General features: G+C 53.7%; 61 protein-coding genes and 1 tRNA gene. 17 read left to right on the plus strand and 45 right to left on the minus strand.

Annotated elements, in window-relative coordinates; translation table 11 throughout:
• Positions 1-524: 524 nt before the first annotated feature.
• Positions 525-607, minus strand: a tRNA-Leu gene (locus OZ410_RS08935).
• Between the two features lie 152 nt (positions 608-759).
• Between OZ410_RS08935 and OZ410_RS08940 the strand changes: the two genes are divergently transcribed.
• From OZ410_RS08940 to OZ410_RS08950, 3 genes are read left to right on the plus strand one after another with little or no spacing between them, the layout of a single operon-like run.
• Positions 760-1,506 carry a sulfite exporter TauE/SafE family protein gene (locus OZ410_RS08940; protein ID WP_277707604.1) on the plus strand — a complete coding sequence of 249 codons (747 nt, stop codon included), beginning with the start codon at positions 760-762 and terminating at the stop codon, positions 1,504-1,506.
• A 34-nt stretch (positions 1,507-1,540) separates the two neighbouring features.
• Positions 1,541-2,431: a J domain-containing protein gene (locus OZ410_RS08945; protein WP_277707605.1), complete on the plus strand. Its 891-nt coding sequence runs from the start codon at positions 1,541-1,543 to the stop codon at positions 2,429-2,431.
• Positions 2,432-2,435: 4 nt separating this feature from the next.
• Positions 2,436-2,735 carry a chaperone modulator CbpM gene (locus tag OZ410_RS08950; RefSeq protein WP_277707606.1) on the plus strand — a complete coding sequence of 100 codons (300 nt, stop codon included), beginning with the start codon at positions 2,436-2,438 and terminating at the stop codon, positions 2,733-2,735.
• Here OZ410_RS08950 and OZ410_RS08955 read toward each other — a convergent pair.
• From OZ410_RS08955 to OZ410_RS08965, 3 genes are read right to left on the minus strand one after another with little or no spacing between them, the layout of a single operon-like run.
• Positions 2,732-3,412, minus strand: coding sequence for an ABC transporter ATP-binding protein (locus OZ410_RS08955; protein WP_277707607.1), 681 nt, complete (start codon positions 3,410-3,412; stop codon positions 2,732-2,734). The genes OZ410_RS08950 and OZ410_RS08955 overlap by 4 nt on opposite strands.
• 9 nt (positions 3,413-3,421) lie before the next feature.
• Complete coding sequence (locus tag OZ410_RS08960; protein WP_277707608.1) at positions 3,422-4,684, minus strand: ABC transporter permease; 1,263 nt, start codon at positions 4,682-4,684, stop codon at positions 3,422-3,424.
• Positions 4,681-5,778, minus strand: coding sequence for an efflux RND transporter periplasmic adaptor subunit (locus OZ410_RS08965; protein WP_277707609.1), 1,098 nt, complete (start codon positions 5,776-5,778; stop codon positions 4,681-4,683). Before OZ410_RS08965 ends, OZ410_RS08960 begins: the two co-directional genes overlap by 4 nt.
• Positions 5,779-6,083: 305 nt before the next feature.
• Here OZ410_RS08965 and OZ410_RS08970 point away from each other — a divergent pair, with 305 nt between their 5' ends.
• Positions 6,084-6,509 (plus strand): doxx family protein, encoded by a 426-nt coding sequence (locus OZ410_RS08970; RefSeq protein ID WP_277707610.1) that lies wholly within the window; start codon positions 6,084-6,086, stop codon positions 6,507-6,509.
• Between the two features lie 12 nt (positions 6,510-6,521).
• On the opposite strand, the gene trxA is transcribed toward OZ410_RS08970, so the two are convergent.
• Complete coding sequence (gene trxA, locus OZ410_RS08975) at positions 6,522-6,821, minus strand: thioredoxin (protein ID WP_277707611.1); 300 nt, start codon at positions 6,819-6,821, stop codon at positions 6,522-6,524.
• Between the two features lie 118 nt (positions 6,822-6,939).
• Between trxA and OZ410_RS08980 the strand changes: the two genes are divergently transcribed.
• The 6 genes from OZ410_RS08980 (at position 6,940) to OZ410_RS09005 (ending at position 11,474) form a co-directional block, all read left to right on the plus strand.
• Positions 6,940-7,782 (plus strand): universal stress protein, encoded by an 843-nt coding sequence (locus OZ410_RS08980; protein WP_277707613.1) that lies wholly within the window; start codon positions 6,940-6,942, stop codon positions 7,780-7,782.
• Positions 7,783-7,817: 35 nt separating this feature from the next.
• On the plus strand, positions 7,818-8,222 hold the full coding sequence (locus OZ410_RS08985) for a hypothetical protein (protein WP_277707614.1): 405 nt from the start codon (positions 7,818-7,820) through the stop codon (positions 8,220-8,222).
• 9 nt (positions 8,223-8,231) lie between these two features.
• Positions 8,232-9,083 (plus strand): ATP cone domain-containing protein, encoded by an 852-nt coding sequence (locus OZ410_RS08990; RefSeq protein WP_277707615.1) that lies wholly within the window; start codon positions 8,232-8,234, stop codon positions 9,081-9,083.
• Positions 9,080-10,450 carry an MBL fold metallo-hydrolase RNA specificity domain-containing protein gene (locus OZ410_RS08995; protein ID WP_277707616.1) on the plus strand — a complete coding sequence of 457 codons (1,371 nt, stop codon included), beginning with the start codon at positions 9,080-9,082 and terminating at the stop codon, positions 10,448-10,450. The genes OZ410_RS08990 and OZ410_RS08995 overlap by 4 nt, the downstream gene beginning before the upstream one ends.
• Positions 10,451-10,519: 69 nt before the next feature.
• Complete coding sequence (locus OZ410_RS09000; protein WP_277707617.1) at positions 10,520-10,813, plus strand: hypothetical protein; 294 nt, start codon at positions 10,520-10,522, stop codon at positions 10,811-10,813.
• A 10-nt stretch (positions 10,814-10,823) separates the two neighbouring features.
• Entirely contained in the window at positions 10,824-11,474 is a 651-nt protein-coding gene (locus OZ410_RS09005) for a hypothetical protein (RefSeq protein ID WP_277707618.1), read from the plus strand.
• A gap of 6 nt (positions 11,475-11,480) precedes the next feature.
• Here the strand turns inward: OZ410_RS09005 and cls are convergent, their stop codons facing one another.
• The 5 genes from cls to OZ410_RS09030 form a co-directional block, all read right to left on the minus strand.
• Positions 11,481-12,881 (minus strand): cardiolipin synthase, encoded by a 1,401-nt coding sequence (gene cls, locus OZ410_RS09010; protein ID WP_277707619.1) that lies wholly within the window; start codon positions 12,879-12,881, stop codon positions 11,481-11,483.
• A gap of 22 nt (positions 12,882-12,903) precedes the next feature.
• Entirely contained in the window at positions 12,904-13,626 is a 723-nt protein-coding gene (locus OZ410_RS09015; RefSeq protein ID WP_277707620.1) for an energy transducer TonB, read from the minus strand.
• A gap of 144 nt (positions 13,627-13,770) precedes the next feature.
• The gene (locus tag OZ410_RS09020) at positions 13,771-14,736 is read right to left on the minus strand and encodes a sodium-dependent bicarbonate transport family permease (RefSeq protein ID WP_277707621.1); all 966 of its coding nucleotides are present in this window, start codon (positions 14,734-14,736) and stop codon (positions 13,771-13,773) included.
• A 27-nt stretch (positions 14,737-14,763) separates the two neighbouring features.
• Entirely contained in the window at positions 14,764-15,063 is a 300-nt protein-coding gene (locus OZ410_RS09025) for a hypothetical protein (protein ID WP_277707622.1), read from the minus strand.
• Between the two features lie 3 nt (positions 15,064-15,066).
• Positions 15,067-15,342: a hypothetical protein gene (locus tag OZ410_RS09030; protein WP_277707623.1), complete on the minus strand. Its 276-nt coding sequence runs from the start codon at positions 15,340-15,342 to the stop codon at positions 15,067-15,069.
• A gap of 87 nt (positions 15,343-15,429) precedes the next feature.
• On the opposite strand from OZ410_RS09030, the gene OZ410_RS09035 reads away from it, so the two are divergent.
• Positions 15,430-16,356, plus strand: a complete 927-nt coding sequence (locus OZ410_RS09035) for a LysR substrate-binding domain-containing protein (protein ID WP_277707624.1) — start codon at positions 15,430-15,432, stop codon at positions 16,354-16,356.
• A gap of 126 nt (positions 16,357-16,482) precedes the next feature.
• Here the strand turns inward: OZ410_RS09035 and OZ410_RS09040 are convergent, their stop codons facing one another.
• From OZ410_RS09040 to chrA, 6 genes are all read right to left on the minus strand, one after another.
• Positions 16,483-17,355: a hypothetical protein gene (locus OZ410_RS09040; RefSeq protein WP_277707625.1), complete on the minus strand. Its 873-nt coding sequence runs from the start codon at positions 17,353-17,355 to the stop codon at positions 16,483-16,485.
• A 75-nt stretch (positions 17,356-17,430) separates the two neighbouring features.
• Positions 17,431-18,105 (minus strand): DUF6799 domain-containing protein, encoded by a 675-nt coding sequence (locus OZ410_RS09045; protein WP_277707626.1) that lies wholly within the window; start codon positions 18,103-18,105, stop codon positions 17,431-17,433.
• Between the two features lie 138 nt (positions 18,106-18,243).
• The gene (locus OZ410_RS09050; protein ID WP_277707627.1) at positions 18,244-18,864 is read right to left on the minus strand and encodes a class I SAM-dependent methyltransferase; all 621 of its coding nucleotides are present in this window, start codon (positions 18,862-18,864) and stop codon (positions 18,244-18,246) included.
• Positions 18,865-18,868: 4 nt separating this feature from the next.
• On the minus strand, positions 18,869-19,189 hold the full coding sequence (locus OZ410_RS09055) for a heavy metal-binding domain-containing protein (protein WP_277707628.1): 321 nt from the start codon (positions 19,187-19,189) through the stop codon (positions 18,869-18,871).
• On the minus strand, positions 19,186-20,631 hold the full coding sequence (locus tag OZ410_RS09060) for a M20 family peptidase (RefSeq protein ID WP_277707629.1): 1,446 nt from the start codon (positions 20,629-20,631) through the stop codon (positions 19,186-19,188). Before OZ410_RS09060 ends, OZ410_RS09055 begins: the two co-directional genes overlap by 4 nt.
• A 92-nt stretch (positions 20,632-20,723) precedes the next feature.
• On the minus strand, positions 20,724-21,854 hold the full coding sequence (gene chrA / locus OZ410_RS09065) for a chromate efflux transporter (protein WP_277707630.1): 1,131 nt from the start codon (positions 21,852-21,854) through the stop codon (positions 20,724-20,726).
• Between the two features lie 231 nt (positions 21,855-22,085).
• Here chrA and OZ410_RS09070 point away from each other — a divergent pair, with 231 nt between their 5' ends.
• The gene (locus OZ410_RS09070; RefSeq protein ID WP_277707631.1) at positions 22,086-23,759 is read left to right on the plus strand and encodes a proton-conducting transporter transmembrane domain-containing protein; all 1,674 of its coding nucleotides are present in this window, start codon (positions 22,086-22,088) and stop codon (positions 23,757-23,759) included.
• A gap of 12 nt (positions 23,760-23,771) precedes the next feature.
• Entirely contained in the window at positions 23,772-26,237 is a 2,466-nt protein-coding gene (locus OZ410_RS09075; protein WP_277707632.1) for a YbcC family protein, read from the plus strand.
• 31 nt (positions 26,238-26,268) lie between these two features.
• Here OZ410_RS09075 and OZ410_RS09080 read toward each other — a convergent pair whose 3' ends face one another.
• From OZ410_RS09080 to OZ410_RS09115, 8 genes are all read right to left on the minus strand, one after another.
• Complete coding sequence (locus tag OZ410_RS09080) at positions 26,269-26,682, minus strand: response regulator (protein ID WP_277707633.1); 414 nt, start codon at positions 26,680-26,682, stop codon at positions 26,269-26,271.
• A 6-nt stretch (positions 26,683-26,688) separates the two neighbouring features.
• Positions 26,689-28,545, minus strand: coding sequence for a sensor histidine kinase (locus tag OZ410_RS09085; protein WP_277707634.1), 1,857 nt, complete (start codon positions 28,543-28,545; stop codon positions 26,689-26,691).
• 346 nt (positions 28,546-28,891) lie between these two features.
• Entirely contained in the window at positions 28,892-29,950 is a 1,059-nt protein-coding gene (locus tag OZ410_RS09090) for a serine hydrolase domain-containing protein (RefSeq protein ID WP_277707635.1), read from the minus strand.
• Positions 29,951-30,011: 61 nt separating this feature from the next.
• On the minus strand, positions 30,012-30,593 hold the full coding sequence (locus tag OZ410_RS09095) for a hypothetical protein (RefSeq protein WP_277707636.1): 582 nt from the start codon (positions 30,591-30,593) through the stop codon (positions 30,012-30,014).
• Between the two features lie 54 nt (positions 30,594-30,647).
• Complete coding sequence (locus OZ410_RS09100; RefSeq protein ID WP_277707637.1) at positions 30,648-31,733, minus strand: ligand-binding sensor domain-containing protein; 1,086 nt, start codon at positions 31,731-31,733, stop codon at positions 30,648-30,650.
• Positions 31,734-31,745: 12 nt separating this feature from the next.
• Positions 31,746-32,330, minus strand: a complete 585-nt coding sequence (locus OZ410_RS09105; protein ID WP_277707638.1) for a hypothetical protein — start codon at positions 32,328-32,330, stop codon at positions 31,746-31,748.
• A gap of 133 nt (positions 32,331-32,463) precedes the next feature.
• Positions 32,464-32,859 (minus strand): ACT domain-containing protein, encoded by a 396-nt coding sequence (locus OZ410_RS09110; RefSeq protein ID WP_277707639.1) that lies wholly within the window; start codon positions 32,857-32,859, stop codon positions 32,464-32,466.
• Positions 32,843-33,097, minus strand: coding sequence for a CBU_0592 family membrane protein (locus OZ410_RS09115; RefSeq protein ID WP_277707640.1), 255 nt, complete (start codon positions 33,095-33,097; stop codon positions 32,843-32,845). The genes OZ410_RS09110 and OZ410_RS09115 overlap by 17 nt, the downstream gene beginning before the upstream one ends.
• A 183-nt stretch (positions 33,098-33,280) precedes the next feature.
• On the opposite strand from OZ410_RS09115, the gene OZ410_RS09120 reads away from it, so the two are divergent.
• The 4 genes from OZ410_RS09120 to OZ410_RS09135 all read left to right on the plus strand — a co-directional run bounded on the left by OZ410_RS09120 (position 33,281) and on the right by OZ410_RS09135 (position 37,024).
• Positions 33,281-33,901, plus strand: coding sequence for a TlpA family protein disulfide reductase (locus tag OZ410_RS09120; RefSeq protein ID WP_277707641.1), 621 nt, complete (start codon positions 33,281-33,283; stop codon positions 33,899-33,901).
• A 66-nt stretch (positions 33,902-33,967) separates the two neighbouring features.
• Positions 33,968-34,516: a heme NO-binding domain-containing protein gene (locus OZ410_RS09125; protein WP_277707642.1), complete on the plus strand. Its 549-nt coding sequence runs from the start codon at positions 33,968-33,970 to the stop codon at positions 34,514-34,516.
• A gap of 7 nt (positions 34,517-34,523) precedes the next feature.
• Positions 34,524-35,684, plus strand: coding sequence for a sensor histidine kinase (locus tag OZ410_RS09130; protein ID WP_277707643.1), 1,161 nt, complete (start codon positions 34,524-34,526; stop codon positions 35,682-35,684).
• A gap of 227 nt (positions 35,685-35,911) precedes the next feature.
• A complete protein-coding gene (locus OZ410_RS09135) occupies positions 35,912-37,024 on the plus strand; it encodes a sensor histidine kinase (RefSeq protein ID WP_277707644.1) in 1,113 nt (370 codons plus the stop codon).
• A 100-nt stretch (positions 37,025-37,124) separates the two neighbouring features.
• On the opposite strand, the gene OZ410_RS09140 is transcribed toward OZ410_RS09135, so the two are convergent.
• The 21 genes from OZ410_RS09140 to OZ410_RS09240 form a co-directional block, all read right to left on the minus strand.
• Positions 37,125-37,397 carry a hypothetical protein gene (locus tag OZ410_RS09140; protein WP_277707645.1) on the minus strand — a complete coding sequence of 91 codons (273 nt, stop codon included), beginning with the start codon at positions 37,395-37,397 and terminating at the stop codon, positions 37,125-37,127.
• Between the two features lie 9 nt (positions 37,398-37,406).
• Entirely contained in the window at positions 37,407-37,772 is a 366-nt protein-coding gene (locus OZ410_RS09145; RefSeq protein WP_277707646.1) for a DUF2200 domain-containing protein, read from the minus strand.
• Positions 37,773-37,843: 71 nt separating this feature from the next.
• Positions 37,844-38,419, minus strand: a complete 576-nt coding sequence (locus OZ410_RS09150; protein ID WP_277707647.1) for a hypothetical protein — start codon at positions 38,417-38,419, stop codon at positions 37,844-37,846.
• A gap of 3 nt (positions 38,420-38,422) precedes the next feature.
• Positions 38,423-38,698: a hypothetical protein gene (locus OZ410_RS09155; protein WP_277707648.1), complete on the minus strand. Its 276-nt coding sequence runs from the start codon at positions 38,696-38,698 to the stop codon at positions 38,423-38,425.
• Positions 38,699-38,773: 75 nt separating this feature from the next.
• Positions 38,774-39,343 carry a hypothetical protein gene (locus OZ410_RS09160; protein WP_277707649.1) on the minus strand — a complete coding sequence of 190 codons (570 nt, stop codon included), beginning with the start codon at positions 39,341-39,343 and terminating at the stop codon, positions 38,774-38,776.
• 72 nt (positions 39,344-39,415) lie between these two features.
• Positions 39,416-40,438, minus strand: coding sequence for a hypothetical protein (locus OZ410_RS09165; protein ID WP_277707650.1), 1,023 nt, complete (start codon positions 40,436-40,438; stop codon positions 39,416-39,418).
• 65 nt (positions 40,439-40,503) lie between these two features.
• Positions 40,504-41,928, minus strand: coding sequence for an amidohydrolase family protein (locus OZ410_RS09170; RefSeq protein WP_277707651.1), 1,425 nt, complete (start codon positions 41,926-41,928; stop codon positions 40,504-40,506).
• 174 nt (positions 41,929-42,102) lie between these two features.
• Positions 42,103-42,531 (minus strand): VOC family protein, encoded by a 429-nt coding sequence (locus OZ410_RS09175; RefSeq protein WP_277707652.1) that lies wholly within the window; start codon positions 42,529-42,531, stop codon positions 42,103-42,105.
• A 25-nt stretch (positions 42,532-42,556) separates the two neighbouring features.
• Entirely contained in the window at positions 42,557-44,530 is a 1,974-nt protein-coding gene (locus OZ410_RS09180; RefSeq protein ID WP_277707653.1) for a sulfatase-like hydrolase/transferase, read from the minus strand.
• Positions 44,531-44,840: 310 nt separating this feature from the next.
• Positions 44,841-45,338 (minus strand): GNAT family N-acetyltransferase, encoded by a 498-nt coding sequence (locus tag OZ410_RS09185; protein WP_277707654.1) that lies wholly within the window; start codon positions 45,336-45,338, stop codon positions 44,841-44,843.
• Between the two features lie 148 nt (positions 45,339-45,486).
• Complete coding sequence (ggt, locus tag OZ410_RS09190) at positions 45,487-47,199, minus strand: gamma-glutamyltransferase (protein ID WP_277707655.1); 1,713 nt, start codon at positions 47,197-47,199, stop codon at positions 45,487-45,489.
• A gap of 1,502 nt (positions 47,200-48,701) precedes the next feature.
• Positions 48,702-49,202 (minus strand): hypothetical protein, encoded by a 501-nt coding sequence (locus OZ410_RS09195; protein WP_277707656.1) that lies wholly within the window; start codon positions 49,200-49,202, stop codon positions 48,702-48,704.
• A gap of 82 nt (positions 49,203-49,284) precedes the next feature.
• Positions 49,285-49,677, minus strand: a complete 393-nt coding sequence (locus OZ410_RS09200; protein ID WP_277707657.1) for a hypothetical protein — start codon at positions 49,675-49,677, stop codon at positions 49,285-49,287.
• A gap of 168 nt (positions 49,678-49,845) precedes the next feature.
• Positions 49,846-50,613, minus strand: a complete 768-nt coding sequence (locus OZ410_RS09205; RefSeq protein ID WP_277707658.1) for a DUF6090 family protein — start codon at positions 50,611-50,613, stop codon at positions 49,846-49,848.
• 222 nt (positions 50,614-50,835) lie between these two features.
• A complete protein-coding gene (locus OZ410_RS09210) occupies positions 50,836-51,288 on the minus strand; it encodes a hypothetical protein (protein WP_277707659.1) in 453 nt (150 codons plus the stop codon).
• A 35-nt stretch (positions 51,289-51,323) separates the two neighbouring features.
• Complete coding sequence (locus OZ410_RS09215; RefSeq protein ID WP_277707660.1) at positions 51,324-51,926, minus strand: hypothetical protein; 603 nt, start codon at positions 51,924-51,926, stop codon at positions 51,324-51,326.
• A gap of 129 nt (positions 51,927-52,055) precedes the next feature.
• Positions 52,056-52,970, minus strand: a complete 915-nt coding sequence (locus OZ410_RS09220) for a carbon-nitrogen hydrolase family protein (RefSeq protein ID WP_277707661.1) — start codon at positions 52,968-52,970, stop codon at positions 52,056-52,058.
• A gap of 240 nt (positions 52,971-53,210) precedes the next feature.
• Positions 53,211-53,513 (minus strand): type II toxin-antitoxin system RelE/ParE family toxin, encoded by a 303-nt coding sequence (locus OZ410_RS09225; protein ID WP_277707663.1) that lies wholly within the window; start codon positions 53,511-53,513, stop codon positions 53,211-53,213.
• Positions 53,506-53,757 carry a type II toxin-antitoxin system ParD family antitoxin gene (locus OZ410_RS09230; RefSeq protein WP_277707664.1) on the minus strand — a complete coding sequence of 84 codons (252 nt, stop codon included), beginning with the start codon at positions 53,755-53,757 and terminating at the stop codon, positions 53,506-53,508. Before OZ410_RS09230 ends, OZ410_RS09225 begins: the two co-directional genes overlap by 8 nt.
• A 180-nt stretch (positions 53,758-53,937) precedes the next feature.
• On the minus strand, positions 53,938-54,579 hold the full coding sequence (locus OZ410_RS09235; protein ID WP_277707665.1) for a hypothetical protein: 642 nt from the start codon (positions 54,577-54,579) through the stop codon (positions 53,938-53,940).
• A 53-nt stretch (positions 54,580-54,632) separates the two neighbouring features.
• Positions 54,633-55,124, minus strand: a complete 492-nt coding sequence (locus OZ410_RS09240; protein WP_277707666.1) for a hypothetical protein — start codon at positions 55,122-55,124, stop codon at positions 54,633-54,635.
• Between the last annotated feature and the right edge of the window lie 43 nt (positions 55,125-55,167).

The following is a 55,167-nucleotide window of genomic DNA, read 5'->3' on the forward strand; positions in this document are numbered from 1 at the left end:
GGGGCCCCCTCTAACCCCCGGGGAACAAGATACGGCCCTGCCCTGTATGTTATTTTCATGCTGGAGTACCTTCGCTTTGCTCGGTGCTCACCTGCCCTTCGGGACTGGAGTACCTTCGCTTCGCTCGGTGCCTCCGCGTCCTTCCGGCCTTATGGGGCCCCCTCTAACCCCCGGGGAACAAGATACGGCCCTGCCCTGTATGTTATTTTCATGCTGGAGTACCTTCGCTTCGCTCGGTTCCTCTGCGTCCTTCCGTGCCGGAGTACCTTCGCTATGCTCGGTGCTCACCTGCCCTTCGGGACTGGAGTATCTTCGCTTCGCTCGGTGCTCACCTGCCCTTCGGGACTGGAGTACCTTCGCTTCGCTCGGTGCTCCAGAATGCGCCCGCATTTGAAAATGCAAACCCTGCACCGCGTACCGCGGTGCGGTTTTGTTTTTCCGTCTCCCTTACAAAAGCGAGCTTTTGACGGGTCCCGGTAAAACAAAACCCCGCTCTCATCTGAGAGCGGGGTTTGCGCTTTAAGTGACCACGACTGGAGTCGAACCAGCACGTCCTGAGGACACTACCCCCTCAAGGTAGCGCGTCTACCAATTCCGCCACGTGGCCGGGAATAAGCGGCACAAATATAACCCCATTTTTTACTCCCCGCCAAACCTTTATCAGGTTTTTATGCGTTGGGATGATCCGGTGGGGCGCATGATAAAAATCAGCGCTTTCTCTGGGGATTCGGACTATCTTTCTGGTATAATTGGAAGTCCATGCTCAGCCGGTCCCTTCCCTGGTTCCTGTTGCTGGCGCTGCTGGCCGAAGTCCTGGGGACGGTTGGCGGGTTCGGCTCGTCGGTCTATTTTGTGCCCATGGCCAATTTCTTTATGGATTTCCAGTCCGTATTGGGCATTACGGCCTTGTATCACCTTTCCAGCAACCTGAGTAAAATCGGGTTTTTTCGCAAGGGCATAGACCGGACCCTCCTGCTGTACCTCGGGATTCCCGCCGTGGTACTCGTGGCTGCAGGGGCCTGGCTTAGCAAGTGGGTAGACCCGGAATCCCTGAGCCTGGTGCTGGGGGTATTCCTGCTGGTTTTTGCCCTGGTTTTCCTGCTAAAGCGGGAACTTCGGGTGCACCCTTCCCGCCGCAATGCCGTAACCGGGGGTGCACTTTCCGGTTTCCTGGCAGGTATCCTGGGTACCGGAGGTGCGGTACGGGGTGCGGTAATGACCGCTTTTAACCTCCCCAAGGAACGGTTTATTGCCACTTCGGCTGTCATAGACCTGGGCATCGACCTGAGCCGTACCCTGGTTTATGCGGGCAATGGGTATATACATAAGCACGACCTGTATTTGGTGCCTTTTCTGATCGTGATCAGTATAGTGGGGACCTTTGCAGGCAAGAAAATCCTGGAGCGTATCAGCCAGGAACAATTCCGGGGTTTTGTGCTGGTACTGCTGATGGGGATAGGGGTGATTACCTTACTGGCCCACCTGCCGGCGGTACTGCGGCAGTAGCTGGGTATTACATGGAATTTAATCCTTTTGTGACGTGGATTTTATAGACTATTACAAGGTGTTAGGGCTGTCCAAAGGCGCTGGTGAAAAGGACATCAAGAAGGCGTACCGGAAACTGGCCCGGGAATACCACCCGGACCTGAACCCCGGCAATGCAGAAGCCGAACGCAAGTTTAAACAGGTGAACGAAGCCCACGAAGTGCTTTCCGACCCTGAAAAACGTAAAAAATATGACCAGTACGGAAAGGACTGGGAACAAGCCGAGGCTTTTGAAGAGGCCCGGAAGGCCAGGTCTGCCCGGTCGGAGTACGGCCAGTATACGTACAGTGGCGGGCCGGAAAGCGATTTTTCGGACTTCTTCTCGTCCATGTTTGGCGGGTTTGGGGATTCCCGCAGGGGCCGGGGCATGGGGTACCGGGGGCAGGACCTTCAGGCCAGCCTGGAACTGGACCTCAAAGATGCCTATCGCACCCACCAGCGCACCCTGGACCTGGGGGGTCGGAAGATTCGTATAACCATCCCCGCAGGGATTGAGGATGGGCAGACGATCCGCATCAAGGGCCATGGGGCGCCCGGCGTAAACGGGGGGCCGGCGGGAGACCTGTATATCCGCTTTACCGTGCGCAACACCACCCCCTTCCAAAGAGAAGGTCCGCAACTGTATAAAACCGTTCGCATCCCACTCACTACAGCGGTACTGGGTGGGAAAATCACGGTAAAAACCCTGGACGGCCAGGCCCGACTTACCGTGAAGCCCCATACCCAGAACGGTACCCGGGTGAAGCTTAAGGGCAAGGGATTTCCCTTCTACAAACAAGAAGGGATCTTCGGGGACCTGGTGCTCACTTTTGAGGTAGCGCTGCCCACTTCCCTGACGCCCGAACAACGGGCCTTGTTTGAGCAACTGAAACAGACTGAAACCTGATCCCATGAAAAGCGAAAAATACATCCACCTTTCGGATTTTTGCCGCGGGCATGCCCTGGAAGAAGCCTTTGTATTCCTGCTGGAGGAATACGAGCTGGTGCGGATTGAACACTTCAATTCCCGCCCGGCCATCCACCGCAGGGACCTGCGCCGTCTGGAGCGCCTGGTGCGTCTGCACCGGGATCTGGAAATCGGGGTGCCTGGGTTGCAGGCCATAGAGCAGTTGCTGGGCCGGATGGAAGCCCTGCAGGAGGAAATGCGGCAGTTGCGACTGCGGCTGCAACGCCATGAATCCCGGGATTAGCCACCATTGAGCATCCGCCCGTCTTCCATGTACAGGGTGCGGTCTGTGCGCCGGGCAAAATCTTCGTCGTGGGTCACAATCAGCAGGGAAAGCCCGCGGGTTTCCTTCAATTCCCGGAAAATCTGAAACACATTTTCGGAATTGTAACTATCCAGGTTTCCGGTGGGTTCGTCCCCCATCAGGATAACGGGGTCGTTTATCAGGGCCCGGGCAATGGCCACCCGTTGCTTTTCGCCCCCGGAGATGCGGGAAGCCCGCTTATGCGCCAGGGGCTCGATATGCAGCATCCGCAGCTTGGCCAGGGCATCCTCCCGGATCGCTTCAACGGGCTTTCGCCCCAGTTTCAGGGCAGGCAGCATTACGTTGTCCAAAACACTGAATTCCCCCAGCAGATAGTGGAACTGGAAAACAAAACCGATATGGGCGTTGCGCACGGCCGACAGGCGGTGGTGGGATTGCCCGGTCAGGCATTCCCCGTTCAGGAAGAGAGAACCGGAATAATCCGTGTCCATGGTGGAGAGGATATAGAGCAGGGTAGACTTCCCGGAACCGGATTTACCCATGATGCTCACAAACTCCCCGGGCTGAATTTTGAAATTGATGTCTTTCAGCACGTGGAATTCCACCGGTTTGGTGAAGTATTTATCGATATGTTGTGCTTCCAGGACCGGGTTCATGGTATGGGTTTAGTTTCCGCGGATAATCCGGACCGGGTCTATCCTTCGGGCCCGGGCAGCGGGCAGGTATCCGGCCACAAAGGTGGATACCAGCGCAAAGGTTATCCCAATCAGGTAAAACCAGGGGTTCTGGTTTACCGGGAAGGTGGTTATGGTGGGCAAAGCCTCCGTTTCAAAGGGGAGGTTGTCGATAATGCGGCTAAGCACAAAGCCGATCAGCAGGCCGGCGGCCCCTCCGGCAAAGCCAATGATCAGCGCTTGGCTCATGAAGATTTGGTGCACATCCCGGCCCGAAAACCCGGTGGCTTTCAGAATGGCAATGTCATTCATCTTTTCGTAAATCAGCATGTTCAGGATGTTGTAAATCCCGAACCCGGCTACGATCAGCAGGGTGATGGACACCGCATAGGTAATGAGGTTGCGGATGCTGGTTCCGGTTTCAAACTGGGCGTTGGCCTCCTGAATGTCCCGGGCCCTGACCCCGAAACGGGTTTGCAGTTCCCGTGCCATGGGCACGGCCAGGTCCAGCTGGTGCAGCTTGATGTTGATGTCCGTGATATAGTTGGCGGGTTGCCCCAGCACCTGTTGTACCGTTTGCAGCTTGGCAAAGCTCTGGCTGTTGTCGATGTCTGCCAGCCCGCTCTGGTACAGGCCCACGATCTGCAGGGGGAAAAGTCCGCCGTCCGGGGTGCTTACCTGAATGCGGTCGCCCGGAGAAAGGGAAAACTTCTCGGCCAGCCCTGCCCCCAGTACAATGCCGTTATCCGAACGGTGGAGGGCCTCCGGGGTCCCTTCAATAAAATAATCCCCCAGGTTGGAAAGCCGGTCTTCTTCGAGTACATCCACGCCCACCAGCACCCCGCCCAGGTCCTGGGACCCGGAGAGGTAAAAGATCTGGGCCCGTAACTGGGGGCTGGCGCCCAGCACCCGGGCATCGTTCTTCAGGGATTTTAGGATGGGCAGGGCATTGTGAATTTTAAGCTGTCCTTTTTTAGGTTTTACGGAGTGGATCTGCAGCAGGTCCGAAGCGTAGGGTTCCAGGCGGGCAGCAGGCTGCCGGGCGGAGGGCTCCACTTCATTATACAGGTGGATGTGGGGAGTCTGGTTCAGGATCAGGTTGTCCAGCATCTGGTTGAGCCCGGTCATAAAGCTCACCAGGGTAATATAGGCGCCAATCCCGAAGGTGACCCCCAGGGCAGCCGTTACCGTAGACTTCATCTTGGTGAGCAGGTGGGTGCGCGCAATGCTCAGGATCAGGGTAAATCGTTTCATGGGTCGGGTTTCAGGATGCGGGTATTTGCCTCCAGCCCTTCACGGACTTCCACCCGGTCCAGGGTTTGCAAGCCCAGGGAAACTTTTTTGAGGCCGGCTGCAGTTCGAACGCTATCGGCCCCAACCAGGTAATTGCGGGGAATGGTCAGGACATCCGTTCGGGTGGCCACAATGATATTGGCCTCCCCGGACATGCCCGGGAACAATACTGCAGGGGGTGTATTAAACCGCGCCTCTACCCGGAAGGTCTGGTTGCGGGCATCTTTCTCCGGGTAGATGCGGGCCACAAAACCCTGAAAGACCGTGTCCTGATAGGCGTCCAGGCTCAGGACCACGTCCTGCCCGGGCCGGAGGCGGACGATATCCACCTCGTCCACCAAAAGTTCTGCCAGGAAGGTGTCCGGGCTGCCCACCATAGCCAGGGGCTGGCTGGGGGATACCCCTTCTCCGGGTTCGTTGTAGAGGGCATAAACCCGCCCGCGTATCTTACTGCGCAACCGGAATTGTGCGGCGTCGGACTGACTGGCGCGAAATTGGTTTTCGGCCTGTACCATGGCTGTATGCAGTTCCTGTTTCTTGCGTTGGTATTCGCTACGCAATTGCTCCAGCTGGCTTTGGGATCGCTCATAGGCCAGCTGCCGGGCTTCCAGGGTTGCCCGGGATCCGATCTGCTGGGCCCATAACTTGCGCTGGCGGTCGTAATTCAAGGAATCGTCCCTGTAAGTAAGTTCGGCCAGGCGGATGCGCGATGCCAAATCCCGAAGCGGGCTGGCTTCCCCCTTGTACTGGTCGGCGGCCCACTCCATTTGCAGGCGGGCATTTTCCCGGTAGCGCTCGGGGGCATCGGCGGCAATCTGCACCAGGGCATCCCCAGGCATTACGGTATCGCCCTCCTGTACCAGGTTTTGTTCCAGGATGCCGCCCACAGAGGCGTATACGCGGTACATGCTGTCCGGCTGTATGGTCACGGAGGCATAGACCGCTTCGGTAATGTCTTGTACTTCCGGGGTGATCCCGTTGTCCTTTTTGCCGCAACCTGCCAGAAGGCCCAGGCAGAGCAAACCGGACAGGGGTATGGTATATTGGGGTTTCATCTGAAAAGGTCCTGAAGGGATAAAATTAGGCGATGGCAAGGCCATTTCGCATGATATATCTCATGGCCCGCCCGGCCCTCAGTCTTATAAAGGTAAGGGGTTCAACGGATTTTAGTCTCCCGGCAGGTTAAAATCCCGCGATTTCAGATGGCCAATACCCCCTGGGATATGACCTATTTCCTTAAAAATGGCAAATAAGTGTTTAACAAAGGGTTAACGATGGAAAAAAGGACCCCCAAACCTGATGATTGTCATATGTTGGGCCTGTTGAAGCCCGTAGTTTCCGCCCTTAAAAACAAACAACCATGCGAATCCTTTCTACCTCCAAGACCAATCAGGCACCTTCTTTCGGTTTTATTGCCCGCGGCCTGGGTCTCGTGTACCTCTGGTTCGGGGCTCTGAAATTTTTCCCGGGTCTGAGCCCGGCAGAGGCCCTGGCCGGCGATACCATTGAAGCGCTGACCTTCGGGACGATCAGTGCCGGGCTGGGACTGGTCCTGCTGGCGCTGTGGGAATTTGCCATAGGCATCCTGCTTATGGTCGGCATTTGCCGGCGCTGTGCCCTAACGGCAGCTATCGTCCACATTGTCCTGACCTTTACCCCATTGTTTTTCTTCCCGGAATTGTGTTTTACGCAATTCCCCTATGGCCTTACCCTGGTGGGCCAGTACATCATTAAGAATGTGGTCTTCCTTGGGGTTATGGTAGCCATGCTTCGCCGGCTTCCCTGATCCGTACCCAGGTTAAAGATAGGGGGCCAGGGCCTGGTAGAGTTGCGGCTCCTGCAGCACGCCGGACTGGCGCCATACCGCCTGACCTGCTTTAAATAGGATGAGCGTGGGTACCCCGCGTACCTGGTACTGGCTGGCAATTGCAGGGTTGCCGTCTACGTCGATCTTGATGATTTTAATACGGTCCCCCAGCCGGGCTTTCAACTGTTTCAGGACAGGGGCCAGCATTTTGCACGGGCCGCACCAGTCTGCGTGAAAATCGACCAGTACCGGGGTTTCGGATTGGACGAGGGTGGAAAAGGAGGCTTTCATGGTAAAGGAAATTTCCGGGCGTTAAAAGTACGCCTTCCGGGGTAGGTGCACCAATGACCAAAATCATAGGCTACTTCGTATAATATGCCTAAATTTAGGTATATCAGAAGTTTACGCTATGGAAATGCGCATTGCCATCCCCACGGATTTTTCCCTTCCTGCCGAAAAGGCTGCCCTCTATACCCTGGAGCTTTTCCGGGATATGACCTGTACCTTTTTCCTGGTACACACCTATACCCCTTCATTCTTCCGTGCCGAGTACCTGTTGCACAGCCCGGGCCAGATTGGCCTGGGGGATTTCTACCAGCAGCGGGTGCTGGATACCCTGGAGGCCTTTAAGGCCCGGTTGAAGGCAAAGGACAGCAACCCCAGGCACCGCTTTATGATCCATGCGGCCTTTAACTCCCTGGATGCGGAATTGCACGATATGGTGGGTAAGGAAGACCTGGACCTGATCGCTATGGGAACCCAGGGGGCTACGGGAGCGAAGGAGGTTTTGCTGGGGACCCACGCTACCCTGGTGGCTCACAAAGCCGGGGTGCCCGTTTTAATCATCCCGGAGCAGGCCCGGGTTGCGGCCCTGGAAGAGGTCCTCTTTCCGGCCGATTACAAAGCGGACTATGCCCGCCTGCCGCTGCAGGTGTTGCGCACACTTTTGCAACAGGCCGGGGCACGGCTGCACATCCTGCACACCTACACCCCAAGGGACCAGACCGAGGCGGGGCGGCAGGGGCGCCAACAATTGGAGGAAGCCCTTAAGGGGGTGGATGTCCATTGGCACGAACAGGAAGAGGACCAACTGGTTTCCGCCATTAACCATTTTGCCCGGCAGCAGCCCATACAGCTTTTGGTCCTGGTGCGCAACCCGCATACCTTCCTGGAAAACCTGCTGGTGACCCCGCTCATAGACCAGATCGGGTTCCACACCCGGATTCCCTTACTGGTTTTGCCTCCGGCGTAAAGGAGGCACCTTACTCATCAGAAAAACAAAGGATCATGAAAAATACAGGCATTTGGATCGACCGGCAGCAGGCCCACCTGGTGTATCTGGAAGACCAGCACGAAACCCTAGAGACGGTAAACTCCGAGGTGGAATTCCTCAACCCCAGGGGCGGCTCCCGTTCCAAAACCCGCTGGGGACCGCAGCAGGTGGTGCACGACAGCAAGTACACTGCCCGTGAAAAGCAACAGCTGCAGCGCTATTACCAGGACCTGGCCACCCGCCTGGCCGATTCCGGCAAGGTGGTGCTTTACGGCCCGGCCGGGACCAACACCCAATTTAAAAGGTACCTGGAGGATTGCCATCCCCTGCTGGCTGCCCGGGTACGGGACGTATTTCCTGCCGATAGCATGACGGAAAACCAGTTCCGGGCCCTGGTCCGGGAGTATTATAATTCCTGAACACCGATCATGAGCGGGAAAAAAGGGCGGAAGCCGGCTATCCGGAAATCCTCGGGCGACGAAGCGCCTTTTTCCGAAACCAAGCTGCGCCGTTCCCTGAGTCACAGTGGGGCGGAAGCCAGTGTGGTGGACGCTATTGTGCGTAAGGTAGCCGGGGAAGTATATCCGGGTATGAGTACCCGGGAAATCCATAACCGGGCCTTTGCCTTACTGCGGGAACACCGCAGCAGCTACGCCTCCCGTTACAAACTCAAACGGGCCATATACGAACTGGGCCCTACGGGGTTTCCCTTCGAAAAATTCATAGCAGCCCTGCTGAACCATTCAGGCTACCAGGCCGAAACCAATGTGGTGTTCCGCGGGGGATGCGTAAGCCACGAGGTAGATGTGGTGGCCCGCAACGGGCATTCGGTTACGCCCATTGAGTGCAAATTCCATGCGGATGAGGGGCGCAAATGCACCGTAAAGATTCCCCTGTACATCCATTCCCGGTTTCGGGATATGGCCGCGGCCCATCCCGAAGGTACGCGGCTGAAGCCCGGTTGGGTGGTCACCAACACCCGCTTTACGGCCGATGCCCTAGCCTATGGCAAATGCGCGGGCCTTTACCTGCTGAGCTGGAATCACCCCAGGCGGGCCAGCCTTAAGGACCGGATTGACCGCCACCGCCTGTACCCTATTACGGTGAGTATGCTGCTGAGCAGCCGGGAAAAGGCCTTTTTGCTGGAACGGGAAATTGTTCTGGGGCGCGAGCTCCTGAAGGCCCCGTATTTCCTGGACCACCTGGGGGTATCCCGGGAACGGAAGGCGCGCATCCTGGAGGAATTTAGCGAACTGTGCCAGCAAACTGTAGCACCATGAGTCACGCACGTATTCATTTCTGGGGGGCAGCCGGGGGGGTTACCGGCTCCAAATTCCTGCTGGAGGCGGATAAATCCCGGGTCCTGATCGACTGCGGGATGTTCCAGGGCCTTAAGGCGAGGCGGTTGCTGAACCGGGCCCCCTGGCCCGAAGATCCATCTACCCTGCAGGCGGTAGTACTCACCCATGGACACCTGGATCATGTTGGGCTGTTACCGCGTCTGGTGCGCGACGGCTTCCGAGGGGCGGTCTATGGAACGGCGCCTACCCTGGAGATCGCCCGCATTGTGCTGGAAGACAGTGCTAAAATCCAGGAAGAACAAGCCGAAAAGGCAGCGGCCGAAGCCTATAGCCGTCATGCCAAACCCGAACCCCTTTATACCACGGACCATGTGGCCCTGTGCCTCCCCCTTTTGCGTGCCGTGCCCCTGGATCACTGGAGTCAGGCGGCCCCAGGAGTCCGCTTTCGATTCCGGTACAACGGGCATATCCTGGGGGCGGCCTTTGTGGAGGTGGAGCATGCCGGGCGGCGCTATGTCTTTTCGGGGGATGTCGGGCGGCCGCAGGATGCCCTGTTGTTCCCGCCTGAACGACCGGTAAAAGCAGACGTGCTGCTTTTGGAAAGTACCTATGGCAACGTATGCCATCGCGAAGCAGACCCGGGGGAGCTGCTGGCGGCGGAAATCCGCCAGGCCGTCCGGGACCGTGCCACCTGTATTATCCCGAGCTTTGCCGTGGAACGCCTGCAGACGGTCATGTACCTCTTGTGGCAATTGCGCACTTCCAACCGCATCCCGCCCTTACCTATTTATATAGACAGCCCGATGGGGATCGATGTATGGTCCCTGTTCTCGCGTTTCCCGGACTGGCACCGGTTGCCGCAGGCGCAGTTGGGAGCTATGGGTCAGGTAATGGACTATGTTAGGCACTACCGGGAAACCTGGGAAGCCCTGGACGACCCCAGGCCGAAGGTAGTGGTGGCCGGCAGCGGCATGCTTACCGGGGGGCGGGTGCTTACCTACCTGAGCCAACTGCTGGACCGCCCGCAGACGCGGGTGGTATTGGTGGGCTTCCAGGCGGAAGGCACCCGGGGCCGAAACCTGCTTGATGGGGCAAGTGAATTGAAAATCTTCGGGAAATACATTCCTGTGGCGGCGCAGGTGCGCCACCTGGAGGTGCTGTCTGCCCATGCCGACCAACGGGAATTGCTCTGGTGGGTTTCGGCCCTGGAGCGCCCGCCCGGGCAGGTCTTTTTGGTGCATGGGGAAGCCACCGCCCGCGATACCCTGCGGGTAAAACTGCGCGACCAGCTGGGGTGGGAGGCCGCATTGCCGGAACACGGCCAGGTCTGGCCCGTTACTCCCTGAAAGACTGACAAGTATCATGGCGGGGTTATTGAAATAGGGGTACCTTAAGGTATGCTAAAGGTATATGCCATGAAACCAGGCTACCGGAATGACATACCCGACCCCATTGGCCGGAAACATTTGCTGGCCGATTTGGATTTTGTAATGCGTTTGCTGCAAGGCCATCTCTTTGAGAAGGCTTCCATGAATACCTTTGAGCGCCTGGCTGAATACCGGGAGGAGGCAGAGCAATGGAAACGACGCCTCCTTGAACTGGATGCCAGTGATGTTTCGGGCCTTCTGGAGCTGGAAGCCGGCATGCTGGAATGGAAACGCAGATTATATGATTATATCGGGTCCCGTATGAATGGGGATACCGCCTAAAACGAACGCCATGAGAAAGATAGTATACCTGGGATGGATCGCCGTAATTCTGTTGGCTGTGAGCTGCAGCACTGTGCGCCTGGAGAGCTCCTATAAGGACCCCGATGTTGTCTTGTTCAATTCCCAGAAGCTGCTGGTGGTGGGCCTTACCCAGGATATGCGCGTACGGGAGGCCTTTGAAAGCCGGCTGCAGGAAATTTTTGAGGACGAAGGCATCGAAACGATGAGAAGCATCGACCTTTTCGACGTGGAATTTACCTCCGCCGAACGCTCCGAGGAGGAACTCAGCCAGGTGGAGGCCCAGCTGATTGAGAAGGACTTTGACGCCATTCTCTTTACCAAAGTACTTGGCACCGAGACCCATACCACCCTGAGGCGGAAGATCCGGGAACTGGGAGAATCCTACGAACAGTTCAACGAAGATTACATCCTGCACCAGGGGGTGTACTACGACCGGGATTATTACGAAATCGATACGGATTATTACGTGGAGTCTTCGGTGTACTGCGTTTGCCCCGGCAAAGCCCGTAACCTGATCTGGCGTTCTGTGGTCCTGATTTCCGAACCCAACAATACCCAGCGTGCTATCCGGGATTTCATCGACCTGATTACCGAAGAACTCGCCGGGCAGCAAGTACTGCTGGAAGCCCACGCTTACTGATCCCTGCTATAATACCGGGCTCAGCGTCCGTGCGGCCCCTTCCAGCAATCTATGGGTCCAGGGCCGCTGGCTGAAGGACTCCAGGTCTAATGCGATGCTTTTGGCGCTATCCGCTAGGAAGTCCTCTCGCAGGCGGATCGCCGTTTGGGAGTCATAGATCAAGGCATTCACCTCGTAATTGTGCTGGAAACTACGGTTGTCCATGTTGGCCGTCCCCACGGTACAGATACGGTCGTCTACCGTAATGCACTTGCTGTGCAGGAACCCCTGGGGGTACTGGTAGATTTTTACGCCGCTCTTCAGAAAGCGCTGGAAATACGAACGCACACACCAGGACACCAGGGCGCTGTCGGCCTTGGCCGAAACCAGGATACGCACATCCACCCCGCCCAGGGCTGCGGTTTGCAGGGCCAATTGAATGGCCTGGCTGGGGATCAGATAGGGATTGGTGATGTAGATGTGGTGGCGGGCGTGGTTGATCAGGGAAAAATAAAGCTGTTCCATAAGCGGGAAGTCGTCGTCCGGACCGCTGGCCAGGATTTGCACGGTGGCTTTCCCGCCAGGCGCAGGGGAAGGGAACTGGGGCAGGGGTATTTTTTTGCGGGTAACCAATTCCCAGTCGTTTATAAAGACCGTGTCCAGGTGGGCGGCTGCCGTGCCTTTCAGGATCAGGTTCATGTCGTGCCACATCCCCAGATCTGCATCGCCCTTCAGGTACTTATCTGAAATGTTGATGCCGCCTGTAAAGGCCACTTTTCCGTCTACCACAATGATTTTGCGGTGGTTGCGGTAATTCACGGAAGTCAGGAATTTCCCCAGGCGAAACGGGAGGAAGGCATACACCTCGATGCCGGCCTGGCGCAGCCGCTTCAGGTAAGAGGGGCTCAGGGAATAACTGCCTACGCTGTCGTAAATGAGCCGGACCTGTACCCCCTGGGCTTCCTTCTCCACAAACAAGTGCAGCAGGCGTTCGGCCAGTTCCCCCTCCTCAAAAATATAGTACTGTACATGGATGGTTTCCCGGGCCTGCTCCAGGGCTTCGAACACCCGGGTAAAGGTTTCTGCCCCGTCCTTAAGCAGGCCTACTTCATTGTCCGCGCTAATGGGGAAGCCGGATTGGGAGGCCAGCAGGCGGTGCAACCGCCCACTAGGGCTGTCCGCTTTCAGAAAGGGGGGCGACGCCTGCCCCGATTCCGTGGGCGGGGCCCTGCGCACCTGCTGGTAAACCTTTTGCTTGCGGCGGTTCCGCCCTACCAGCAGGTACAAAAAAATGCCTCCTACCGGAATGGTGAATATGGCTAACAGCCAAGCCAATGTCTTCGAGGGTCGAACACCATTCAGTAGGAGGCTTATGACAATAGAGATTGCCAGAAGGATGTAAAGAACGATCAGGATTTTAGCCCACACGGCACTTCGGTTTGACCCGAATTTACATCAATTTGAAATTGATCGGAATGCTATAGGGGACTTTTACCTTTCTGCTGCGCTGTTTTCCCGGCGTCATCTGGGGCAGGGACGCGATAATGCGCCTGGCTTCCTGTTCCAGGATGCGGTCCGGGCCGCGGGTAACGATATCGGTTACCTTTCCATCTGTACCGATGGCAAACATCACATATACCCTGCCCTGGATTCCCAGTTCCAGCGCGGTTTCGGGATACCGGAAATTCTTGGCGACATGTTCCTGGATTTTCTCCTGGAAGCAGGTGCGCTGGTCGGCACGGGACAGGCCCTCACAGCCCGGGAACACGGGAACTTCCTCGATGATGGCAAAGGGCACACTGATTTCTTCCTCTTCTTCCAGGACATCGATATCGGAGGCCTCCAGGTCTACATCGGCAATTACGGTCTCCTGGCTGATTTCCGTACTTTCGATCACGGTCTCTTCGATCTCTTCCGTATCCTCGATCACCTCAATCACTTCCGGGGCTGCCGGGGGCGGAGGTGGGGGTGGGGTGCGGAACTGCTCGGTAACCGGTACTTTTTCATCCAGGTTGTCTACCTGTACCAGTTGTATGATCTCTTCCTGGACGCTGTCGTAAGACTTCCACTCCAGCGCCCTCCAGGTGGCGAACAGCACTACGGCAAGCCCGATAACAAAGTACAGGCCGCTATCCCTGTTCAAATCTGCTTGGGGGTTCTTCTTGGGTCTCATGGCTGTTAGAATTTATAACCTCAAGGTAGCCCGATCCATCCGTTTAAAACATGACAAAAATCAGTTTCACATCCCTGTAAATCAATGGGTTCTGGATGTTTTGGAATGTAAATACCGCCCCAGGCGATTAAGGAATCCAGGCGCTTAGGCGGTAAGTTGCACCAGGTAGAAATACAGGGGCATGCCCAGGGTGATGTTAAAGGGAAAGGTAATGGCCAGGGCCATTGGAAGATAGAGGGAGGGATTGGCCTTGGGGGCGGCCAGCCGCATGGCTGCGGGTACGGCAATATAGGAGGCGCTGGCAGCAAGGATGGCAAAGAGGAACCGGTCCCCTGGGTTGCTCAGGAAGGCAGAGGTGACCAGTACGGTCAGGCAGCCATTGACCAGGGGCACCAGGATGGCGAACAGGAGGGCAAACCAACCCTTTTTGACCAGGGCCGAGAGTTTGGAACCACTGCTGATGCCCATATCCAACAGGAAAACCGCCAGGAAGCCCTTGAAAATATCCGTGGTAAACGGGGCAATGCCCTGGGCCTGGTGTTCACTGGCCAGCAGGCCAATCAGCAGGCTGCCCAGGATCAGCAGGACACTCCCGTTGGTGAGCGAATGCCTGCAGACCTGGGGCAGACTCAGGGCACTGCCGTTCTTCTTGTCGAAGAGGGCAATCAACAGGACACCGACCACAATGGAAGGGGCCTCCATCAGGGCCATCACGGCCACCATGTGCCCGCCGTAGGTAATGTTTTCGATTTCGAGAAAGGAAATGGCCGTTACAAAAGTTACGGCGCTTACCGACCCGTAGGAGGCTGCAATGGCACCGGCATTGGCTACGCTGAATCGCCGGCGCAGGATCAGGAAGGCATACAGGGGCACCGCAATGGCCAGGGCGATTCCCAGCAGGAGGGACCACACGATTTCCCAGCTGAAAGGACTGTGAGCCAATTCCTGCCCTCCCTTGAAGCCAATCGAAAATAATAAATAAAGAGAAATGAATTTGGAGGAGTTGGCCGGGATTTCCAGGTCACTTTTGAGCTGGACGGCCAGGATCCCCAGGAAGAAAAACAGGAGGGCAGGATTGCTCAGATTGTCTGCCAGCAGGTGGAGGTCCATGCGGTATATGCAGGCTGGGAACGTGGGTTAATTTTCGGTATCCAGGGTGAGTTCCACACGCCCGCTGATGCGGACCAGCTGCCCGGATTCACGGGCTTCGCGGATGTACTGCCGGACTTTTTGCTTTTCTTCTTCCAGCTCTGCAATACGGGTATCTGCATAGGAGGTGTCCGCCTTAAAGTAGCCTTCACACCAGCGCAGGCGCTGCAGTTTGTGGAAGTTGATTTTCTCGTCAATCAGCCCCAGCATCAAATCGTAGGCTTCGGAGGGGGTAAAAGTGCCCCGAACGAGTTGTACTTCGGTTTGGGTTTCGGTTTTAACGCTCATGTCTTATACGGATTTTTCGGTGTGAATGGTGCTTCGTGAAGCCTGCAGGTGGGCGGCCCCCAGCAGGAAGCCCAGGGCGGTCACGATCAGGAGTTCGGTAAAAAACAATCCCCCGGTAAACCAGGAGAAGGCGGTCAGGCCGGTAAGCCCGGCCCAGGCCAGTAATACGCCGGTTTTGCGAACGGTGGTGGCGGGACGGCTTACTACGGTGTAGGTTACCTTCCGTTGCCGTGTTTGTTCCCGGGTTTTCCGGGCAGGTGCTTCTAGTATTTCAGCCATGGAATAATTTTTTGATCGGGGCAAAGGTGTGGTCTTTTTTTAATATATTTTTATTTATATTTATGATGAAAAATATTAAATATAATTATGAATTATACTCTCAATCAACTCAATATATTCTATCATATCGCTAATTTACAGAGCGTTACAAAGGCTGCTGAGGCGCTGCACCTCACTCAGCCAGCCGTCTCCATTCAACTGAAAAATTTTCAGGATCAGTTTTCCATTCCCCTTACAGAAGTGGTAGGACGCAAGCTGTATATCACGGATTTTGGTAAGGAAATAGCCCGGTCCGCCGAACAAATTTTAAATCAGGTAGAGGCCATCAATTATAAGACCCACGCCTTTGAGGGACATATTGCGGGGCGGTTGCGGATAACCATTGTGTCTACGGCCAAATACGTGATGCCGTATTTTCTTTCGGACTTTATGGAACAACACCCCGGGGTGGACCTCGTTATGGACGTAACCAATAAGGCCAAGGTCATTCGGAGCCTGGAAGACAACGAGGTGGATTTTGCCATGGTTTCCGTTTTGCCGGATCACCTGAAGGTAAACCGGGTAGAATTGATGCGCAATAAGCTGTTCCTGGTAGGGGGCACCCGTCGAAAAAAACCGTCGCGCATGGCCAAATCGGATATCTTCCGGAAGCAGCCGCTAATTTACCGGGAATCCGGGTCGGCTACCCGGGCGGCCATGGAAGCATTCCTGGATAAGGGCGGGTTCGAGAACTCAAAGAAGCTGGAACTTACCAGTAATGAAGCCCTCAAGCAGGCCCTGATTGCAGGGCTGGGCTACAGCATCATGCCCCTGATTGGCCTGAAAAACGAATTGCGCAACGCAGAACTGGAAATCATTCCCTACAGAGGGCTGCCCATTACCACCCACTGGAACCTGATCTGGCTGAAAGCCAAAAAGTTGTCCCCAACGGCAGAGGCCTACCTGAAATACGTACAGGCAGAAAAGGACCGTATCATCAAGGAACAGTTTCACTGGTTTGAACAATACGAATAAACGGGAACACCCGGACGCGGAATTTTTCCGGCCCGGGTGGGTCAACGGGTGGCTGGGTCTCCCTTCAAACCTTTTCGACGGCAACCAGCCGTTGTTTAATTCAGGCAGTATCCATGTCTGAAGGACCTACCACCAGAAGGAAATCCCGGTGGTAAAATAGAATACGGGTTCCAGGGCCTCGGTATAGCTGATGTCCGGCCCGGTTAGGGAGGCAGGGCTTTGCGGCAGGGCCAAGTAGGGGTTCAGTGATAAAATCCAATGCCCCGTAAAATAATCAATCGCCATTCCGGCCTCTATATTCAGGATCCTGAAACGGGTAGCGTCGGCAAGGGTCAGGGCCTGGGTGGCGTTGCGGCTGCCGGCACCTGAGCCTTTGCGGTTGCCCAGCCGGCTGGTATTGTAATACGCCTGATAAAAGTGCTGAGACCCGGCATATAGCGAAACCTGGGGTTGATAATGCCATTGCAGGTTCGCACTGCTGAAATTCCTTTGGAGGGTTATCCCCATAAAAAGGTCGGTGCTTTGTTCTGCCCCGAAATAGGCATTCAGGCTGCCCAGGAGTTCCACCGCTTTAAAATCATATCCCAACAGGGCAGTGAGGCTGGCCGAGGTTTCGGCCTGCACATTGTAGCTGTCCGTGCTAAAAAAATAGGCAGTGGCCGACAACCCTCCGCTCCAGCGCTCCCCGGCCGTGGAGTAGCCGGCAGACACCAGTGCCAGGTCTATCCGGTTTTCACCTGCCGCCAGTAGGTAGGAAATGGAAGCATCTGCAAAAAAACCGGATTTGTGGTAAACCCCAAAAGAAGGCAAAAGGTAAGGGGCGGCAACCGTATCGCGGCGTCCCATGAAAACAGCATCGCTTACAAAACTCACCTCCGCCATGGTATACGAGAATTGGGCTTCCCTGGGGGCGGCATCGGGGACTTTTAATTGCTGTCCGCTAAGCGATAGGCCTGTTGCCCAGATCAGGGCAAGGGCCAGGAATGTTCGAAGGTTCATGGGAAAGGAATTGCAGAGCAAGCCCGGAAGAGAAGGGTAAGCGTATAACCCTTCCTTCCGGAGTCTGTCTCAGGTTCAGGTGGTTTTCTTTTTTGCGTTGGTCATAGGGCCAGCGGGTGTTTTCTGGAGCATTTTCCTGGCCTGAATCTGCTTGCGTTGCAGCATTTGTTTACGCATCTGAAACAGGTTGCGGAATACTTCGCCCTGAAGCGTAAGGCATTCCCCGTTTTGCAGGGTTTTGCGTTCGCGGTTTTGCAGCTGGTAGGTGCCGTCCGGGTATGCGGTGGCCCCATTTTCCAGGCGCATAGCCGTCTGCAGGCGAAGTTGCTCCTGGTTCCGGACCTGATAGACGTTACCGTCCATAAAGGTATACTGCATTCGTTGCTGGTTGCGTTCGCGGACCTGGTTGGGATTCAGGCCCTGGTTTTCCTGCTGTACCTTATTGCGATACTGCAATTCGTTCCGGTACAGGATCCCGTCTGCGTCCAGGCATTCCCCATTGCGGAGCTTGTAGCGCTTCCCGTCCGGGGCTTCATAACTGCCATTCGGATAGAGTACCGTGCCGTCGGTTAACATTTGTTTTTCTCGCAGGTGGATTTCCGCCCGGTCCCGGAGCTGGAGCATTTCTCCATTCAGGGCAACGAAATGCGTCCGGTCCTGATCCTGGATGCGATCGCGATCCTGATCCTGTGCGGCAAGTACGGGAGAGACCATGGCCAGTAAAACCAGGCCTAGGATGTTCTTTTTCATGACCGTAAGATTTAAAGGTTACGGCTCAAAAGTATGAGGGGAATAGACTGTGTACAATGATTTGTGTCATTTGTAACAACAAGTAAATCAAGAAGTTATGTAACTTATGTTACATGAAAACGGCGTGTGCAGCCCGGGTTATCCAAGCGTCTTCCGCAGCAGGCAAAACAGGAACGCCTGCAGGGCCCCCGAAGGGGTTTGGTGGATGGGCTGCCTGCAGGACACGCATTCAAATTGCGGTGCCAGCAGGGCTTTCAGGTCTGCCTCGGCATAGCGGGTAACCGGCAGGCCCGAGCACTTTTCAGGCCCATCCTGCGAAAAGGTACCCAGCAAGAGATAGCCACCAGGTTTGATGTGGTTGGTCGCGATGTCCAGGTAGTTCTGTATGTCTTCGGCAGCGGTCAGGAAATGGAAGGCGGCCCGGTCGTGCCAGAAATCGTAAGAGCGGGTGGGGGTCCAATGGGCGGCATTCGCACAGATCCATTCCACCTGCGAAGCCTGGTTGCCCAGGCGTTGCCGGGCCCGTTCCAGGGCGGTGGGTGAAATATCGAGCACCGATACCTGCCGGTACCCCAGGTCCAGCCAGTGGTCTGCCAGCAGGCTGTCTCCCCCGCCCACATCAATCAGGGCCGCATCCGGCCCCAAGGCCAGGTTCTGAAAGAAGGCCAGGGAGGTTTCAGGTACCGGCTGGTACCAGCTCACCGATTCAAGGGGCTTATGGCGGTAGACCGCTTCCCAGTGTTCTTGCTTGGGGTCCATAGGCTTATTCCAGGGTAACGGCCGTCCCGGAGGCGGTTACCATGATCATGCCCCCGTTGGCCCCCAGGGTTTCGTAATCCAGGTCTACGCCCACCACGGCATGGGCGCCCAGTTTAGCTGCGGCTTCGGCCATTTCGTCCAGGGCATTGCGGCGCGCTTCGGCCAGTACCCGCTCATACGAGCCGGAGCGCCCGCCAACGATGTCGCGGATGCCGGCAAAGATGTCTTTAAAGATGTTGGCGCCAATAATGGTTTCGCCGGTTACAATGCCCTTGTAGCCGGTAATGTTCCGGTCTTGCAGGGTAGGGGTGGTCGATAGGATCATGGGGTTTGCGGGTCTTGGTTCAGGGCCCGGATCAGGGCATGGGTAAAGCGGATGACTTCCGCGTAGTTTTCCTTGGATATTTTTTCGTCTATCCCGTGGAAGCGGGTTAAGCCTTCCGAGTCGATGCGGATGGGGTAAAACCGGTACACTTCATCCGAGAGGTCATAAAAATACCGGGCGTCGGTGCCCCCGCCTACCAGGCCGGGGACTACCACGGCATCGGGAAAGACAGAGCGGATGGTTTGTTCCAGGGTGCGGAAGGCATCCGAGTCAATTTCGGAAACGGGCGAGGGGTCCGTCAGGAAGCCCACGGGTTCTACCCGCACCTTATCGCTAATGGTGGCCTCAATATGGGATTGTACCGAGGATACGGTTTCCCCGGGCAGGATACGGAAATTAATAGTGGCTTCGGCCACCGTGGGGATTACGTTGTTTTTTACCCCGCCCTCCACTATGGTGGGGGCCGTAGTGGTATGGGCATTCAGGGCTTTCAGGATGGGTTTCTTCAGGAGCCAGGGGTTGGCAAAGGCCATGCGCTTTAAAAAGGGCAGTTCCGGCCCCAGATATTCAAACTGGTAGGTGATGGGCTCCACCAGCTTGTAGGGCCGCTGGTTATTTTCCAGGTCCACGATGGCCTGGGCCAGCATCCCGATCGTATTCTCGCGGGGTGGCTGGGAACTGTGCCCGCCCCGCGTTTCCACAATCAGGCGGAAGGAGGCAAAGCCCTTTTCCGCCAGGTTCACCATGGCCACCGGGGCTTCTACGCCGGGCACAATGCCCTCGGCCAGGAAGCCGCCTTCGTCCAGAGTCATGGCGGCCTGCACCCCCATGGCTTTCAGGTGTTCTGCAATCCGGGCAGCCCCGTTGCCCCCGCCCACTTCCTCGTCGTGGCCGAAGGCCAGGTACAGGGTCTGGCGGGGCCGGAAGCCCTCGGCCAGCAGCCGTTCCACGCTTTCCAGGATGCCCATCAGGGATACCTTGTCGTCCAGGGTGCCCCGCCCGATAATGTGGGTGTCCGTAACCCGGCCTTCAAAGGGGCCGGCTTCCCAGTCTTCCAGGGTGGGCTGGTCTACGGGAACCACATCCTGGTGCGACATCAGGATTACGGGCTTGGCGGTCTGGTCCGAGCCTTCCCATGTATACAGCAGGCTGTAGCCGTTTATGGTGTCCAGGGCCAGCTGCTGGTGGACCCTGGGGAAGGTTTCGCGCAGGTACTGGTGGAAGCCCCGGAAGGCTGCAGAGTCAGGTTCGGCATCTTCGTTGTAGGAAATGGTCGGAAAGCGGACAGCCCCGCCCAGGCGGGCAAAGTCTGCCTCGGAGATTTCCGGTAAATCCAGGGCCTGAGGGGCTACCTGGCGGGAGGTCATTCGCAGGGTATTGAAGGTAAGGACAGCCATTAGCCCAAGAATAATGGCGCCCAGGATGTATAGGAATTTCTTCATTTAGCCGGATTATTAGTGAATTAGCGGACCCGAAAAGAGCCCAGTGTTAAAGCTAAATACTTTTTTGGCCGTGGCAAGGGGAATTGCGGATTTTAGATCCAATTCAGGACGTACCCCAGCAACGCTCCACCCAGAACGAGGTAGGGGCTACTTAACTTGTACGGCCCAAAGGTCAGCAGCAAACCCATAACGGCAATAATCACGGATGGGCCATCTGCCAGGGTTTCCGTTCCCATAGCCAGCAGCACGGCAACCATAACGGCAACTGCAGCAATATTTACGCTGTCCAGAAAGTAACTGAGCAATGGGGACTGGCGAAGCCTGGGAATAAGTGGATTCAGCAACCACACCAGCAGGAAAGAGGGAAGAAAAATACCTGCTGTGGCCGCCAAAGCCCCCCAAACCCCCTGAATCTGGAACCCTACAAAGGTCGCTGTGGATAGCACAGGGCCCGGGGTAAACTGACCCGCGGCTACGGCATCCATCAATTGCTGGCGGGTAAGCCAGCCCCGGGTTACCACCTCGGCATCCAGGTAGGCAAAAAGTACATAGCCGCTGCCATATAATACAGCCCCTATTTTCAGAAAGGCCCAGAAAACTTTGAATGTTCCTGCCTGGTTTACCTGGTTCAGGGTAGGCAGCAATAGCCAAAGTGGCCAGGCCAGGTGCATACGGGACCTGCCTGCAGCCCGTGCATAAAAGAAGAGTGCCCCTGCCACTCCAGCCCCCAGTAGTGCCAGGATTTCGTGTACGCCGGCCAGGGTGGCGATTAGGGCCAGCGCCCCCAGGATTCCCAGGGGCACGCTTTTCAGCGCCTTTTTGCCAAGTTTGAAGATGGCACTTGCTATAATGGCCAGAACAACGGGTTTAATCCCGGCAACAAAAGGAGCAACTTCGGGCAACGCGCCGTATTCTTTATAGAGCCAGGCCAGGATCCCGGTAAGTATTACGGCGGGAAAAATAAAACAAATGCCGGCTAAAAACAGGCCTGTTTTACCTGCCCGCTCATACCCGCAATGCATAGTCATTTCTGTGGAATTGGGCCCGGGGATCAGATTGGTTGCCCCCATGAGATCCAGGAAGTGATCCCGCGCCATCCACTGGCGTTTGCGAACCACCTCTTCTTCCATCATAGCTATGTGAGCGGCCGGCCCACCAAAGGCTACGCAGCCCAGTTTAAAAAAGACCCATGCAACCTCTTTGAGTTTTTCCTTCTGTTCCATGTATAGGCATACTATCCAGGCCTTGCAGACCGGGCTAAAGGTCGTAATTCTCGTTCATAAATCCACATATACCGCACGGTGCAGGTAATAGAGGGGTAGCGTTCGCGCTTCCTGGGGTTAACGAACAAGTCTAAGAACATGAAATAAATAATAATTTATGCATTATATTAAAAATATAAATAAAAATTAATAAATAAATCCCCGTTACTTTGCCGGCAAAATCCAATGAACATGCTAAAAGTATTTCTTTCAATTGCTTCCTGGATGGCTCCCCTGATGTTGTATGCCCTGGCTGTGGCTGCCTTATGGCAGTACCACAGGGGCAGGAAGCTGCCTCGCCCTGCCGTGGCATTAACCAGCGGCCTGGGGATCCTGATAGCTGTCGGGTGCAGCCTGCTGGTTGGAGTTCTGGGCAGCTGGGAGACCGGTTTGCTGGGCAGTGCGGGCCTGGGCCTGTCGCTGCGCCTGGACCCGCTTAGTACCACCATGTTCCTGATGATTGCCCTGCTGGGCTTTATCGTGTTGCGTTTTAGTGCCAATTACCTGGATGGCGACCCCCGAAAGTCCGTTTTTATGGCACGCCTGGCCACCACCATTGCCTCGGTAGAGCTGCTGGTCCTCTCCGGGAACCTGTTGCAGCTTCTGGTGTTCTGGGTGGTTACCAGCATCTGCCTGCACTACCTGCTGGTCTTTTACCGCAGCCGGCCCCAGGCCATTGCCGCGGCCCGGAAGAAATTTATCGCCGCCCGGCTGGGCGACCTGAGCCTGTTGCTCGCTGTAGCCCTCATTTATGCAGAAACAGGCACCGGGAACCTGTCCGCTATCTTCCGTATGGTGGCCGAACAACCCACGCTTGACCCATCCATGACCTGGGCCACGGCCTTGTTGGTGCTGACCGCAGCCCTGAAATCGGCCCAGTTTCCCCTACACGGTTGGCTGATTGAGGTGGTGGAAACCCCCACCCCCGTATCTGCCCTGCTGCACGCCGGCCTGCTGAATGCCGGTCCCTTCCTGATGGTGCGCCTGAGCTTCCTGATGAGTGCCTCCACCACGGCCTCCCTGATGCTGATCGGCATTGGCGGGTTCACGGCCCTCTTTGCCTCGGTGGTCTTCCTTACTCAGCCCTCTGTAAAGGTGGCCCTGGGGTACTCCAGTATAGCGCACATGGGTTTTATGCTGCTCATATGCGGATTCGGGGTCTACACGGCTGCCATCCTCCACCTGGTGGCTCACTCCTTCTACAAAGCGCATGCCTTTCTCTCCTCGGGCAGTGTGATCGATTCGGTCCGGGCCAGGAAGGTAGCCCTGCCCCGGCGCCGGGGGAACCTGGGGCGTATCGGGCTCAGCATTGGCTTTGCCCTGGCCATCTACGCCTGCTGCTGTTACCTCTGGGGCGTACACCCGGAGCAGGATTTCACCCTCATGGCTACCGGGGCCATCATCGTAATGGGACTCAGCCAGATTATCGCCCCCACCCTGGATTCTGCGGGAACGGGTAGGGCCGTACTCCTGTCCTCCGGGATGGCCTTTATGGTTGCCCTGGCCTTCTTTAGCCTTGAGCAGGGCGCCCACGCCCTGTTGCATACCCAGATCCCGGTTTCCTATGTACCCAACGCGAGTATCCGCACGGCGGTGATGGTGGTGGTAACCGCCTTTGCCCTTGCGGTTATGGCCCAGTTGCTGGCCCCCAGGATACGGGCAGGCCGATGGGGCTATGCCCTTGGGGTACACCTGCGCAACGGACTTTATGCCAACGTGATCTTTGACCGAATGATCGGTTCCCTGCGGCCCGAGCGCTTTGGATGGGCCAACCTCCGGGTGCGGGAAGATTCCCGGGCCTTCGGGGAATACCTGGACCCGGCACCCCAACGCCCCGAGCCCTCCAAAACCCTTGTAAACTCCTAATTCCTTAAATCCATGCACCACGTAAAGACCCAAAAAGATGCCGCTGCCCTGCGGGCTACCCTAAGCAAGGGGACGGAAAAAATCGCCCCCCTCTGGGCCCTGGAGCACTTTGTGGCCGTAAACCCCTACATGGGGCTGGCCGCGCGTTCCTTTGCAGATGCCGCCGCCTTTATGCAGCACAGTGCCGGGGCTCGGGCCACCCTGCCCCTGACCTTCTACCGGGAAGCCCTGGAAGCCGGCCGCTTAACCCGGGAAGACCTGGCCCGCGCCCTGGAGCGGCTGCCCAAGGGCAGAGCTTTGGATCTGGATACCCTGCTTGAGGCGCTCTATACGGAGGCCGAGGAAACCCCGGCCCTGGCAGGGGTTCAAACCCTGGCCCAGGTGGCCGGCGGCCTGGAGGGAAAACAATGGGCTCGCTTTATGGTAGACCGGGTCTCCTTCTGGGCCGGGGCCTACTACGATAAGAACCAGGCCCTCTGGAATACGGCGGGAAAAGGGGCAACCCTGTTTGAAGCCTGGAAAAAAGAAGCCGAGGTGGATTACAGTCCTGAAGCCATGGGCCTTAAGGGATTCCGGAACTTCGTGAAGCACCTGCCCTCCGACCCTCTGGAGGCGGCAGCCCTGGCCCTGGAGGCCCTGGAGGTGCCCGAGGCACAGGAAGAAGCCTACCTGACCGCCCTGCTCATGCAGCTGAAGGGATGGGCGGGTATCGCGGCCAGACAGGATTGGGATGCCGGGCTGGCCGGCAGCGAAAGCCATATGGCCGAAACCTTCCTCTGTATCCTGCTGGTGTGGGAGATGGCCCTGAAGGAATTACTGCCCTATCCCGAACTGGAGTACGCCTGGCACCAGGCCCGCAAGGCATTCGACCAGCCGGACTCCGGTGCAGCGCAGCGCCTGCACCTGGAACTGGTACTGCAGGAGGCCTTTGACCTGGCCAGCCAGCGCCAGCTGATTCAAAAACTCCACGCCCCGGCCCCGGAACCCGGAGAAACCCGGAAGGGTCGCTTCCAGGTGATCTGCTGTATCGATGTGCGCTCCGAGGTATTCCGCAGGAACCTGGAAGCCGCCCACCCCGAGGCCGAAACCCTGGGCTTTGCCGGCTTTTTTGCCTTCCCCGTGGCCTTCAAGCCTCTGGCGCATACCGAGGCTGCCGCCCAGTGCCCGGTACTGCTCACCCCTTCCCATACCGTACACGAAGCCCTGGAAGACGAGGGTAGCGAACAAAGAGCTATCGGGAGACGCAGGCTTATGGAGCATGTGACCAAGGCCTGGAAATCCTTTAAACTGGGGGCGATCACCTGCTTCGGATTTGTAGGTCCGGTAGGCCTGGCCTACCTCCCCAAACTGTTCACGGACACCTTCGGGCTCACCCGCCCGGTGGCCCACCCGGACCAGGCAGGGCTGACTTCCGCCCAATCCCGGTCCCGGACCATTAACCTGGATGCCACCGGCCGCGGCCCGGATACCTCCGGAATTTCCCTGGAAGACCGGATTGCCATGGCTGCCGGGGCCCTAAGGGCCATGTCCCTGACCGAAGGCTTTGGACGGGTGGTGGTCATTGCCGGCCACGGCGCTTCTACGGTAAACAACCCCCATGCCACAGGACTGGACTGCGGGGCCTGCGGCGGGCATACCGGGGAGGCCAATGCCCGGGTAGCTGCCCAGGTACTCAACCAGCCGGAGGTTCGACAGGGCCTGCAGCAGCAGGGTATACACCTGCCGGATGCCACCTTATTTGTGGCGGCCCTGCACGATACGACCACGGACCGGGTGAGCTTGTTTACCCCTGCAGGGGGATGGCCCCAAAGCCATACCGAAGATATACGGGAACTCCGGGCTGCGCTGGAGCGGGCCGGGGAAGCCTCCCGGGCGGAGCGCGCCCTGCGGATGGACCTGCAACAGGGAAACCTGCACAAACGGATTCTGCAACGCAGCCGCGACTGGTCCCAGGTCCGGCCCGAGTGGGGCCTTGCCGGGTGCTCCGCCTTTGTGGTGGCGCCCCGGGAGCGTACCGCCCACCTGGACCTGGAGGGCAAAGCCTTCCTGCACAACTACACCTGGCAACAGGACCCGGACTTTAAAATCCTGGAACTGATCATGACCGCGCCCATGGTGGTGACCAGCTGGATTAACCTGCAATATTACGCTTCCACCGTAGACCCCAGGACCTGGGGTGCCGGGAACAAGACCCTGCACAATGTGGTCGCGGGGCTGGGTGTCCTGGAAGGCTATGGGGGAGACCTCAGGGTAGGCCTGCCCTGGCAGTCCGTGCACGACGGGCAGCGCTTCCAGCACGAACCCCGGCGCCTGAGCGTGGTGATCGAGGCCCCGGTAGACCAGATGAGTCGTATCCTGGGCATGCACCAGGGCATCCGACAGTTGTGCGACAACGGGTGGATCTTCCTCTACGCCATGGACGGGGAAGGCCGGGTGGCTTACCGGTATGCCGGCCACCTGGAGTGGGAAAAAATATAAGGCGCATCAATAGCCCGGCCGCAGCGCCGGGCTATTTGTTTCCGAAGTGTTTTTCCAGTACTTCCCGCACGGCATCTGCCGTGAGGGGTTTAATATGGAATTCGTTGATGTTGGGGGTGGTATCGGCCTTGGTCCGGTCGTCCGGGTTCAGGGAGGTGGTGAGCATTACCACCACCACATGCCCCCGATCTTTTTCGTCTAACTGTTTGTATTCCTCCAGAAATTCCCATCCGTTCATGCCGGGCATGTTGATGTCCAGGAAAATCAGGTCCGGTTTGGGGTGTTGGGCTTTATCTTCTGAAGTCAGGTAATCCAGGGCGTCCTGCCCGCTTTGGACGGCGTGGATTTGTGCGGCTACCTGCATTTTTCGCAGCACCAGGGAATTCATGAAGTTGGTGGGCTCGTCGTCGTCAATCAGCAAAATACAATTCAGCGTAGGGCTCATTCTTCTTTATTTTTTCAGGGTGAAATAAAAAGTACTGCCTTTTCCGGTTTGGGACTCCACCCAGAGGTCCCCTCCGTGCAATTCTACAATCTTGCGGCAGTGTGCCAGCCCTATCCCGGTACCTTCGTACTCGCTTTTGGGGTGCAGCCGCTGGAATATGGTGAAGATACGTTCTTTATGCTGGTCGGCAATGCCGATGCCGTTGTCCGCTACCGAGAATTCCCAATGCCCAGGCAATTCCCGGGCCTGCAATTCTACTACCGGGGCCGTTTCCGTATGCTGGAATTTTAGCGCATTGCTGATAAGGTTCTGGAACAATTGCCGGATCTCGGTTTCAAAAACGGGTAGGGTTGGTAGCTGCCCCACTTTAACCATCGCCTTATTCTCCTTAATGCGCTGGTTCATGTCCTTGCGGATATCTGATAGCAGTTGTTCCAGGTCTACCAGCACTTTCTCTTTGCTGCGCCCAATGCGGCCGTAATCCAGCAGGTCTTTGATCAGGGCGCGCATCCGCTGCCCCGCCTGAGTGATGTATTCCACATAGAGGGGGGTGTTTTCGGCCGTTCCTGAGGCGACATCCTTCCCAAGGAGTTCGGTAAACCCGATAATGGTGCGCAAGGGTTCCTGCAGGTCGTGGGAGGCGATATACACAAACTGCTCAAGCTCCTTGTTCTTGAATTCCAGGTTTTTCACATATTCGGATTTCAGGAGTGCCTCGGCCTCCTTCCGCTGGGTAATGTCGTGCTGTATGGCCAGGTATTCACTTTGCTGGCCGTGGGCTACACTCAGCGGGATAATGGCGGTATGCACCCAGTAATACTGCCCGTCCCTGGATTGGTTCCGGATCTCGTCCACCCACACATCCCCTTTTTCGATGGTATCCCAAAGGTTTTGGTAAAAGGCTTTGGAGTGGTAGCCGGAATTGACCAGCGCATGGGTGCGGCCTAACAGTTCGGATGCGGCATAGCCGGATACCTCGCAGAACAGGTCGTTCACATAGGTAATCACCCCTTTGTGGTCGGTAATGGCCACAATGGCCGTCTTGTCCATCCCTTGTTTAAACTGGTCCAGCTGGGCGTTCCGCTGTTTGAGGTCCTCTTCCAGACGGCTGCGTTCCCGATCGGATCGGTTCAGGCCCAGGGCAATGAAGGAGACATAGATCAAGCTTAAGGTCATGATCAGCACCGCATAGCTCACCACCCCGAATTGCAGGGTAAAAATCCCCTTCTGTATCCCCAATAACAGCATAAAACTGAAGAGGATGGGTAATAGCAGGACTACGGGTAATAACTTTCGGTAGATGATACTGCCGGCTTGTCGCCCCAGCAAAATTCTGCGGAAGTGGGAATAGGGGTTGCGCAAGAGCAGGGCCACGGCCAGGGCCAGAAACAATACCGAGGTGTGGATGGCCATGGTCTGGAAGAACGAGGTGATCTCTTCCGAAGGAATGAGCAGCAGGTAGGCCACCACAGAAATCAGGGATAAAAGGGCCATGAGCTTGAGCCCGATCAGCCCAATGTGCCCGGCTATCTCATTCTGGTGCTGGTACCCCCAAAACCCCAGCCCGGTCAGGATGGCGCACAGGGCAGTGGCCTGAGACATGCGCCCCGGGTTGGTTTCGGAAAAAGGGTCAGAAACAAAGAGGTTGTCGATGGAAATGATTTCTATTCCGGCATAGGCGGCCAGGGTTAACAGACCGATGAGTACCGAAGCCCCGGCCAGGATATCTGAAGCCACTTTGGTGCGGGCCGTGGCTTTGCGATAGATCAACAGGTTTACCCCGGCAAACAGAAATACCAGGGCACTGTTGAATTTCATGGTGGCGCTCCCGGGGATAATACTCAGCACCGCAGGTTTTTCCATGTACCACCCCCCCATAACCATCAGGCTCACCCCGATGCAGAGGGCGGCAACAGTATATTCAAGGGTACGGAGGGACGTATTTTGGTCAGGAAAAGCCGGATCGGCTAAAGGCGGAAGCTGGGTCATTGGCCAGAAAAAAGAATTCTAAGGCTCGGGAGCCCGGGTTGCTGTTCGGTAAGGCCCTCCGTATCGTACTTTGCGGCTAACGGATATGCTCTTAGGTGCCTGCCTTTATGCCCGTTTCCGGGGAAAAGAGGTAAAGGCCCTAATCAAAAATAAGATTTTTTTAAAATATAGGGTTTTTCTGACGCGAAACTACAGAAGCGTTCCCGGGCAAGGCCCCAAATCATTCCGGGGTGTAGAGTGCCACAGCTTTCTTCAGGAGGTCCAGACGGGTTTGTCCGCTGTTTACCCTCCGGTAGGCCGCTTTGGTTTTGTAGGTTACCACCGCGTCTATGGCCGGGAAGACTGCAATGGCCTGCCCCATGGCCCCCATGGCCGCATAGGCGCCTTCAAACCGGGGGTCGTTCATGTCTTCAAACAGCCACCACATGTACCCGTACCCCAAATTCACCCCAGTGTCCCTGAAATTGGGCACATTGCGGTTTACTTCCTTATACGGGGTACGCTGGGTAATCATCTCTTGTACCCAGGCTTCGGAAATCAGCCGCTGGTCCTGCCATTTGCCTTTATGCAGCATCAGCAGGCCAATGCGGGCCATATCGCGGGTGGAAAACCACATGGGGTAAGCCAGGTAGCGCGATAGGGTAGTGTCGCCTTGTTTTTGCTGCAGGCTGCGGTCCCAGTCCTGCATCCCCAGGGGCAGGGCCAGTTGCCGCTGTACCTCGTCGTAGATGTTTTGTCCGGTTTGTTGCTCAAAAACATACCCGGCCACATTGAAATCCCAGTTGCTGTACAGCCAGTATTCCCCGGGTTTGACGGAGCCCCGCTCCGGGGCGTATTCCTGCATGCCCCCCGGGTAGCCCTCCGGGTGGTAAACCCCGGAGCGGGCCGAGATCAGGTCCTGCACCGTGGCCTGTTTTTCGATGGGCAGGATGCCCTTTACGTCGTCTATGCCCAAAGCTTCAATGGTCTGATCAAGGTCTATGGTCCCGTTTTCCACATATTCCCCGTAGAGCATGGCCAGGACGCTTTTCCGGCAGGAAGCGATATAGCTGTTTTCCTGCAGGTCCCCGTATTGGAACACCACTTTCCCATGCTGTACCACCATAAGGCCCGTGACTACACTGCTATCGCGGATAAATTGAAAATATTCCCGGGCCCCCTGCCGGTCCCACCCGGCAGCCACCGTATCCCGCTCCCAGGCCGGGATGGGGAATTCCTGGGCGTTCACATGGGCGGAGAACAGCCCCAGCAGGGCAGTAAGCAGTATGAGATGGCGCATGGCATTTGGATTTAAAGCGATCGTAAATTAGGCATTTTTGACCGATTCCTCAGGGCCTGTCTCAGTTCGTATCGGGCTTACCGGCATACAAATAAATGATGTAGGGGGATTCCGGGTCCAGAAAGCGCAAAACGGCCTTGCGCACGAGCAGCAGGCGGAAGTCTTCCTCCCGGAAGGTATCGGCCATAAGCCGGGCTACCTGTTGGCGGGTTAGGGGTTCCCTGTCGGGTTCCTGCCGGCGGATGCGTTCATACAGGCAGGCATGGCGGGAGGTTTGGGGTACATAATAGTCCCGGAGGATCTGGAAGGAGGCTTTGCGAATGTCATTCAACGGATTCTTCCAGGGCAGGGCCTGCAGGTTCCGGTCTATGCTGAACCCCAGGCTCGGGACCTGCGTACGCCCCTCGGCCACCTCAAGCAGCAGGGCCCGGTAGGCGGTATACGAGGCCTCGGGGATTACACGGTGGGCTACCAGCAGGCTGTCGTACCGGTCCAGGATAGCGGTAAGCCCCAGGTAATAGCCGGGGTATTCCCGGGCCATCCACTCCTGGATTTCCCGCTCGTACTGGTCAGGGGTGGGCTGGGCAACTGCTTGTTGCAGGCAGAACAGGCAAAGGAGGGAACAGAGCAAAGTTCTTTTCATCGGGGGGTAAGCCGGGATTGGATGCGAATGTACTTTATTCCGATGAGGTAGGGATTACCCTGGCACGGATATAACTGCCGGGAGCAATGCCTGCCCGTTGTAGGTGTAGATTCCGTTTTTTTCCGTACCTATCCAAAGCACGCCCTCCCGGTCCTGATAAATAAATACAGGCTTCAGGGCGCTGCCTGCTTTCCCAGGCATAAAGCGTACGAGGCGGTCCCCGGAACTCCGCCAGAGTCCTTGGTCAAAGGTCAGCATCCAGAGCTCCCCGTCCGGGGTAGGAAGGATATCCAGGAAATACAGGTCCTCTTCCGTGTTGAAGCCTGCCTGCTGTTGCAGCCCCAGGGGTTGCAGTCCCGGCCCCTTAGCGGGGTTTTGGCTGGCCCTGAAGGCCGTGCGGGCCGTGTTGACCCAATAACGCCCCTGCTGGTCCCGGGCAATGGATCGGATTCCAAAGGCCCCGCCCCCCGGGGTTTCCGTAAGGGGTTTATCATAAATCCACCGGAGGGTCTGCCCGTCGTACTGGTAAAGCCCCAGGTCTGCCGTGCCAAACCACAGCGGCCCTGTGGGGTCCCGGTACAGGCTGAACAGCCCGTATGGATTGTGGCTGGCATTCGGGAACGCTTTTCGGAAATGGGCCTCCTGCGCATTCTTCGGCAAGGAGAGGGGATGGAGGAATTCTCCATCGAAGCGGAATGGCCCGGGGTGGTCCCATCCCATACGGAACCATAGGTCCCCCGGTTGCAGCCTCCAGCCGCCATCCGGGTGGTCGGCCCCGGCAAGGGGTAATTTCGAAAAGGTATGCCCGTTAAAGCGGCAAACGCCTTCCGGGGTATCAAAATACAGCTCGCCCTGTGCACCTTCCTGTATGCCCAGGATACGGGTACTGCAAAGGCCATCTTCAGCAGTGTACAAAATGAGGTGGGCGCCGCTGTAGCGATAGACCCCTTTTTCGCGATGGAAAAACCAGTATTCCCCATTGAGGTCCTGGTACATCCCGCTTATGGGGCCCTCCAGGTTCCGGACCCGTGTACCTGAACCATTGGGAAGTCCGGCCGCTGTTGCACTGGTGCCCGATTGGGGATTGCGGCACCCGCCCAGAAACAGGGTAAACAACAATAAGAATAAGGTTCTTCTCACGGGCATGGAGGGTTAGGGGTGCTCCTCTGCAGCGGCCCGATGCCCGAAAAGCGCCGCCACGGCCTGTTGGTTGATAATCACCTGCATACCCAGCAGGGTGAGCAGCAGCCACAGGCTCATCATCTTCAGGTAGTAATCCACGTCCGTCTGTTGGTGCAGGAAGCCGGTAAAGACCAAAAATACAATGGTGGCCAGGGTAATCCAACCAGACAGACGGGTATCCGTGCCCTTAAACAGGTATTTCTGGGGGATCAGGGTAAGCAGGGGGGCAATGATGAAAACCGAGAGGCAAAAAGCAAGGTCTGTATGGAAACCTTCGGCCAGGCGCAGGTCTTCGGGCAACCCCAAAGCCCGGACCACCTTAGACCAGAATCCCCAGCCGTATAAGCCTACCAGGAAGGCCACATAAGCCAGGCCCAGGCTGGCTCCAAGGGCCGGCAGCAGGTGCAGTCGCAGCCGTTTCAGGTTGGTGCCCACCACCACCAGGCTAAAGGCCAGGGGGTAGAAAGCCACCGGGGCCTCTATCAGGTACAGCAGGAAAACCGCCAATATGGGGGCCAGGGTCAATTTCAGCAGTAAAGACGCTTTAGCGCGCATAGGGTTGGTATTGTGGTAACGACCTGTCGCAATACGCGGCCTTATTACAAATAAAGGTACATAATTCCCATGGGAGTCTGCGGGGGCAAGCGAATAAAATCGGCCTCTGGTTTATCCGCGATTGGTAACCGTTTTAACCCTGGGACAGGCCTTTTAATACCTCCATCGCCCTCCCGGCATCCTGCAGCGGAACAAATACATGATCGTGATAGTACCCGGCCAGGATGTTGCAGGCGATCTCCCGCCGGGCCAGGGCCCCTGAAACGGCAGCGGTAAGGCCCACGGCTTCCAGGGCCGAATGTACGGTAAGGGTAATCCAGGCCGCTACCAAATCGTATTCCAGATCCAGGGCATCGGCCCGGCCCTGTTCCAATACCAGGGTGGTACCCTCCGCCTCCCGGAATTCCGCCAGGGTGGCTTCCCGGGGGATGCCTTCCGGGTTCGGCACCGTACAAAAAACATAGGCCCCCGGTTGCCTTTTGGGCTCCATTTCCCGGAGTAAGGCGGCTAATTCAGTGATTCCGGACATGGCGTTTTCGGATTTGACGGACCAGGGCGGCCAGGGATACTGCGGCCCAGGCCCCTTCCAGGATTACAAAGGGCAGGTAATCCAATAGCACGGAGGCCAGGCAGGCCAGGGAAGCCCCTACCAGGTTCAACAGGATAAAGACCAGGTGGTCCCGATCCGTTTTCCCGGAAATATTCAGGACGTAGGCGAGCAGGATCAGGGCCACGCCCGCAAAACCAATCCAGTCCACAGCAGTCATAGGCTTACCTGGGGTTCTTCAGGTTAGCCACAAGGTACATTTTTTCACCCAAGGGTGGCGGGCTTCCATTTTGTAGTGCGACTTTCTACCATCGGGCTATGGATTTGTAACCCCGGTTACCGTAAAGGCTGGACGGAACCTGTATTTTCGTGCCACCAGTTGGATGCCATGATCAAAATCCCCATGGGAGAATCCCGTAAAAAATCCAAAAACTCCTGGGCACAAACGGCCTTACTGGCCGCGGTGGTCCTGGTCCTGTACGTAACGGGCCTGCACACCGAGGTTATCGGCTTTGTGCAGCGCGGCCTGCTGCAAACCGGCCTGATGAACCCCGATACCGAACGCGCCGAGGCAGCGCCTGCTGCAGATTACAACCTGATGTTGCGGGACCCCCGCGGCCGTGTGGTGCCCCTGTCCGAATGGAAAGGCAAGGTGGTCTTTTTGAATGTCTGGGCCACCTGGTGCCCGCCCTGCGTGGCCGAAATGCCAGGCATTGCCGCCCTGTACCAGGATATGGGGCAGGAGGTGGTTTTTGTGATGCTCTCCCGCGATCGAGAATTCGAAAAGGCCATAGCTTTTATGGAGCGTAAGGGGTACGAGATGCCCGTCTATACATTGGCCGGGCCCATGCCCGAAGTCTACGGCTCTAACGCCCTGCCCACCACCTACGTGATCGATCCGCAGGGACGGTTGGTGCTGACCCACGCGGGGATGGCGGATTACGATACCCGGAAATTCAGGGCGTTTCTGGGCCAGCTGCTGCAAGTGGAAGGCCAAAGCGTATCCCCGGAGCGGATGAATTAAAATATTCCGGGCAGGCCTGTCTTTTCGCCCGGAATATTTTACCTTTTCCGAACAAAATAACCTAACATGTACGGATTAGTAAACAAAGCCGCCCAGGATTTCGTCATTGAAGGCCATGGCGAAGCCGTATGGCAAATCATCAAGACCAAAGCCGGGGTAAAGGAAGAAGCCTTTGTAAGCATGCAGCCCTATCCGGACGAGATCACTTATAACATTGTGGGTGCCGCCTCCGAACATCTGGGGGCAGACCCCCAGGACATCCTGGAGGCCTTCGGGCAGTACTGGATCCGCTTCACCATGGAAGAAGGGTATTCCCATGTGCTGGATATGGCGGGTCGCACCTTCCCGGAATTCCTGAACAACCTGAATAACATGCATGCCCATATTGCACAGTCCTTTACCGAATTAAAGCCCCCTACCTTCTTTTGTGAAACCCTGGACGAGCATACCTTTCGTTTTGAGTACCACACTGAACGCCCCGGGCTGGTGCGCTTTGTGAAAGGATTACTGCTGGGCCTGGGCGCACGCTTCAACCTGGAGGTTACAGTAGACTATGTGGGTACCCTGAACGGCAAGGAGAACAGCCACGAATACCGGGTTTCCTACAAAGCCTGATTTCCGTTTGCCGCCCACCAACCCCATAGCGCCCCTGAACGATCATGCCTTTATGGATGATCTGTTTCCCTTTTTTATCCTGATGGACCGGGAGGCCCGCATTGTGCGGGTGGGCAGGTCCATGGCCAAAATGGGCCTGGTCCAGGCCGGGGACGACTTCTTTGAGGACTTCACGGTCGAACGGCCGCTGCAGACCGCCACCTTCCAGGACATCCTGCGCCAGCGGGGCTCCCTGTTTATCCTGAACCCGCGCCGGGAACTCGGGTTTAAATTCCGGGGGCAGATGTATGCAGATGGCGCCAGGGACCAGATTTACTTCCTGGGCAGCCCGCTTATCCATTCCTTTGACGACCTCAGGCAGGTAGATCTGGGCCTGAATGACTTTGCCCTGCACGATAACATCAGCCAGTTCCTGTTTACTACCCAGATGCATCTGTCTTCCCTGAAGGACTCCAGGAATATCGCCACGCGCCTGGAGAAGACCAACCAGGACCTGCAGCAAAAAAACACGGAGCTGCAGGATTTTGCACATATCCTCTCCCACGACCTGAAATCGCCCATACAGGGCATCCTGAGCCTGACGGAATTCATGCAGCAGGACATGGCGCTAAACAAGCTGGACGAACTGCCCTTTTTCCTGCAAACCATACAGGAGCGGGTAATCCGCATGAACAGCCTGATTGAAGGCATCCTCGAATTCAGTAAAATAGGCCTGGAAAAGTCCAAAAAGGAGGATATAGACCTCAATGCACTGGTACGCGACGCCTTTACCGATATCCTACCCCCGGAGGGGTTTACTTACCGCATTGCGGACACCCTGCCCACGGTTCATAACATCCGTGTACTGTATGTGCAGTTGTTTTCCAACCTGATCAGCAATGCGGTGAAATACAACGACAAGGTCCAGGGGGAGATTACCATCGGGTACGAGGAAGGATTGGATTTCCACGCCTTCCGGGTTTCGGACAACGGCCCGGGCATCTCGGAGTCCTACCACGAAAAAATCTTCGAACTTTTCCAGACGTTGAACCCGGCCGACCAGATCCAGGGCACCGGTGTAGGGCTTTCCATTGTCAAAAAAATCGTTACCCTGCTGGAGGGCAGTATACGTGTGGAGTCCAAAGTGGGAGAGGGAACCACCTTTCTGATCCGCCTGCCCAAGTCCTAAAGCGAGGGAAGGACAATAGATCAGCACTTCCAATTATACGATAATTCCTACATAAGCGTTAATAAGTCATTGAGCAATAGGTGTCTTGGGGACACGCCTCCCCTGGGCGCATCCCAGGTCTATGTGGTTTACATGGCAAATAACAGTCGCAAATTCCGGATTTTATATAAGAAAAGAGCTTAATGGTATTACCCCAGGATATGTTACTGACAGGAAACCAGGCTTTTATGAACCGTCTGTTTCCTTTCTATCTCCAGATTGGCCCGGAAGGGAATGTGCTGGGCATGGGTAAAACCATGGAGAAACTTGGGTTGGTCCGGGTGGGGGATCCTTTCTTTCAGGACTTTAAGGTGGAAAGGCCACTGGATACCCAAACCCTGGAAGCGGTACGGCGGCAGGATTCCTCCCTGTTTATTTTGCAATCGCTGAAAGTGGACAGGATTAAATTCCGCGGACAAATGTTCCCGGACGAAACCCATATCTATTTCTTGGGCAGCCCGCTGATCAACTCTTTCGACGACCTCAGAGAGCTGGGGCTCGGGCTTAACGATTTTGCGCTTCACGACAACATCAACCAGTTCCTTTTTACCGCGCAGATGCACCTGTCTTCCCTCAGGGACTCCAGGGAAATCGCTTCGCGCCTGGAGAAAAGCAACAAGGACCTGCAGCTGAAAAACAGCGAATTGCAGGATTTTGCCCACGTGATCTCCCACGATCTGAAATCCCCCATTAATCTCATCCTGGGGCTTATGGATTTAATGCGGGCCGATATGTCCGAAAAGAAATGGGACGATTTCCCATTTTATATCGATACCATAGAGGAACGGGCCAACCGGATGGGGCAGCTTATTGTCGGGATTCTGAAATTCAGCAAAATTGGATTAACCGCAGCCGAACGCGAAGCCGTAGACCTCAATACGATGATTCGCGATATTTTTTCTGATATCCCAAAGGATGAAGGTCTAACCATTGAAATCCAGGAAGCCCTGCCTACGCTGTACGGGGTTCGCGTATTATTCCGGCAATTGTTTACCAACCTGATCAGTAATGCGGTAAAATATGCGGACAGGGAAAATGGGAAGGTTTCCATTGCCTGTAAGGACCTGGATCAGGCCTATGAGTTTGCCGTTACTGACAATGGCCCGGGAATTCCGGAAGGGCAACACGAAAAAATATTCGAACTGTTCCAGACCGTCCCAGGGCAGGAAACCCCGGGCAGTACCGGGGTGGGCCTGGCTATTGTGAAAAAGGTGGTTTCCTACTTAAACGGGTCCATCCGCCTCGATTCCAGGCTGGGCGAAGGCACGACCTTTTATATCCAGCTCCCTAAGGGCGAATAGCCCCTGAGCCCCCCCTCTTTTTATAAAACCGCTGCTGAGGTATATCCCCCTCGCGGGTCAGTAGGCATACAGGGGTTTGCGTTCTGTGCGCTGCCAGGGACTATAACCCAAAGCACGCTTTAAACAGCAAGAGGATCAAGAGGGCAGCCAGGGCTGCCCATACGTAACGCAGGATTTCCCTGCGGATTTCCATTGAGGCTTCCTTCCGGATTTCCGCTTTGATTTGTTCCAGCTCTTCCTTGGGCACCTCCCGGTAACGGGGGCTGCCGGAAGTGGGGTCAAAAGAAAGCATGTCCTTGAATTTCCGCACTTTGCGTTTCCGGAGCTGGGCCCGGTTTACTTTCAGGATGAGGTTGGCCCACAGGCGCGCCATAGGTTGGTGTTATGCAGTCCTCAGGATTTTTTCCATCTTCCGGCCCCGGGCCAGTTCCTCCACCAGTTTGTCCAAGTAGCGCACCTTTCGGGTTAAGGGGTAATCGATCTCCTCGATGCGGTACCCGCAAATGACCCCGGTAATCAGGTGGGCGTTTGGGTGGAGTTCGGCCTTTGTAAAAAAGGTTTCAAAGGTGGCCTTCTCGCGGATCAGCTCTTCCAGGTGGGCCTCATCAAAGCCGGTTAGCCATTGGATCACCTGGTGGAGTTCCTCCCGCGTTCGGCCCTTTTTTTCCACCTTGGTCACATAATGGGGGTACACGGAGGCAAAGCTCATTTTGGCAATCCGCTCGTTTTGTTCAGGAGTGACTTTCATTGGAGTGATTTTAAGAGGCCATTTCTTAAATGTAGCAAATATGGTTTTAAGCAGGATACGGGCACCCTGCCTCACCGATGTTTTTTTATAATAGGTCTGATCCGTTCTTTCCCAAACTGAAAGGTCCCAACCAACAGCACAAAAACCAGGGTTTTGATAAGTAATCCAAGGATCAGAACAGGGAGATTAAAATCGGACGATTGCCATAAGGGGATATAAGCCCGCTGGGATTTAACGAGTACCATCCAGATGGCTTCAAAACTGAAGGCAAATAACATGCCTGCCAATATCCGCGGAAACAGATTTCGCTGCACGAAGTTTATCCTCAGGAGTTGCGGCAGGACAATCCAGAACAGAAGCTGAAATCCGGATTTCCCGAAAAACCAGGACATGTGCTGGGCAAAGGCTTCGGGGGTAGTCTCCTTTCTCATTTCCACGATAAACCCTGCCAACCCCAAAATCTTGATCACAACCCAGAGGGTTCCCACCCACAGGGTGAGTTGTAAAGCGCTCCGGTCGAAAGCATAAAGTTGGGCGGCATATTTTGTTCGGTTTCGGAATATGAAATACAGCATAGAGTATATCCCGAAAATCAGCAGAAAATTCAGGGCGATAAAATCGGCAATGTGCTCCAGGGTTTTGGCCAAAGGTTACGGGTTTTCGGGTGCTCCGGTTATCCCTTTCGCAAGCGGGTCTGCGGTAATCACCTGTAAGGCGAACCGAACGGCATCTTTTTCTGAAATAAAGTGTTGTAGGGTTTGCCGCTCCCCGCGCTCCGTATAGTACCATTGCCACAGGTTGCCATTTTGCTCCAGGCCATACCCTTCATGTATCACCTTCCCGTTGATGCTGTAATGATCCAGGGCATACCCATGGTCCTTAAGCCATTTTTCCAGGTCCGGGATCGTCTTAATTTCGGGTTTCATAGAGACAGGGAGCCATAACCCTTTACTGGAAACCGTGCACTCAGGGGCAGGGTCAGGCCAAAATGAAGGTAATAGTTACTTATCCCAGGTATCCGTTTCTGCCATAGACAACTGCTCCCATTCGGCATTGGCCATATCAAAGAGCTGGAACATCTTCAGGCGGAAATAATAAGAGTCCAGGTCCTGTTCCGATAGGGCGTCTGCCATTTCCTGTACCATTTGGCCCGGGTCTTTGGCGCTTCCCATGCGTTGCGGGTCCCCAAACACCTTTTGCCAGCGGGCATCCTTTTCCTGCAAAGCAGCAATCTGCTTATACTCGCAGTCCAAAACGGCCACCCCGGCGTTCTTGTCTACTTTATGCCAGGGGTCGGTTTGCTGAAAGGGGGCAACCGCTATGCGGTAGCTGTTATCTTCGGCTATTTTCCGGGCTACTGCCAGATAGCTCTGGCCGGAATCGTCTTTGAGTACCCCTGCCTGCACCAGTGTTTTTTCATAATCGTCTATAACCGCTTTCAGGTCAAAACCGGCCTCCTGATAGGCTGTGTTATAACAATTCAGCAAGGCCGTATCCAGTTCGGAAGCGGGCTGTTGGCACGAAGCGGCCAAAAGCATGAACAAACCGAAAGCGAAAATTTTAGTCTTCATGATGCACTGTAGAAAATGGTTGATACCTCAATATAGGAAATTTCTTTCGGAAAGGGAGCAGGTTCTTTTGTGCTAAACCTGTTCCTGCAGGGCTTGGTTAAGCGCAGCCGCAAACCGGGCCTTCTCGTCCACATGCAGGGCCAGGGTATGGTAAGGGCGTTTTACCCCGTACAGCCCCGTAAGGGTATGGGGTGCTTTGAGGTGGAGGATAACATTGTGGGGTTCCAGGGCACCCAGGAATGAAAGCTTCCGGGTTTCCTTATCGAATTCCAGATCCCTGGACGACAGCTCAATGCGGTCGATGGCTTTAAGATCGATGGTGGTTTCACTCATAATGCCATAGCGCAGCAGCAACCGGTCCTTTTCCAGGGCAATGGGCCGTTTCATCATGGATTTTAAAAAACCGAAAAGCTGTAAGCCGGAATAGATACTTATAAAGGTCAGGATCCAGGCGGCCACGGCGCTCCATTTCAGGAGCAGGATATGGAATACCACGGTCTCTATGGCCACAATAAAAATGACGGCCATCATCAGGCTTAAGGTGCCGCTCTCCCGATGGTAGGAGAATTCATTTTCCCGCAGTGTCCGCTTTTTCCAATGGATAAAACCGTAATAAAAAACAGCTATCTCAGTAACGACCGGGATCACAGTGGGTTTGGGCAGCAGTTCGGTACAGGTCTGTTTTAGGGTGGTATAAAAGTCCGCACCCTGGCGCTGATGGCTCTTATACCCCTTTACCGCCTGGCTAACCTTGTAGAGCACCAGGGAGATCAAGGTAAGCTCCACCACGGGGAAAACCCAGGTTTTGAACAGGTTCAGGTAGCCCTGCTGTGCTGTGGGAAGGATCATATACCCCACCACCATCCCCAGGATGAGCAGGGGGATGAGGGTAGCATTGGGAATACGGGTCTTACGGATAAACAGGAAGTACACCAGGGGAATGGTGAGTACCAGATCAATGGTAATGCCCAGCGAAAGGGCGTCCGGATTTGCGGAAAACCAGGCCGATTGTGCCAGCAAGACCAACAGCCCCAGGAGCAGCAGCGGAATCCCGAAAAGGATAAATGTTTTCTGAACGTTCAGGGGGGTGGTCATAGATGGTTTTAAGCCAAATTTACGGAATAAAATACGTGCATCGCAGCCAATTTCAGGAATGCTTTTTAATATAACCCCACCGTTCCCTTAATGGAATTAAAGATCTTTCCGGAATCGAAACCAACCCCGTCTTTGAATACGAGTTCCATGTGGCGGATGCGGGAAACGTCCTGGGACAGGTCCCCGCTGATCAGGACCAGATCCGCTTCCTTGCCCACTTCCACCGTTCCGGTTTCCGTATCGATTTCCAGATACTCGGCCCCGTTTAAGGTGGCCAGTTTGATGGCTTCTTCTATACTGAACCCGGTTTCGACCAGCAGCTCAATCATCCGTTGGTTGGCATAGCCGGCAATGGTTTTTCCGCTGCCGGTGGGGTCCGTGCCCACCACCACCTTCCCGCCCAGGGCATGGAATTTGCGGACCCGCTGCATCTCTTTCTGAAAGCTGACCAGGCGCAACGAATCCCATTCGGTGTTGGCCGACTGCGCGTAAATTTCCTGCATTTGCTCCAGTAAGTAGGGCGCCAGGGCTTCGCTTCCGCCTCCGGGGACCACTTCCCGCCCGGTAAAGGGTTCAAATACGGTGGGGGTATAGGTCAGGGTTACCCCCTTATCGATCAGCAGCTGCATAAGGGCCAGCAATTCCGGGTGGTCTGCATCGAGTTCCCGGAGGGACGCCCCACCCGAAACACAGGTGTCTTCGGGCTTACCCGCCACAAAGTCCGTTGCCGCCATAAAGCTGTGCTCCAGGTTGTCGATGCCCAGTTCTGCGGCTTCGCGGTAGGTAATGGAGCATAGATGCCCGGTAACCTTAATGTTTCGGGCGTGGGCTACGCGAATAATTTCCTTTAAATCTGCCCGGGTAATCTGGTTGTACACCTTCACCGAGGTAATGCCCTTGTTAAACCAGTAGGTTAACCAGTCTTCAATATTTTCGTCCCCATAGAGGGACTGCAGTTGAGGAATAAAGCCCAGGCGCTCCACGTGGGGGGTGGAGACATCCATGGTGGGGCCAACCCACTGCCCGGACTCGATCAGGTTTTTCAGGTTCAGATCCGAACTGGCTTCCAGGCTGCCTGCCGTGCGCATGGTGGTTACCCCGCCCGCCAGATACAGTTGGGGGAAGGTGTTGGTCATATGCGTGCCCTTGTATTTGCCGTTAAAGGGCTTGGCGTAGAACAGGTGTTCGTGCAGCATGATTAACCCAGGAATCACCGTTTTCCCCGTACCGTCAAGGATTTTGGCGTTCCGGGGGATCACAACTTTTCCGGATTCCCCGATGGCTGCAATCCGCCGGTTGGCCAGTACAATATCCTGGTGGGGTTTTACGCTGCCCCCCGTCCCGTCAATGAGGGTCACATTCCGGATGGCTACCACCGAATCTGCTAGGGCTACATATTCCGCCACCGGTTTGGAAAGTGCCTGTCCGGTATGGATTTGCGGCAACAAAACAAGCAACAGGGTGGCGATGGTTAGTTTGAGTCCTTTCATAATTTCGAATTCAGGTGACTTTTACATAAAGTTCCGGCACCCGTGGCAGGGCGCAAATCAAGTGGGGAAAAGGGGAATAGCGGTGAATTTAGGCAAAAATACCGGAGGTGTGCCGGGTGTCAGTTTAGAGCGCCTGGCATGGTTATACGTTACGGCTATCCCCAGAGGTAAGGCTCATGCCTCCAGGTTAAGCTGCCAGGAAATGCCGTACGGGTCTTCGCACCATCCAAATTTTTTCCCGAAACCATAGTCCCCTTCCCCTGCATAGTTGTCCAGGGGAACCATAACCTTGCCGCCATTGGCGGAAAGCTTATCAAACAGGGTATGGATTTCATCCTCCCTGGTGCAGGAAACAAAGAGCGACACCCCCGGGGTAAAGGACCAGGCATGACTGTAATTGCTTTCGGAAACCAGATACTCCGTGCCATTTAAGGTAAAGACGCCATACTTAATAAGTTCCGGGGTGCCCCCGGCTTCGCCTTCGGCGTATTTGGTAATGCTTTTTATGGCGGAATTGGGAAAGATGGAGGTGTAGAATTCTATAGCTTCTTCGGCCTTGCCGCATTGGTCACCTACAAAGGTGAGGAAGGTGGATATTTTCATAATGCAGGGTATTTTATGTTGCAACTCATTTCCGATAGCCCTTCACATACACCGTCCGGTTTACCACGGCCTTTGCCATCCCGCCGGTACCCCTTCGGGTTTCCACGATCAGGGTGGGTTCCCAGGGGGTGCCCGTCGGGGCTTCCAGCCAGAGGGTCTGGGTCATTTCCGCAGTGATCCACTGCCCGGTTTTGGGGTGCTGGTAGGGCACCTCAGTGGTAATAACCAGGCGGTTATCCTGCCATTTTGCGGTGGAACGCTGCGGCCGGGTGCTGCGCCCCATGCTATTGTTGTTTTCGGCAGGGCTGCCGTCCAGGGGGTACCGGTATTTTACCAGGGGTTGGATTTCCCTGGGCATAAAGGTAACCCGCTCAATTTCCAGGTGGCCGGGCTTGTGGACAATGGAGATTTCATCGCCCCAGCCGCTGCCCAGGGCCGGGACCCTGGGTTTATCGATGCGGTTGATGACCGAAACCCGGTGCAATTCGGCCGTAGACCAGCTGCCGGAAAAATCCGGGTTGGGCATGGCGTTAAAGGCAGGTGTGGCAGCGCCCCGGTCCGTACGGGTATAGGTGGGGATTAATTTGCCCGAGCCCGGCGTTGGGGGCAGGTAGGGGTCTGCGGCATTGGCGCTGGCGGCCACCCTGGGGTATTGCACCAGGGAGGTCTCATAGGCCTGCACAATGGAATCCATAATGCCGATCACCCAGGGGTAGTAATCCTTCACATCGATCTCTTCCCGGGGGTCTACGCTTAGGTCAAAAAGGCGCACCAGGTTGTCGGGGTCGGGGTCCGGGATTTCGGTTAAATAATGGTACCACAATTTCCAGTCGTGCCATTTCACGGCCATGATTTCCCCCCTGCGGTTCATGATAATGGCGCTTTCCCGGTTGGAGTGTTTTTGTGTCCCCTCCAGGAAGGGCAGTTGGTTTACCCCGTCAATATACCGGTCTTCCGTATCGGTGGCCGGTACCCCGGCAGCTGCCAGGATGGTGGTAAACAGGTCGGTTTCGTGCACCAGTTCATTGGAAACCTGCCCGGCTTTGATCCGGCCGGGCCAGCGCACCACCGCCGGGGTGCGGATCCCGCCTTCCATGGCCGAGTTGTAATACCCCCGCCACGGGCCCGGGTGTCCGCGCCAGGGCCGTCGCATTTCCGCCCCGTTGTCCGTACACCAGATTACCAGCGTATTTTCCGCAATCCCTGATTGTTCCAATTCCGCCAGGAGCAACCCCACGTTATAGTCCACGTCGGCCATGGAATCCCCCATGTTTCCGGCCCCGGTAGCGCCTTCTTTATCCGGGTGGGGGAGGGTGGGAAAATGCAATTGCGTCATGGGGTAGTACAGGAAAAAGGGACGGTTGCTCTTTGCGTTTTTCCGGATAAAGCGCACGCCCAATTCGGCAGCTTCCCGGTCAATGGTTCGGCGGGCGGCCAGGTCAAATGGCTTCACCTTTTCCGAGACGCCCCCGGCTTTGCCCTGCCAGATATAGGCTATTTCCTGCCCTTCGGGAAACCCTTCCATGGACGAAAACTGGGAAACGTGGGTAGTGCCCGGAATCCCGTACCACTCGTCAAAGCCCTGGTTTGTGGGCTCCCGTTTTCCCCACCAGTCGGGCCCGCCAATATCCCATTTGCCGTACAGGGCTGTGGCATAACCGACGGATTTTAACCGCTCTGCAATGGTGTTTTCCCAAAGCGTGGTCCCCTGGTAGTAATCGTCGCCTGCCCGGGTGGCATACCGCCCGGTAAGCAGGGCAATGCGCGAAGGGGTACAGGAGTATTCCACATTGAAATTGGTGAGCCGCACCCCTTCTGCCCCAATCCGGTCTATATGTGGGGTGGGCACCCCCCGGGCGCCCCCAAAGGAATTCACCTCTCCAACGCCTAAATTATCTGGGAAGATCAGGATGATGTTCGGTTGCTCCTGGCCAAAGGAGGGGCCGGAAAATAAAATACATACCAGCGTAATGGCAGTTAAAAGGAAAGTTTGCTTCATGGGTTACAGGCAGGAGTTTGCCCAGTCAATTTAAGAAAAAAGTTCTGGTAGGGGTCGGTACAGCTATGGGCCATATCCAAGGGGTTGCCCTTATTCCCCTTCTGGGGTTTATCACTTTGATTTTCAGACGATATTTTTTGTATCTTAAGCCTATGGAACTTCCCAGCGAGGCTTTATACATGATGGTTACGGTAATTGTCCTTGCCGGGGCCGTGGCTATGGTGGGTTACCTGACCAAAAGCAGCCGGAATTTCAGGAGCAGCAGAAACAGGAGGGCCAGGAAGCAGGATAATATTTGACCCCCTCCCCGCTATTTCCTTAACGCATAATAGGCCAAAGTACTTTCCCCTTTTTTACGCTTACCGGTGTATTGGAAGCCAAGCTTCGCCAGCAGCGCAATGGATTTGGTATTCCCGGGCAGGGTAAATGCCAGGATCGTAGTATCAGTCCCATCCCCCTTTGTGATAGCGTTTACGTAGGCCTGACAGGCTTCTAGCGCATATCCCTTTTTTTCATATTCAGGCAAGAGGGCAAAACCCAGATCCGGAAAATCTTCATCTTCGCGTTTCAGAAAGGTTATGATGCCCATGGCCTGGCCCGTATGCCTGGCTTCAAATACAGTGTAGCAGAAATCCGGGTTGTCCAGGATGTTCCGGATGTATTGCTGGGCATCCTTTTTATCCGAAACCTGCCGGTCCCCAATATATTTTAACCACCCTTCCGAATTGACCAACGCCAGAATAAACCCGGCATCGTAGGTTGTAAGGGGCCGCAGCCGCAGTCTTTCTGTTTCTAGGGTGGTGTACACGTTAAATACTATCAGTCACTTTGCGGGAAACGCCTCAACCAGGGCAGCTAAGAGGCCTGGTGTTGGCCTCTTATTGCTATGCCTAATCCCGTTTTCCAGCGCTTAAAATGGGATTAAATTGCTACTCAGGGTTGATAATGAGATTGCTTTAATACCCAACCGCCGCCCCTTCCGGGCTGGAGGAATCGGCAGCCCCAATGATAATATGTTGGGCGGCGTCTATTTGAATGCCCATCAATTCCCCCAGGGTCCCCCAGGCAACGAGCTCGTGATTCATGGCTTCCAGGGCCCTTCGGGTATCCGGGGACAATAACAAACCTTCATAAAACAGCTTATCCGGCAACCACTGGTGGTGGATTTTCATCGCCTCAATGGCCCGGTCTACCCTCATCTCGTGTTCCAGCACATTCAGCACCGTCTGAAAAACGGTATTGATGATGGTCCGGCCCCCGGGACTTCCGATGATCAGGTAGGGTTTGCCGTCTTTGGCAACAATGGTGGGGGTCATGCTGGAAAGCATCCTTTTTTCGGGCTGGATGATGTTGGGGCTGCTGCCAATAAGGCCGGAGGTAGAGGTGTGGTTGGGGATGGGGTTAAAATCTCCCATTTCATTATTGAAAATAAACCCCAGTTTAGGGGAGCCCATCCCGGAACCATATCCATGCTCCAGGGTATAGGTCAGGGAAACGGCATTGCCCTTTTTATCCAGTACGGAAAAGTGGGTGGTACTGTTGCCGTCGTACAGCTGCCCGAATTGGGTGGAGTCGCTGGGCGAGGCCCTCGAAAAGTCAATCTGTGCAAAGCGTTTTTTGGCAAAGGCTTTGGAGGTCAATTGTTGAACCGGGGTATCCGGGTTAAAATCGGGATCTCCCAGGTGTTCTGCCCGGTCGGCAAAAGCCCGCCTCATGGTTTCCGCCAGCAAGTGCACATATGCGGCAGAATTGAATTCAAGGCTATCCAGATTGGCCTGTTCCATAAGGTTCATCATCTCAATAAGGGCTACCCCTCCCGAACTTGGCGGCGGCATGGAGTAAATCTCATAGCCCTTATAGGTCCCTTTTATGGGTTCCCTTTCCACGGCGGAGTAGTGCTGCAGGTCCTTTTCGGTAATGATCCCCCCATTTTCCTTCATAAACCGGGCAATTTCCCGGGCTACGGCTCCTTTATAAAAACCGTCATGGCCCTTGTCCCGGATGGCCGATAGGGTTTGGGCCAGTTCCGGCTGCTTCCAGACTTCCCCAAAATCGGTAAGCTGCCCATTGTCCTTCCTGAAATAGTCCTTCAGGAATGGGATGTCGGAGTTGGCATCAAAGAACCGGGCGGCGCTGGCCAGGCTCCAGGGGAGTTCAAACCCGTTTTGGGCCAGGTCTACGGCGGGCTGCACCAAATCCGCCCAGGGCAATTGCCCGTATTGCCGGTGTGCCAGGTACAGGCCCGCCACCGTGCCGGGTACCCCTACCGATTTCAGGCCCACATGGTTCATGGTAGCTTCCCTCCCGTAGAGGTTTTTGCCCCTGGGCAGGTTGCCGGCCGCATCCAGAAACATATCGGCCGTGGCCTGCAGGGGTGCCTTTTCCCGGAAGTCAATGGTGGTGGTATGTCCGGTGGAATCCATAAATACCAGGAAGCCCCCGCCGCCCAGGTTCCCGGCCGTAGGATGGGTAACCGCCAGGGCAAACGCGGTTGCCACCGAGGCGTCTATGGCATTGCCGCCTTTTTTCAGGATTTGGACCCCTACCTCGGAAGCGATTTTGCTGCTGGATACCACCATGCCATTGCGGGCATAGGTTTGTGCCTGCAGGGCATGACCCCCCAGGGCCAGGCAGCAGCATATAAAGATGAGGATTCCAATACGAGTCATAGGCATAGTTTCATGTAAACCGCGGGCAGGGAGCCATGGCGGCTTTTAAATGTAGGGATTTTTGGGGTGGGGGAGATGCGGCTAAGGGGCATGCTAAGTATTGCATTACGCTGGATATGACAGCCCATCAATAAAATCCTCAAAACCCCATGCACTGGTTTCATCAATGTTCAAATCCATTTGGAGATAAGCTTTAGTGGGTTCACCATTAGAATTTAAATTTCTGTAATCCAAGGCGATCCACCAATGGCCAACGCCTGAAAGTAAAACCAGGTTTTGGGGTAGCCCATCCGTGAATATTGTAGTATAAAGCCTTTGCGGTATCCGGTTCGTGCCTGTTTACACCTGAAATCCTTTCAGTATAGTCGATTATCTTCCCTGCAGGGGACTTACGTATTGCCATTAATGTTACCGCCTTTCTGCCTTTTCAGTAACTTAATAGAGGAGCTCAGCAAGGTAAAAACGGAGGAGTCAGAAAAAGCGTGGACTTCTTCCAAAACCATAGGGTTGGGTTTAAACTACCTGAATACTTCACACTAATTATCAGCTATTATTATGATGTAGCAGAACGGGTTTGAAAATGGTGCGATTGCTATTTCAATGTTCCCAATTATCCAACTACTATTCAATTGAATTTCGGAGCTACCTACAGGGAGGGTAAGATCTTCCCCTTGCACTTTAGTTTTTATAAGCCCTGGATTAAACCTTCTCTGCATTATTTATCCTCATGTAAAGAATAAATGAAAGCAAACCTGCTATAAGGGTTGCTACAATATCTTTCCAGTCGAAATTACTGCCCGGTAAGAATATTTGCCAAAATTCATATAGACTATACCCAATAATAAAGAATGGAAAAAAGAATTTCCCATTTTGGTAGTTTGGATACAGGAGGAGTAACATAAAAAAGATTTGGGTAACAGTTCCGAATAAATTGCCTACGGTATCCGCAATACCGAAATCGTTTATGTCATTGGAATAAATATAGGGCCTGTATATCTCTCGCCCAATTTCTGTTAAGGCAAATGAAACTATAAACACAGTGAGATAAACGAATCTAATCTTGTCAAATTTAAATAGCCGCTCTCGCGTGATAAACTTCTCTTTCATTATCAGCCTTAAATTTTAACGCATTACATGAGGTGTGAATGAAGCAAATTAGTGCTTTAGCAGCAAATGGAGGGATTGAATGTAAAGATTTTTCGGATTGGGTGGTATGGTCAGGGCTATGCCTGATGTTATAGAAGTAGTTATTCTCTCTCCCCATTTTTAAGCAGATACCGATAGAGGGGATTACTCAAAAGGAGAACCCGCGGGATAATTTATATGGGCAGGTTAAAGGATATCCGGCCGGCAGACCCGTGCAGGGTTTCGGTTTGCTGGAATGAAATGCCTTTAAATGCAAAAACAGGAACACCAGTTTGGCTATAAAACCCCTCAAATATTTAGAACGTCTAATCCCGGTAAAAATTCAAACTTTAGGGGACTGAATAGGTGGACGGCCCTTAGTTATCCATTTTCCTGAAGGCAAAAGGAATTTCCATTTCGGGATTGGAAACGGCGGCCTTTAACACCTCGCCTTCAACCCAATATTTAATTCGGTTGGGAAAGTCGATGTCGGGATTCTCCACCACGAATTCGCGTGCAGCAGAGCCCGTTCCCTTAAATAGGGTGTACTCCGGTTCCTCAGGGGATTTCACCCGAAGGTCCCAGCGGTTCCCGGATCTGGCCAGGACCATGTTTTCCTGCCAAATGGTATCCCCTGCTTGCAGGGTAAAACCCAGGCCTGCATATTCGGTGGGGCTGATCTTCTCCCAGTGTTCAAAGGTTTCTTTTCCTTCTTCCTCGTTAAGCCTTTTCCATTGCCCCAGCAACCAGTCCATATTTTCGCGTTGGCCCGAAACTTCCACCTGTTCCGCTTCCATAACGTCTTCCTTTACGCCCTTTTTGTTTGGGTTGCAGGAAACCAGGGCTATCGCCATAAGGGTAAAAAGTGTATTGCGCATATTACTAGGTCTTTAGTACGACGGTGTTGGGTTTACCATGGGGGTGCAGCTTGAAACAGGGCTTACATGGGCTTTCCCGTTTTTAATGGATTCTCCTGTACTTACCCTGCTCCACATACGTGCCACTGGGGTTGGGATAATAAAAGGTCAACATGCGTTTAGTGAGCGTGAACCCACCCCCCAGGCGGACCTCGTTTCCGTCCTTATTTTCAATCAGGATAAAATATTTTCCTTCCCGTTGGAACCGCCCCGTTTTAACTTCAGGTTCCATACGCGTATATGCGGTCCACTTCTTTTCGTCCTCGAAATCCCAGATTTTTCGGGTATAGGTGGAGTCTGGGTGCAGTTGGAGGGTGCTCACAATATAGAGATCATCATAGAGGTAATCGCGCCACAGATAGAGCGGATCCTCCTTTTGAGCAACCACACCCGAGAGGGAAAAGGTCAATACAAAGGTGAGAAAAAACGTGTTCAACTATACCGAATTTAATTTGAGGCGCACCTGCCGCCACTGAATTTTTAGTGCCCCAGGCTGGCTATGGAAAGGGCGCGCTTCCCGGGGATTGATTAGGGGTGAATTTAGGGAAAATTCTGTCGGGTTGGGGGAGGACCAGATTGGGAAGCACCCGGGGTTGAACTTTTGTCAATATTGGATCTTGTTTTTTCTTAATTCCTGCTCTATTTCAGCGACCAAGGCTTTGCTGTTGGTAAGTATTTCTTTAACGTACGCTCGCTGGGCGCCATTAACCGCCTCTGCCACATGGCTATAGAATCTGGATAAAGCCAAATACGCAGGCGAATTGTGATTGCTGATCCAGGTTGTATCAAGCAATGCCCTATCGAAGGATTGGTCTTTGTAGTGCCTCTTTATATAATCGAAAGGATTTAAATGGGACGCTTTGAAATACTCCCGCGAATCTTCATTAATCTCTCTGAAGTTTTGTTGGTACGCCTCTATTAAAGCATAATGATCACTCAGATTATTGAGCAAATCCCTATTGGTAATAATATAAATGCCACGGGTATTTAGCATTTCATCATAGGTCTTTCTATTTACGGCAAAACTTTGCCAACGGTATTGAATGAGCGAATCGAGGGTGATGATGTCCTTTACGGATGTTGCTCCAAGTAATAATTCCAATCCCTTTTCCTGCCGGCGTTCATATACCTCTAAAACGGAATCCCGCAACGTCAGGTATTGAATATCCGCATGGATATCGTCTTTCAGTTTTTGCAGGAATGATAATTCCGCCTTGCGTTCTTTTCTATCTTCATTAAAATCGTTTAGCTGTATGGCGATCAAAATACCGATTACGACAAGTATGATCTCGCCAATGGCATAAAAGAGATACTTACGGATCTTGTTTTCACCGAGTAATCTTTGCCTGATTTTTCTAAAGAATTTTATCATGGGTTCGTGTTGCGGATCATGAAGTTCAATAACCAAGGGTCCATTTAGTGATGCACTTCATTTTGGACGAAAAAGATCCTACTGAAGGCGCCCATAGGCCGGTTAGCAAAACAACCCTGGAAGGAAAGCTTCCGGGCTTTTAGTTTGTTTCAAGTTAGGAAAATTCTTCGGGTTGAGAGGTTGCCGGAATGGGGTATATCCGATGCTGAACATAGTAGTTTATCAAAGGGCTTTGTACTTTTCTTCCCCGTCTACATAATAGACTTCTTCTAAAAGCCATTTGCCTTTGGAAAGAAGAAAGTGATATTCATAATCAGCAAAGCTGTATGGATGTTTGGGATCATTGAAATGCGTTTTTACAATAGTTTTGAGCGCCCCTACATCGGTACCCACAATTTGTTCATGTTCTGGATGATGGTTTGATTCTGATCCAAAAGTAATGCCTTGATAGTCCTTATTTGGAATGCAGTATTTACGGATGATCTGACGATATTTTTTTTCAATGGCCTTTTCATTACTCCCAATCCCTTCATCCGTTCGAAAGGCATATTGATTCCAGTCATAATAGTCCTGGATAAAGGCCAGGGTTAGCTGTTCAGGGGTTAAGATTGCTGATTTTTGGCCAAGACAGCTTGTAGATAAGGTAAAAAGGACCAAAAGAATGGAGTACTTCATTGGTTACTGTTATACACCTGGTTGGCAACATTAAGTTAAAGAAATCTATACGCTGTAATTTGCCAATTATACATTTCTTCTAATTCCGAAAGGCTCTTAAGTTTTTTAAGATGGTCTATGTCGATGAAGTTCACTTCGGTGGAGTCTTTAGAGATATGCCCTTTTTCATTTCGAATTACTCGTGATTTGAAATCATAGAAGTCAAATTCAACATTTCCCGAAGCTGAATGAACACCACCGCTTATTGCACTTACTAGCAGCAGGTCATTATTTGAAAATTCAAAAAAATATGCCGTATTGCTGCGTGTGTATTGATAAGAAATTGAAAGTTGACCATCAATTATTTGAATTTCAGGCGCTAAAAATGGTACCATTCCACCTTCATCAGGCCGGGCTATAAATCGATTGTTTTGTATTGAAACCTTCGGTTGACCATGATTGGAAATGAGAACTGCAATGATTCGACCTTTATTGGGTAAGCGTTTGCAACCGTTACATCGAACTTCCCGTATACTATCATGGGATTGTAAAATGGCTACATAGTCATCGATCTTATCATTATTCAAATCACCGGAGGCTCCCAAAAATACACTCCAACCGTCGATATTTTTGATTTCATTTAAAGTTTTTCCAGACAAATTCGGGTATTGCGAAAAACAAAAATTGGAAATCAGAAGAATGAAGGATAGGAGAAACTTCATATACGTATTGTGACCAACGTTTCACCGTAAGGCCATCATTTTAATGTGGCTTAGGTGCCCTTGTGGCTAGTTTTTGTTTATACTGAAATTAAAGACATCGGGTCTAGAATAATGTCCTACGACATCAAACATTCGTTTTGCCTTAATAACATCATCTAGATTTAAATCCGCATATAGAATCCCTTCTTGAGATGCTAACGGGCCTGCGAGGAGTTTTCCATTGGGTGAAATTATTGCACTATTTCCGATGTTTATCCATTCTCTTCCCTCAGGATAAAGATTTTTAAAATCATATCCGTCTGGAATATCGTCCATCTTTAAAGCCATACATGTGCTTATAACAAATACCCCTCCTTCTCTTGCTATATGCTGCATCGATTGAAGCCAGTTGGGGCTTTTATCCCATGTAGGTGTTACTAAGATCTGGGTGCCGGCTTCGTAAATAGCATTTCTGGCTAAGGGCATAAAGTTTTCCCAACAGATCAATCCTGCAATTTTTCCAACGGAAGAATCATAAGCATTTAGGGTGGTTCCATCTCCCTGAGACCATACCAACCGTTCGCCTCCCGTGGGAATTAATTTTCGGTGTTTTCCGAGAATATCGCCGTTATTATCTATGAAGAGTAAGCTATTAAATAAACTCGCATTGCTTGTTTCAGAGTTACGTTCGTGCATGCCCATTACGACATTAATATTAGCCTCCTTGGCTGCTTTACTAAGCTTATCTGTGGAACTATCAGGAATAGAAACGGCATTTTCTATAAGCTCTAAATAAAGCTCATTTAGCTCGGCGCCTTTGCTGTTAGGAATAAGCCACACCCAGTCGGGATAACCGGAAATAAAGGCTTCGGGAAAAACAATTAATTCAGCCCCATTTCCGCCAGCCTCTTTAATTGCCTTACAAGCCTTTTCCACCGTTTTTTGTTTGTTCAGAAAGACAGGTGAAAGTTGGGCGGCAGCTACCTTGATGTTTTTTGTCATTGGGTCTTCTTTATAATGGGCTACAACGCCCCAGGGTAGGCCCACGTATTGTCTCCGACGAGCAAACTGTGTTTGCGGGAGGAAGACACGAGGCTTATGGCGCGCCACTGGATGGAGCCGTACGGGCGGCGAGCGAAAAAAGCCGGAACGCGTGGTTTCCGGATTGATTACTCTTGAAAGTTAGCAATTTCTAGCACACGGAAGACTACCGGAATGGGGCATGCCTGGTGTTAGGTCCTGTTATTGCTCCCAAAACCGCACTTTCAGATCCATTCTTCCATGAAGAATCCGGGTTATTTCAATGAGATCGGGATCCATAATGCGGTAGAAAATTAATTGCTTATTGAATGGAAATCTAATAAGACTGCTGGCTATACCCTTGTAGTCTTTACCCAGCTCGGGATTTGTTGCAAGGTCTTGAAAGCAATCAACTAATCCTTGGTAATATTTATCTGCTTGTGATTCTGACCATTCATCGAGAGTGTAATTCCATATATTTCCGAGGTCCTCAACAGCTGTGTTGGTCAAGTAATATTTAGCCATTGAGCCCTCTTTTGGCTTTCAGGGATGCCAGGTGCACTTTAGGATTGAAATCCTTGGCTCGGCCGCTGTTGATGCCTTCATCGATTGCATTCTTAAGCGCGAGCACTTTGGATTCTTCTTCTTCCAGCAGTCGAAGGCCTGCACGAATAACTTCGCTAACGTTTTTGTATCTGCCTTCTGATATGCGCTGATGCACGAAATCGTCAAAGTAATTGCCTAAGGATATGGAAGTGTTTTTGCTCATTAGAATGCATTTAGAAGAAATATACCAAAAATTGGTAAAAGAACCAATGGCACCTAACGCCCCTGACTATGGCCCGGTACTTTAATGCCTAGGCCTTAGCGGGCAGTTTTATGAATCTCTAAGATAGGGAATTAGCGCAAGCCCTGGCAAGTAATGGGGCATAGGTGTTGTTGGCAAAAGTTACTGTTTTACTTTTCTAAAGGTATTCCAGTATTCTTTACCAATTTTGAATTCATTTGACTTCATCTCCGTCAAATTCCACTTTACTGTGCTCTCAGATATAACTTGAGGCTGGCCTTCGTAGAGGATTATATCTATTACTTTATCCGAATTCTTATCCAATTCTAATTCCACGGAGGGGTAACCGACTGAGTGAATTTCGTAAATGACCTTTTCATCACTCTTGGGAAGAATTAGTTTGTTTTCCTCATAGTCGATGCCAATATCTTTACCATTTGTCTTATCAGTAGCAAATACAAATATTGGCCCGCCATACTGATCCTTAATATTAAATTCAAACTTGACTTCTTTATCTGACATTGATGGCTTTGAACGAATATCAACTTTGCTATTGATAAGTTGCTCTTTTTTGTCAAATATCAATTTTAAGGAAGACCTTTTAAGCTCATATCTGCCCTCACCAATGCTTGAAACCCCCAAACATCCTGTCACGTTGTATTTGAAGCGATTATTCTCCAGGAAATTAACGCAAGTGACATCCGATTCTCCAATAGGTACGGAACAATATTTACCCTCAAGGGTACTTTGAGAGTAACCGGTTTTTGTGATAAGTATAAATAGTATGGCTAGTTTCCTAATCATAATTTTTGCCAACGGTTAAGTATATGAACCGTTTCAATGCCTTATATACATTGTTAGCACAAGTTTTTTTTGTCAGATATATTGTGATGAAATTCATATAGGCCTTTTCCATTTTCTATTTTTCGCCATTGTTTTCTGACTGGTCGAGATTCCAACCACATTTTTCCTGCATTAAACATTCTACTATTATAAATTCTGTCAATTAATTCCTGTTCCGATATTTTAAGCCATTTTCCATTTTGCTTAAATCCGCCGTGATTTCCCAATCTAGCCTTCAAAGTATTTCCGTCTTTTCTAACTTCTGTGAAAGCGCCAGAATCTCCACGAGTTGTTGGCTTTTGAGTCGGATGAAGTTCATAAAAGGCATCGTAAAAATTTAAAATGCAACGATGGTCTATTTCACCAACAATTTTTCTAATCCGTTCCATTGTCGTTTCATTGTTCAAATCCAATTCAACTACTGTCTTTTCTCCATATTCTACACCCTTTATTTTGTCATATATAACTTGAAGTAAGTTCTTAAATGGATTGACTTTTGGATTCATTTCAAAATTTGTGCTAACGGTCTCGTATAACCGTCAGTTACGG

It is taken from the genome of Robiginitalea aestuariiviva (assembly GCF_029537735.1).
Lineage (GTDB): Bacteria > Bacteroidota > Bacteroidia > Flavobacteriales > Flavobacteriaceae > Robiginitalea > Robiginitalea aestuariiviva.

Bases quoted from the DNA above. Each gene is read 5' to 3' on its own strand.
- OZ410_RS08940 (WP_277707604.1), top strand. From the start codon at position 760: ATGCTCAGCCGGTCCCTTCCCTGGTTCCTGTTGCTGGCGCTGCTGGCC.
- OZ410_RS08950 (WP_277707606.1), top strand. From the start codon at position 2,436: ATGAAAAGCGAAAAATACATCCACCTTTCGGATTTTTGCCGCGGGCAT.
- OZ410_RS08955 (WP_277707607.1), bottom strand. From the start codon at position 3,412: ATGAACCCGGTCCTGGAAGCACAACATATCGATAAATACTTCACCAAA.
- OZ410_RS08960 (WP_277707608.1), bottom strand. From the start codon at position 4,684: ATGAAACGATTTACCCTGATCCTGAGCATTGCGCGCACCCACCTGCTC.
- OZ410_RS08965 (WP_277707609.1), bottom strand. From the start codon at position 5,778: ATGAAACCCCAATATACCATACCCCTGTCCGGTTTGCTCTGCCTGGGC.
- OZ410_RS08970 (WP_277707610.1), top strand. From the start codon at position 6,084: ATGCGAATCCTTTCTACCTCCAAGACCAATCAGGCACCTTCTTTCGGT.
- trxA (WP_277707611.1), bottom strand. From the start codon at position 6,821: ATGAAAGCCTCCTTTTCCACCCTCGTCCAATCCGAAACCCCGGTACTG.
- OZ410_RS08980 (WP_277707613.1), top strand. From the start codon at position 6,940: ATGGAAATGCGCATTGCCATCCCCACGGATTTTTCCCTTCCTGCCGAA.
- OZ410_RS08985 (WP_277707614.1), top strand. From the start codon at position 7,818: ATGAAAAATACAGGCATTTGGATCGACCGGCAGCAGGCCCACCTGGTG.
- OZ410_RS08990 (WP_277707615.1), top strand. From the start codon at position 8,232: ATGAGCGGGAAAAAAGGGCGGAAGCCGGCTATCCGGAAATCCTCGGGC.
- OZ410_RS08995 (WP_277707616.1), top strand. From the start codon at position 9,080: ATGAGTCACGCACGTATTCATTTCTGGGGGGCAGCCGGGGGGGTTACC.
- OZ410_RS09000 (WP_277707617.1), top strand. From the start codon at position 10,520: ATGAAACCAGGCTACCGGAATGACATACCCGACCCCATTGGCCGGAAA.
- OZ410_RS09005 (WP_277707618.1), top strand. From the start codon at position 10,824: ATGAGAAAGATAGTATACCTGGGATGGATCGCCGTAATTCTGTTGGCT.
- OZ410_RS09015 (WP_277707620.1), bottom strand. From the start codon at position 13,626: ATGAGACCCAAGAAGAACCCCCAAGCAGATTTGAACAGGGATAGCGGC.
- OZ410_RS09020 (WP_277707621.1), bottom strand. From the start codon at position 14,736: ATGGACCTCCACCTGCTGGCAGACAATCTGAGCAATCCTGCCCTCCTG.
- OZ410_RS09025 (WP_277707622.1), bottom strand. From the start codon at position 15,063: ATGAGCGTTAAAACCGAAACCCAAACCGAAGTACAACTCGTTCGGGGC.
- OZ410_RS09030 (WP_277707623.1), bottom strand. From the start codon at position 15,342: ATGGCTGAAATACTAGAAGCACCTGCCCGGAAAACCCGGGAACAAACA.
- OZ410_RS09035 (WP_277707624.1), top strand. From the start codon at position 15,430: ATGAATTATACTCTCAATCAACTCAATATATTCTATCATATCGCTAAT.
- OZ410_RS09040 (WP_277707625.1), bottom strand. From the start codon at position 17,355: ATGAACCTTCGAACATTCCTGGCCCTTGCCCTGATCTGGGCAACAGGC.
- OZ410_RS09045 (WP_277707626.1), bottom strand. From the start codon at position 18,105: ATGAAAAAGAACATCCTAGGCCTGGTTTTACTGGCCATGGTCTCTCCC.
- OZ410_RS09050 (WP_277707627.1), bottom strand. From the start codon at position 18,864: ATGGACCCCAAGCAAGAACACTGGGAAGCGGTCTACCGCCATAAGCCC.
- OZ410_RS09055 (WP_277707628.1), bottom strand. From the start codon at position 19,189: ATGATCCTATCGACCACCCCTACCCTGCAAGACCGGAACATTACCGGC.
- OZ410_RS09060 (WP_277707629.1), bottom strand. From the start codon at position 20,631: ATGAAGAAATTCCTATACATCCTGGGCGCCATTATTCTTGGGCTAATG.
- chrA (WP_277707630.1), bottom strand. From the start codon at position 21,854: ATGGAACAGAAGGAAAAACTCAAAGAGGTTGCATGGGTCTTTTTTAAA.
- OZ410_RS09070 (WP_277707631.1), top strand. From the start codon at position 22,086: ATGCTAAAAGTATTTCTTTCAATTGCTTCCTGGATGGCTCCCCTGATG.
- OZ410_RS09075 (WP_277707632.1), top strand. From the start codon at position 23,772: ATGCACCACGTAAAGACCCAAAAAGATGCCGCTGCCCTGCGGGCTACC.
- OZ410_RS09080 (WP_277707633.1), bottom strand. From the start codon at position 26,682: ATGAGCCCTACGCTGAATTGTATTTTGCTGATTGACGACGACGAGCCC.
- OZ410_RS09085 (WP_277707634.1), bottom strand. From the start codon at position 28,545: ATGGAAAAACCTGCGGTGCTGAGTATTATCCCCGGGAGCGCCACCATG.
- OZ410_RS09090 (WP_277707635.1), bottom strand. From the start codon at position 29,950: ATGCGCCATCTCATACTGCTTACTGCCCTGCTGGGGCTGTTCTCCGCC.
- OZ410_RS09095 (WP_277707636.1), bottom strand. From the start codon at position 30,593: ATGAAAAGAACTTTGCTCTGTTCCCTCCTTTGCCTGTTCTGCCTGCAA.
- OZ410_RS09105 (WP_277707638.1), bottom strand. From the start codon at position 32,330: ATGCGCGCTAAAGCGTCTTTACTGCTGAAATTGACCCTGGCCCCCATA.
- OZ410_RS09110 (WP_277707639.1), bottom strand. From the start codon at position 32,859: ATGTCCGGAATCACTGAATTAGCCGCCTTACTCCGGGAAATGGAGCCC.
- OZ410_RS09115 (WP_277707640.1), bottom strand. From the start codon at position 33,097: ATGACTGCTGTGGACTGGATTGGTTTTGCGGGCGTGGCCCTGATCCTG.
- OZ410_RS09120 (WP_277707641.1), top strand. From the start codon at position 33,281: ATGGGAGAATCCCGTAAAAAATCCAAAAACTCCTGGGCACAAACGGCC.
- OZ410_RS09125 (WP_277707642.1), top strand. From the start codon at position 33,968: ATGTACGGATTAGTAAACAAAGCCGCCCAGGATTTCGTCATTGAAGGC.
- OZ410_RS09135 (WP_277707644.1), top strand. From the start codon at position 35,912: ATGAACCGTCTGTTTCCTTTCTATCTCCAGATTGGCCCGGAAGGGAAT.
- OZ410_RS09140 (WP_277707645.1), bottom strand. From the start codon at position 37,397: ATGGCGCGCCTGTGGGCCAACCTCATCCTGAAAGTAAACCGGGCCCAG.
- OZ410_RS09145 (WP_277707646.1), bottom strand. From the start codon at position 37,772: ATGAAAGTCACTCCTGAACAAAACGAGCGGATTGCCAAAATGAGCTTT.
- OZ410_RS09155 (WP_277707648.1), bottom strand. From the start codon at position 38,698: ATGAAACCCGAAATTAAGACGATCCCGGACCTGGAAAAATGGCTTAAG.
- OZ410_RS09160 (WP_277707649.1), bottom strand. From the start codon at position 39,343: ATGAAGACTAAAATTTTCGCTTTCGGTTTGTTCATGCTTTTGGCCGCT.
- OZ410_RS09165 (WP_277707650.1), bottom strand. From the start codon at position 40,438: ATGACCACCCCCCTGAACGTTCAGAAAACATTTATCCTTTTCGGGATT.
- OZ410_RS09170 (WP_277707651.1), bottom strand. From the start codon at position 41,928: ATGAAAGGACTCAAACTAACCATCGCCACCCTGTTGCTTGTTTTGTTG.
- OZ410_RS09175 (WP_277707652.1), bottom strand. From the start codon at position 42,531: ATGAAAATATCCACCTTCCTCACCTTTGTAGGTGACCAATGCGGCAAG.
- OZ410_RS09180 (WP_277707653.1), bottom strand. From the start codon at position 44,530: ATGAAGCAAACTTTCCTTTTAACTGCCATTACGCTGGTATGTATTTTA.
- ggt (WP_277707655.1), bottom strand. From the start codon at position 47,199: ATGACTCGTATTGGAATCCTCATCTTTATATGCTGCTGCCTGGCCCTG.
- OZ410_RS09195 (WP_277707656.1), bottom strand. From the start codon at position 49,202: ATGCGCAATACACTTTTTACCCTTATGGCGATAGCCCTGGTTTCCTGC.
- OZ410_RS09205 (WP_277707658.1), bottom strand. From the start codon at position 50,613: ATGATAAAATTCTTTAGAAAAATCAGGCAAAGATTACTCGGTGAAAAC.
- OZ410_RS09210 (WP_277707659.1), bottom strand. From the start codon at position 51,288: ATGAAGTACTCCATTCTTTTGGTCCTTTTTACCTTATCTACAAGCTGT.
- OZ410_RS09220 (WP_277707661.1), bottom strand. From the start codon at position 52,970: ATGACAAAAAACATCAAGGTAGCTGCCGCCCAACTTTCACCTGTCTTT.
- OZ410_RS09225 (WP_277707663.1), bottom strand. From the start codon at position 53,513: ATGGCTAAATATTACTTGACCAACACAGCTGTTGAGGACCTCGGAAAT.
- OZ410_RS09230 (WP_277707664.1), bottom strand. From the start codon at position 53,757: ATGAGCAAAAACACTTCCATATCCTTAGGCAATTACTTTGACGATTTC.
- OZ410_RS09235 (WP_277707665.1), bottom strand. From the start codon at position 54,579: ATGATTAGGAAACTAGCCATACTATTTATACTTATCACAAAAACCGGT.
- OZ410_RS09240 (WP_277707666.1), bottom strand. From the start codon at position 55,124: ATGAATCCAAAAGTCAATCCATTTAAGAACTTACTTCAAGTTATATAT.